This window comes from Sphaerisporangium sp. NPDC049003 (genome assembly GCF_043197795.1).
Lineage (GTDB): Bacteria > Actinomycetota > Actinomycetes > Streptosporangiales > Streptosporangiaceae > Sphaerisporangium.
Genome location: NZ_JBICTU010000013.1, coordinates 168,184 through 222,915 on the forward strand (window position 1 = coordinate 168,184; position 54,732 = coordinate 222,915).

Below are 54,732 nucleotides of genomic sequence, written 5' to 3' on the forward strand. Positions count from 1 at the left end.
GCCGAGGATGGACATCGCCCGGGAGCTGGAAGGGTTCGAGGTGACGTTCGACCACACGGCCGTCGCGGCGCCGCGCATCAGGGACCTGCTGCCGATCTACCTCGACCTGCTCGGGGGCGTCCACCTGGGCGGCGGCGACAACGTGGCCAACGGCTACCGGACCCTGCAGCTGGAGTACGGCAACGGGAGCAAGATCGAGCTCATGGAGCCGCTCGCCGGGTCGTCCTTCTTCGACTCCTTCTTCGAGCTCACCCGGGGCCGTGGCGGCGTCCACCACCTGAACTTCCACGTCAGCGACATCGACGCCGCCGTGGCCCGGCTGAGCGAGCGGGGCTACCGCCTGCACGCTCTCAACCTCGTCGACCCGCGCTGGCGCGAGGTCTTCCTGCATCCCAAGGAGGCGCACGGCGTCCTGGTCCAGCTCGCCCAGCGAGGTCCGAGGCCGGACGAGTCCCGGCCGTCGCTCGCGGACGTGCTGGCCGGCCGGGGCAGGCGCGGCACCGGCGTTCCGAGCCCGTGACCCCCGCCGGAGCCGGCTCGTGGAAACCCGCGGATCAGTCGCGGGAATATCGGTTGAGCGCGCGGCCTTCGCCGTCCTAAGATCCTCGACTGTGACGTTCACGTTCTTCTTCCACCTGCGCTAGCCCGCCGTCGGCGAAGCGAGGTTCGACCCGTCGTCGACGAGGCGGGGTGGCGGAGCGCTGCCCCGGGCTGACGTGGGAGAAGAACGATCACTATGCGCGTTCGCGCGTTTTTTCTCACCGCCCCGCGTCCCAGTGTCCTCGCCGTCACGTGACGGCGAGCCTGGTGGCGCGCTGCGTTCACGGGCTGGAGCCGGCGCTCGCCGCCGAGATACTCCAGCTCGGACTCGGCGTGATCACTCATCTGGGGCATCGCGAGGTTCATTTCCGCACGAGCCGATCGGAGCCGCGGGCCGTCGCGCTGCGCACCGCCGACGACGTGTTCCTGCTGGCCGCGCAGGGTGCCGACACCGGCACCGCCAGGGAGAGCGTCGAGGCGCTCGCCCGGCTCGCCGACCTCGCCGAGGCCGGCTCGCTGATGCGGCTGCGCGAGAGTCATGGAGGCCCAGGCGAGGTCACCGGCGTCGAGGTGTCGGCGTCGTTCCTGGGCAGGCGCAACTTCAACCGCTACGACGTCGAGGACGCCGTCGGGCACGCGCTGGCGCGCCGGCTGGGGCTCGGCTACCACTCGCGGCGGGCGGGGACCGCGCCCCCGCCCGGCCACAGCGGCTGGCGGGTGACCCTGGACGGCACGCGGGCCACCCTCATGCTGCGGATCGCCGGCCGGCCCCTGCACCGGCGCGAATACAAACGGTGTTCCGTGCCGGGGACCCTGCATCCTCCGCTGGCCGCCGCCATGGCGCGGATGGCCGGCATCCGTCCCGGTCACACCGTCCTGGACCCCTGCTGCGGGGCCGGAACGCTGCTGATCGAGGCCTGGTCGCAGCAGCCGGGGGCCCGTTTCCACGGCTTCGACCTGGCGTCGGAGGCGTTGCGGGCGGCGGAACGGAACGCGGCCGGGCTGCCCGTCACCATCGAACGGGGCGACGCCGGCCGTCTGCCCGTACCGGACGGCACGGTCGACCGGGTGCTGAGCAATCCCCCGTGGGGCGGCCAGGTCGCCCCCCACGGCCTGCTCGCCGCGTCCTCGTCGCACTGGTGGACGGAACTGCGTCGTGTCCTCGCGCCCGGCGGGACGGCCGTGGTGCTGCTTCCCGGCGTCGGCGACCTCCCCACGGGGATCCGGCAGCGGCTCGTCCCCGTGCACGTCCAGCGCGTGAGGGTCTCCGGCGCGGAGTCGTTCCTCGTGCAGTTGACGGCGGCGGAGGAGGGGATCGCTTCTTCGCGTAGGTGAGGACGATCGTGCCGCTGTTCGGCGTGCGGGCTCCTGTGAGCTCGGAGTACGCCGGTGAGAACCCGGTGGTGAACAGCGGCACGCCCGGCCTGAGGCGGCCGCCGCCGGCCCGAGCCACGGGACGTCCTCACTCGTACTGTCGCGGGTTCATCGCGGCCAGGGCCACGAGGAGCGGGACGGTGACGAGAAAGGCCAGGCGAAGGTCGGCCACCTGGCCGAGGGCGGCCAGGGCGGACGGCGCGAGCAGGATGGCCGTACCCGAGGCGAGCGCGCCCAGGGAGGCCGAGTGCGAGGCCCGCAGGTCCGGGGTCGCGACGAGGTCGGCGAGGGTCACGGGGTAGAGGGGAGCGACGCCGAGGCCCGCGACCGCGAGACCGGCGGCGACCGAGAGGGGTCCGTTCGTGGCGACGACCACCAGCGCCCCGGCGGCGATCGTCACCGCGCACAGGGGGACGACGCGGACGCGCTGGACCAGGCGTGGCGCGGCTATACGGCCAAGGGCCATGCCGATGGCGAACGTGCTTCCCAGCCCGGCGGCCTCGCCGGGCGTCACTCCGGTCTCCTGCAGCCGGGCCACCGCCCACACGGCGAAGCAGAACTCCACCGACACGGCCAGCGTCACACGCGTCCAGCGCCGGGCGACCTCCCGCCGCGACGCCCGTACCCCCCTCACCCCCCGCGCGCCACGCGTATGCGGGACGGAGGCGGGTGGGACCGAGGTGGGCGGTCCGGCGGGGGGCGGCCGGTGGGCGGTGGCCGGATGGGAGGTGGCCGGATGGGAGGTGGCCGGACGGGAGGTGGTGACCCCCGCGGCGACCAGCAGAGGAGGGACGGCGGCGAGGAGGACGAGGCGTCCGGTGGGGCCGAGGGAGTCCAGCGCGCCCAGGGCCAGGGGAGCGAGGACGCCCGCGGTGCTGGCCGCGGCGTTGACCCTGGTCAGCCGGGCCGCGACCCCGGGGCCGTCCAGCAGCGCCGGGGTCACCAGGACCAGTCCGGCGCCGCCCAGCCCGAGCAGCAGCGCGCCCGCGACGGCGAGGGCGGGGGAGGAGGCGAGGGCGAGCAGCGCGGCGCCGGCCGCGAGGACCAGCGCACCGGCCCGCAGCGTGGGCCGGGGGCCGCGCCGCAGGAGCAGGGGTCCCGCGGCCGCGGCGGCCAGCAGGCCGGCGCCGAAGGCGGAGGCGAGCCACGCGATGCTTCCCACGGGGACGCGCAGGTCGCGCGCCAGCATCACCAAGGTGGCACCGAGGCTCGTCACGCAGAACCCAAGGGCGGCCTGGGCGATTCCGACCTGGAGATCGCCGCGCGCGTTCCGCGCCGCCCCGGCCCCGCCCGCCCGCTCCTCGGCGGCTCCCGCCCCTTCCGTGCCTTTCCCGCCGACCGGTGAGCCGGTCGCGGCGTCCTTCGGCTCCCGTGAGCCGGTCCCGGTGTCGGTGGGAGGGCCGGTTACGTCGGTGGGAGGGGGTGAGCCGGCCGTGTTCTTCGATGTGGGGAGGTGGGCGGGTTCACTCATCGCGGTTCACTCTTCCCGTCTCTTCCCGTCTCGGGCCGTCCCAATGGCGAGCAGGACGGCGGTCCACGTCTCTCAGGTCCATTCGGCCCTCCCGGTTATACTCGTTGCACGAGCATAAGACGATGGGTGCTACCGATGGCAAGTGACAGACCCGAACGGGCACGAAACGCGCGGTGGCGCGCGGCGGCGGACGTGCTGGCGCAGGTGCGCAGGGAGCCGGGGATCACCCGAGCGTCGGTCGCCCGGCGGCTGAACCTCAGCACCGGCTCGGCCACCGAGATCACCGCGCGGCTGCGCGACCTGCGCCTGCTCACCGAGACCCCCGCACCGGTGCGAGGACGTGGGCGGCCGACGACGGTCCTCGCGCCTCATCCCTCGGGTCCGCTGGTCCTCGCCGCCGAACTGCGCCAGGAGGACTGGCGCTGCGCCGTGGCGACGCTGGACGGGCGGGTCGAGCACCTCCAGGCCGGCCGCCATGCCAGCCGTGACCCAGGTCCCGTGCTCGCCGAGCTGCGCCAGGTCCTCGACCGTTCGCGGCGGTGGTACGGGGAGCGGGTGCGCGCGGTCTCCCTCGCCGTGGCCGCGACGTTCGTCGACGGCCACCTCGTCCAGGCCTCCAGCCTGGGCTGGGGCCCGGTCGACCTCACCGGGCTGATCGCCGGGTCCGGCCTGCCGCTGCTCGTGGGCAACGACGCGACCCTCGCCGGCGTCGCGGAGGCCCGCACCGGTTCCGCCTCGGGCGCCGCCACCGCCCTGCACCTGCTGGTCGAGGTCGGCATCGGCGGAGCCCTCATCGTCGGCGGGCATCCCGTGACGGGAGCGGGGGGCGCGGGTGGCGAGTACGGGCACATCCCCTTCGGTGACCGGCGGCTGCGCTGCCCCTGCGGCGCCCGCGGCTGCTGGGACCTGGAGGTCGACGGGCGCGCCCTCGCCCGCCACCTCGGCGAGCCTCCTCCGGCCGACCCGCATACGTACATGCGTGACGTGCTCGACCGCGCTCCCCGCGACGCGGCGGCCAGGCGGGCGGTGGCCGCCGTCGCCCGCGCGCTGGCGAGCGGCATCGCCGGGCTGGTCAACGCGCACGCCCCCGACGTCGTCACACTGGGCGGGTTCGCCGGTCCTCTGCGCGCCGCCGCCCCCGCCGAGTTCGGCGAGGCCTACGCCGAGGGCCTGATGACCTTCCGCAGGGCACAGCCCCCGCCGGTCCTCGACGCGGCGCACGGCGACGAGGGCGCGCTGCGCGGCGCGGTCGCCGTCGGGCTCGACCACGTCACCAGCGAGGCCGCCCTGGCCTCCTGGGCGGAGCGGCACCCCCGGTGAACCCGGCCATCGGCCAGTCGTCGTCCTCTACACGCCCGGCTACCGGCTGCGCCTCAGGAGCATCGGGAGCAGCCTCGACCTGGCGTGCTTCTCGAAGTCTCCGGCGTCGTTGACCCTCGGGAAGGGCTCGGCCGGCACCGGTACCTCCAGGAACGCGCACAGCGGCTCCCAGCCCTGGCGGACCTCGAAGACGAGCAGCCGCTCGGGCGGGATGGCCGCCGTGACCTCTTCGATGTGCGCCTGGAAGGTCTTCATCGCGTGCTCGGGGTCGCCCATGCGCCCGCCGAACACCCGCCTGTCGACGGTCAGCCGGCTCATCTCGCCGAACGCCGCGAAGTCGGTGCCCAGCAGGGAGGACACCCGTAGCATCGTCTTCCCCACCAGCGTGCCGCTCCGGCCGCGCTGCTTGAGGATGGTGGCGTTCATGCTGTCCAGCCAGCGCCGGGGATCTCGTACCGTGAGGACGACCTTGGCCTCGGGGTAGTGCTCGGCGAGCTCACGCCAGTAGGCGGCGGCGGGCCAGTCGACGCATGAGCCGTAGCCGCCCATGAGCGCGTCCCAGTCGGCCCGCTGTCCCTGGGCGATGGCCAGCCAGCGGTGGATCTGGCCGGGGTTGGTGAAGACCTCCGTCATGTGGTGGCACGGCCCGAAGCCCAGCCGCTCCAGGGCGGTCTTGAGGGACAGCGTTCCGGTACGGCCGAACCCCGCGCCGATGACCCGCATATTTCCCACCATTCCGATCGGGAACTGCCACAACTGGCAACGTGACCATGTTCCATCGACGGGGGAGGGCAGGCAAGCGGATGTGTCACGGCACGGGTTCGAGGACCGGTGACCGGCCGGGTGGACGAGCCTCGTCGGAGGTCCTGGGGCCTGGCCGTCAGAGGGTCACCGGCAGCGCGGTCAGCCGCCAGGTGCCCGGGTCGGGGGCGCGCAGCTCGTCCGGGGAGGCGGCGAGCGCCAAGCCGGGAAAGCGGCGCAGCAGCCCCGTGAGCGCGACCTCGGTCTGCACGCGGGCGAAAGACGCCCCCAGGCAGAAGTGCGGGCCGTGAGCGAAGCCCAGGTGGCCAGCCCCGCCGCGCCGTCCGACGTCGAACCGGTCGGGGTCGGCGAACGCGCGCGGGTCGCGGTTGGCGGCGGCGACCGCGACGGTGACGGCCTCTCCCTTGCGCACCGGCACGCCGTGGAGCTCGATGTCCTCCCGCGCGTAACGGGGGATCGAAAGCAGCGTCGGACCGCACCAGCGCATCAGCTCCTCGACGGCGAGCGGCATGAGCCCGGGATCCTCGCGCAGCACGGCGAGCTGCCCGGGGTGGGAGAGCAGGGCAAGCACGGCGTTGGCGATGAGGTTCGTGGGCGTCTGCCCCGCGAGGACGAGTTGCCAGACCAGCGTGACCATCTCGGTGTCGTCGAGCCGGTCGCCGTCCTCGGCCTGCGCGCGGATGAGGTCGGAGACCAGGTCGTCGCGGAGCTCACCGCGCCGGCGCGCCACCGCGGCCTTGGCGCCTTCCATGATCCCCGGCACGGCCTCGGCGAACCCCTTCCCCGAACCCGCCGCCACGGTGGCGCCGTACGCGCGCCACCGCGGGCGGTCGGGCTCGGGGATGCCGACCAGCTCGCAGATGACGTCCATCGGCAACGGCCGCGTCAGGTGGGTGAACAGGTCGACAGAGCCGTCCTCGACATGGCCCGGCAGGTCGTCGAGCAGCCTCTCGACGATCGGCTCCATCCCCGGCCGGAAGTCCGCGGCGCGGCGCGCGGTGAACGCGGGGGCCACCAGCCTGCGCAGCCGCGCGTGCTCCGGCGGGCTCATCTCGGTCATGGTCCGCATGTACGGCAGGCAGTCTTCGGGCACGTCAGGCCGCATGAAGCTGTTGGCGTTGAGCTCGAATCGCGGGTCGCCCAGCATCGCCCTGCCGTCCTCGTGCCGGGTGAGGGCCCACATCGGGAGACCGGGGATCAGCAACCGCGCCAGCGGGGACCGCTCCCGGGCGCGTCCGTAGACGGTGAAGGGGTCGCGCATGACCTCGGGGTCGGTGAGGTCGATCTCGGGGACGCCGCTCATGGTTCCTCCCATAATTGAAATGGCATGAACATATGATCTCATCATCTGAATGGTGACGGTATCTTGGATCGGCGCGCGTGGCAATCGCGGGCGACGGGAGACGGGGAGGACGATGGGCCGGCTCACCAGGGCGGAGATGCGCGAGTTCAACCGTGCCAAGGTGCTGGCCGCCGCCAGGGACGAGTTCACCGAGAGGGGCTTCCGCGACGCCAAGATCGACGGCATCGCCGAGCGCGCCGGGCTCACCCGAGGCGCGGTGTACTCCAACTTCCCCGGAAAACGGGCCCTCTACTTCGCCGTCCTGGCCGACCTCGCCGAACGCGCGCCCGAGGAGCCGTACCCCGGGCACGACCTCGCCGGGCGCGCGCCCGAACCGCCTCACGGGCACGACGTCGCCGGGAGCACGCCAGAGGCGTCCGACCCCGGGTACGGCCCTGGCGGGCGCATCCCCGAGGCGTCTCGCGCCGAGGGCGGCCGCTCCGCCCGCGAGGCGCTCGGCGCGTTCGCTCGCGTCTGGGTCGCGCGCCTTCCCCTCGCCACCGACGCGCAGAACGGCCCGGCCAGGCTCGGCATGGACCTGATGCCCGAGGTCCTCGCCGATGAGCAGACCCGGCTGCCGTTCGCGCAGCTCATGAAGCTGGACGCGATCCTGCTCGGGCTGGCCCTGGAGCGCCTGAGCCCATCCGGCGCGCCCGCGGCCCGCCGGATGCACGTCGCGGAGGCCGTGCTCACGACCCTGCACGGCGCGAGCCAGATGGCCGCCGCCGCGCCCGGCTTCATCGAGCCTTTCAACGTCGTCAGCGTCTGCGAACAGCTGGCGGGCCTTGAGTTCGACGACGTGTGGGCGCCCCCGCACCTGCCCTGGGTGCCGAAGGCACGGCCCGTGGACGAGGCGTGGTCGCCGCCACAGATGATGGACGCGGTGAGCGGCGAGCCCGCGCCGCTGGCGGCCGACGGCGTCGTGGCGATCCTCGGGCTGCACCGGCTCGAAGCCGCCGAGGAGGCGGTGCGCGCCGCGCCGCCCGGAGCCGAGGTCACCGCCGTCCTGGTCACCGGCGACCCCGACGAGTTCGCGCCGCTGGCCCGGCTGGTCATCGCCGACCTGCGCACCTGCCTGCGCGCGGCCTTCCCGCCGTCGGCCTGGCCGCGCCTGCGGGTGGTGTACGACGAGTCCGGTGAGCTCGCCGCGAGGGCGGGCGTTCCGGCGGTGAGCGACGGGACCGAGGCCGCGATCCGCGTCGAAGGGAGCCGCGTCGTCGCCCGGGCCGACGGGCACGGCGCGTGCCACGCGGCCGCGACCGCCGGCCGGGCCAAGTAGTTGATCTACAAAGTAAAGGCCGTCGACCTATAAAAAACCCTAATTACCTACCGGAAAACTTCCGCGACCGCCGGAATCCGTCTACAGTGGCAAGGCACCTGTGTCGAACAGATCACCGAACCATGCGGCACCGCGCCGCGTTCCCTCCCCGTCCTGAAGGACGGGGTCTCCACGCTGGAGGTATCTGATGAAGATCGGCATCATTGGGGCCGGCAACATCGGCGGCAACCTCACCCGCCGTCTCACCGCTCTGGGCCATGAGGTCGCCGTCGCCAATTCGCGCGGCCCCGAGACCCTCACCGAGCTCGCCGAGGAGACCGGCGCCACCCCCGTCGCCGTCGAGGAGACCACGCGCGGCACGGAGGTCGTCATCGTCGCCATCCCCGTGAAGAGCGTTCCCCACCTGCCCGCCGGCCTCTTCGACGGGGTGCCGCGGAGCGTCGCGGTCATCGATACGGGCAACTACTACCCGAAGCAGCGGGACGGCCTGATCGCCTCCATCGAGGACGGCCTGACCGAGAGCCGCTGGACCGAGCAGCACCTCGGCCACCCCGTGATCAAGGCGTTCAACGGCACCTACGCCCAGCACATCCTCGACCTGCCGCGACCCAAGGGGACCCCCGGCCGCGTCGCATTGCCGATCGCCGGTGACGACCAGGCGGCCAAGCAGGTCGTCCGCGACCTCATCGACGAACTCGGCTTCGACACCGTCGACGCCGGAGGCATCGACGAATCCTGGCGCCAGCAGCCCGGCACGCCCGTGTACGGCCAGTCGGTGGAGGCCGACGCCATCCGCGACCTCCTCGCCAAGGCGACCCCCGAACGCACCGACGACTTCCGCGCCTGACCCGGGCCGGGAGCCATTGTCGATGCCGCGCGCAGGAGGAGGGCGGGTTCACGGCGGTTGGGTCTGCCAGGGCCCTCAGGGTGCTTCGGACCGCTCGGCCGGCGTGGTCAACGACAGGGGCTCCCGGTGTCGCGCACGGTATGGGTGATTTCGGCGGGCGCCGGTCCTGGATGCAGGATTCCGAGCCGCTGTGTGGCCCGGGTCATCGCCACGTACAGGTCGTTGTGTCCCCGGGGTGAGGCGGTCAGGATCGCGGCCGGATCGGCGATCAGCACCGAGTCGAATTCGAGGCCTTTGGCCTGCTTGACCCCCAGGACCACGACCCGGGCCGTCAGATCGGGGTGGGGGCCGAAGGCGGCGTCGGGGAGCGTCGCCTGGATCGCGGCGGCCAGTTCGGCGGCCCGTTCATCGGGGACGATCACCGCTCGCCGTCGCCGGACCGCGCGCCGGAGGCGATGTCCAGAACCCCTTGGGCATACGCGATGCGCTGGGCACGTTCTCGCGCCGCCCGTGCCCGAACGGCCCGATCGTCGACGCCGAGCAGTTCGGCGGCCTCGTCCAGCAGGGGCACGTCGGCCGTACTCCAGCCGCCGGGGGCCCGGATCAGCGATGCGCGCTCGGACTCGCTCAGCTGGGGCGCATCGCGTTGACGAAGAACGGCCGCGCCTGATTGTGCGGCAAGCCGGAGGCGCGGGCTTGTGCCGCGGCTCGCGCGCAGGCGTCGGGGTCCACGTGCAGGATGTCGGTACCGAACGCGAAGGAAACGCCGACGCCAGGCGGTGCCTGTCGCTCGCGTACGGCGGCGGCCAGCACCTCGGCCATCACCGCGCGGCCCACCAGCACGCCGTGGTGGTCGGATCGGATGATCGCGTCCTGTTCGGCCTGCAAGGTCGCCACGATTTCGCGCATCAGGCCGGTCCGTTCGGCATTCAGCGCCGCGAGCAACACGGCCTCCCCGGCCAGAGCCTCCGTAGCGGGTGATCTGCCGCCGTCGGCCGCAGGACTTGGCCATGACATCTTCTGAGCCTCGCCCCCTGCTCCCGTCACCGGCCCGCCGGTCGAGGGCCGTGGTGAGTCATCGGCCGCACCCCTGGTATGTCAGGTGAGCATGTCCAGGATGCGCCGCTCCTTGGCCGGGTCGATGCCGTGCCGAGGCCTGTCGGGCCGTGGCACGGGGTCTCCTTCGGTCTGGAGCCAGGCCCAGGTGTCGGCGACCGTCTCCTGGACCGGGCGGCAGGTGAGTCCTGCGTCGTGTGCGGCCGTTACGTCGGAGTCGTGCATGCCGCCGTACTCGGCGTCCTGGGGCAGCCAGATCGGCATCTCGGTCCACGGGGCGACGCCGGCCTCGTCGAGCACCTCGGGGGAGGCCCAGACCAGCTCCGCGTCCGACCCGGTCACCTTCACCGCCGTTTCGAGCAGTTCGCCCATGGTGGTGAACCCGGGGCGGCTCACGGTGTTGAACGCGCCGGCGACACCACGCTCGGCGGTGCCGAGCATCCATTTCGCCAGGTCCCGGGCATCGATGTACTGGAGCGGGCGGGAGGGGCCGCCGGGTGCCAGGACCCGTCCGCCGCGCGCGATGCGGCGAAGCCACCAGGGCAGCCGTCCGATGTTCTCGTACGGCCCGAGTATCAGCCCGGCGCGGGCGAGCAGGGCCCGGTCGCCGAAGGCGCGCAGGACGGCGAGTTCGCCGCCGCGTTTCATGGCGGCGTAGTCCTCGCCGTCGGCGGAGTCGGGGTCGCCCTCGACCAGCGGGGCGTGCTCGTCGACGCCAAGGGGGAACGGCCAGCGGTAGACCGATCGGCTGGACACGTACCCGTAGTGACCGGTGCGGCCGGTGAGCAGCTCGCAGGAGTCGCGGACCACGCGTGGTGCGCCGCTCCAGGCGTCGATGACCGCGTCCCAATGCCGGTCTCCGAGCGCGCGGCGCAGCGCGCCGGGGTCGGTGCGGTCCACGGTGATCGGGTCCACCCCCGTGGCCGGGGGTCGGCTCATTCCTCTGTTCAGCGTGGTGACGTCATGGCCGCTCGCCAGTGCCGTTTCGACGACGGCCCGTCCCACGAAATGCGTGCCACCGAGTACAAGAAGCCTCATACGGGCCATCCTGGGCTTCCTCGTGACCGGCGGCACCTCGAATTCACCACGGGCGTAGTCCGGGGGAGCGGTCACCAGCGGTTACAGCGCGATGAGCCCGGCGTTGGCGGGTTCGAATCCGCAGGCGTCGAAGTAGAAGCCGCGCAGGTGGTCCTCGAAGTCCACGTGCAGCCACTCACATCCGGCGGCGCGTGCCTCCTGGGTGGCGATGGCGACCAGTCGCGTCGCGACGCCGTGGCGTCGATGGCGCGCGGTGACCAGGGTGTCGAGGAGGAAGGCGTGGACGCCGCCGTCCCAGGCGACGTTGACGAAACCGGCGAGCCCGCCGTCCTGCCGGGCACAGACCCATCCCAGGCTGTGCCGGTTCACCTGCGTCCACCAGTCGTCGGCCGGCGGGGCGTGCTGGAAACCCTCCGCGTGCAGGGTGTTGACCTCGGTGTTGCCGAAGGCGCCGCGCCATTGGTACGTGATCGTCATACAGGCGATTGTGGGCGGGCCCGGCCATGCCGGCGACAGGTTTTCGGCCGGTGACGAGCACCGCCTCGAAGGAGTACCACGTCGACCAGGCGGTCACGGGCACCCGCGACTCCGCGGGTGCCCGTCGGCCTATCGGTCGGGGGGTGTGTCAGGCCCCGAGGGACTCCGCGGCCAGCGCGGTGCCCTCCAGGCGGGCGGTGATCTTGGCGAACGCGATCTCACGGGAGGTGGAGGTGTCGTCGGCGAACGGGGAGAACCCGCAGTCGTCGCAGCTGCCGAGCTGCTCGGCCGGGATGTACCGGGCGGCCAGGAGCAGCAGGTCACGGACCTGCTCGGGCGTCTCGACCCGTGGGTCGATCGGGTCGGTCACGCCGACGAAGACCTTCGCCCCGGAGGGGAGGTTGTCGCGGATGACGCCCAGCACTCGCTCGGGGTCGGGCTCGCTGGCCAGCTGGATGTAGAAGTTGCCGGCCCGCAGGCCGAACAGTTTCGGCAGCAGGCCCGCGTAGTCGACGTCCAGGCTGTGGGTGGAGTCCTGGTCCCCGCCGGGGCAGGTGTGCACGCCGATGCGGGACCGTTCGGTTTCGCTGAATCGTTCCAGCACCTGGTTGTTGAGGGTGACGAAGTCGTCGAGCAGGCCGCCGCTCGGGTCGAGCTTGAGCGACAGCCTGCCCTCGGTGAAGTCGAGTTGCACCACATGGGCGCCGGCGTCCAGGCAGCCGCGGATGTCCGCCTCGGCCTCGGCGGTCAGGTCGTCAAGGAAGGTCTTGCGCGGGTAGTCGTCGATGCCGTCGGCGGGGTAGAGCAGGCTCAGCGCCGAGGGGGCGATGACCGCCTGTTTCACCGGCAGGGCGGTGTGGCGCTGTGCCTCCCGCAGGTAGGTGTCGGCGTGCACCTGGTAGCGGAACGGCCCGGAGGTCAGGCGCGGCAGCTGCCGGGTGTGGCCGTCGGCGAAGGGTATGACGGCGCCGTCGGGGCTGAGGCCGTCCAGCCCGGTGATCGGGTAGGTGGCGAAGCTCGGCTTGGACTGCTCGCCGTCGACGACGACCGGGCAGCCGAGCCGCTCCAGTCGTGCGATGGTGTCGGCGACGGCCTCGGCCTGCAGCGCGGCCAGCTCGGCGTCGCCGATCCGGCCTTCGGAGTGGCCGGAGAGTGCGGCCAGCAGAGCGGGGGGTCGAGGGAGACTTCCGATAGGTTCGGTAGGAATGCCCATGGGGGAGAGCCTAGATAACAATCTGTGGCTAAGCAATCACTGATCTCATCTCGTGACGCTCGGCGCGGCGGGTGCGAACCGATGCCGGTGGGCGTGGTTCCCCGGTGGTTCCCCCGCTGGGAGGGGCCGTTCGCGCAGGAGATGGTGGGGCCGCGCTCGCGGGCTCTGTGGGGGTCATCCAGGGTGGTGGAGGGCGTCGCTCAGGGAGGGGAACACCTCGAACAGCGACGTCAGGCCGGTGATGGCCAGCCGCCGTCTCACGTTCGGTGGCGGGCCGGCGAGCAGGAGCCGGATGCCCGATGCCTGGCAGCGCTTGCGGGCGTGGAGGAGCTCGCCCAGTCCTGCGGAGTCGCACAGTCCGATCTCCGAGAGGTCGATGATCATTCTGGTGGCCTCCGGGGTGCGCGCGGCGGTCTCGACCTGGTCCCGCAAGGCGGGGGTGGAGCTGAAGTCCAGGTTGCCGATGGCGCGGATGACGAGCGCCCCGGTGCCGGGGAGGGCGAAGAAGGAGTCGTGCTCGGCGTCCATGGCGATGATCGGCCCTTCTGCGGGAGCGCACTTCCCGGATGGACCCCTGTCCAGGCGGAAACCTTCGCCTTCCCTAACCGCACGCGCCGGTTTGTAACCCGCCCGCGTACCTCTTTGCCCAAAGGTGGCCTCTGTCTGCCTCTGCCTCTGCCTCTGCCTCTGCCTCTGCCTCTGCCTCTGCCTCTGCCTGGGCCGCTCGCCGGGAGCGGCCCGGTGGGGTGGCTCAGCGGGTGGGCTGGGTGGGGTGGGGGGCGTCGGGGACCATGCCGATCATGGTGTTGGTGATGGCCCACCGTTCGTGGTCTCGCCAGGCGCCGTCGATGAACAGCATTTCGGGGGCGTAGCCCTCGCAGCGGAAGCCGTGGCGCCGGACCAGCTTCAGGGAGGCGTGGTTGTCGGGCTGGATCTGGGCCTCCAGCCGGTGGAGTCGTAGCTCCTCGAACGCGTAGCGCAGCACCAGGGCGAGGCCTTCGGACATGTACCCCTGGCCGGCCGTGGGAGCGAAGGCCGCGTAGGCGAGCGAGCCGTTCTGGAAGCGCCCGCGGATGATGCTGTTGATGTTGACGTTGCCCGCGATGGCGCCGGTGTCGCGCACGCAGACCAGCAGGCTCTCGGCCGACAGCGGGTCGTCGAATCGTCCGAGGTAGGTCTGGAACTCCTGCGGTGTGGTGGGAAGGGACATCCACGGATGGTGCAGGCCGACGCTGGCGCGGGCCAGGGCGACGAACTCGTCTTGGTCGTCGTGGGTGAGCCTGCGCAGGGTCACCCGGGAGGGGCCTTCCCGCCCGTCGCCGGGGAACGTCCCGGTCGCCGCCTGTCCGGTTCCTACGACCCCGTCGTCATCGATCACGGACGGAACCGTATCGCGGCGCGTCGCCCGGCCGGCCGGTACGCGGGGCCCGCCTGCCGGGAAGGCGGTCTCCGGCGCGCCGCCCACGGGTCCACGAGACACCACTTTCACAACCTACCCGGCGGCGACGCCGCCGAGAGCATCTCCACCCCTGGACGTGCGTAATCGGACATATCGGGTAGAAACCACATAAGGTATCCACTAGATCTTCGGGGGTCATCATGACCGTAGAGCACACCGGCAGGACGGCTCAGGACGTGATGCACGAAGGGGCCCTGTGCATCAGCGAACGCGACAGCCTGCGCATGGCCGCGCAGATGATGCGTGATCTGCAGGTCGGCTCGCTGCCGATCTGCGGAGACGACGACAGGCTGAAGGGCGTCATCACCGACCGGGACATCGTGGTCAAGTGCTGCGCTTCGGGCGGGAACGTCGACGAGACCACCGCCGGGGAACTGGCGAGCGGCCTGGTGTGGATCGACGCCGATGCCAGCCTGGAGGACGCGCTGGCCACGATGGAGCAGCACCAGATCAAGCGCCTGCCCGTGATCCGCGATCACCGGCTCGTCGGCATGATCACCGAGGCCGACCTGGCCAGGAACCTGCCCGACGGCGAGCTCGCGGAGTTCGTCCATCGCGTCTACGCGGGCGTCTGAGCGAGGGGCGGCACGCCCGCTGTGCTTCGCTACCTGAGCAGGGACCGCCTCGCGATCGTGGCGGCCCTGCTGGCCCCGCCGGCCGTCTCGGCGGTGCTTCTACCGTTTCGTACGGGCCTGTCGAACACGAACGTGGCCCTCGCGCTGGTCGTCGTCGTGGTCGCGGTGGCCGCCACCGGCAACCGCCTGGCGGGGGCGCTCGCGGCGGTGTCGGCCGCCGTGTGGTTCGACTTCTTCTTCACCTCGCCCTACCAGCGGTTCACCGTCGCCCGGGCTTCGGACATCCAGACCGCGGTCCTGCTGCTCATCGTGGGGCTGGTCGTCTCGCAGCTGGCCGCCCGGGCGCGGCGCCTGCGGGTGGTCGCCGTCACCGACGCCGCCTACCTGGCCCAGATCCACGACACCGCCGAGCTGGCCCAGTCGGCGAGGTCGCCCGACACGGTGGTCGACCACGTCAGGGGCCAGCTCACCGGCCTGCTGCACCTGCGCGGCTGCCGCTTCCAGTACGGGACCCTGATCGGCCATCCACCCCGTCTCGAACAGGACGGCACCGTGGTCTGGGGACACCGGCGCTGGGACGTCGACCGCCTGGGCCTTCCGGACGAGGAGGTCGAGCTGCGCACACTGGGAAACGGTCACTTCTACGGCCGGTTCCTGCTCGATCCCACGCCCGGGGCCGTGCCGCCGCTGCAGGCACGGCTCGTGGCGGTCACCCTCGCCGACCAGGTGGGGGCCGCGCTCGACACCGCCGCCAACGGCTAGGGCGCTCGTCACCGGCCCATCCAGGTCGTCTCCTGATAAATGCGGCATGGGGCACGTTTTATCGCATGTCGCCCCGGGCGTTGGGTGGTGATGGGACCCGCCCGGTGACAATTGAGGGAGTCACCGCCTGCGGGGGCCGTGCCAAAACTGCAAAAGGGGACAGGCACATGAACACTCGTCTTCTCGCCCTTCCGGTCGTGGCGGCGCTGTCGCTCACGACCGCCCACGGCACATCGGCCGGAGCGGCCACGGACGCCGCCCTGACGCGGGGCGCCGTCCAGGCGCCGGCGCGACCGCCGTCCGCACCGGTCGGGCCAGGGTGCTCTTCCCTGCCGCAGTCGGGCCCCGGGAGCGTCGCCGACCTGGCGCGGCTCCGGGTGGTCACCGCCGCCTCGCACAGCCCGGACCTTTCGACCTTCTACTCGGCCGTCAACAAGGCGGGCCTGGTGAACAAGCTGAACACCACCAAGGACATCACCGTGTTCGCGCCCACCAACGACGCCTTCAACAAGCTCGGGAAGCGGAAGCTGGACAAGCTGCTCGCGGACAAGAACGCGCTGACCAAGGTTCTCACCTACCACGTCGTGCAGGGCGGGAAGACGCCCGCCGACCTCAAGAAGGGCGGCTTCGCCACCCTGGAAGGCGGCAAGATCACCACTCGTGGCTCCGGTGACAAGATCAAGGTCAACGACGCCCACATCGTCTGCGGCGACCTGCGGACCCGCAACGCCACCGTCTACGTCATCGACGGGGTCCTGACGCCCAAGAAGTGAGGGTCGGCCCGGGTCTAGGGGCTCTGGGGGCCCCGGTAGGGCAGGGTCTGGCTGTACACGATGCTGGTGGTCGTGCTGCCGAACCGGGCCAGCTCGTTGATGAGCTGTTCGAGGTGGGCCATGGAGGTCGCGGCGACCTTCAGCGTGTAGCAGTCGTCGCCGGTGGTCCGCAGGCACTCAAGGATCTCGAAGCGCTCGGCGAGCAGCCGGTGCAGGGGCTCGTGGCGGCTGCCCGGGTACTTCAGGCGCACCACGGCCAGCACGGCGAGACCCACCTTCACCAGGTCGACACTGGCGTGGTAACCGGTGATGACGCCCGCCGTCTCCAGCCGCCTGACCCGCTCGGTCGCCGCGGAGGCGCTGAGGTTGACCCGCCGGCCGAGCTCGGTGAGCGGGATGCGGCCGTCCCGCTGCACCTCGGCCAGGATCGACCAGTCGGTCGCGTCAAGACTCTCGGTCATTGGGCAAAGATACCGGCAGATCCACGGCCCATCGGCCCGTACGCCGGGAGGAATCCCTTCCAGCCGTTGACGATCACTGGATAGCCTTGACCAGTGCAAATAGGTGTGAATGTCCCGAACTTCGGGCCTGGTACCGACCCAGGCGTGCTGAGGAGCTGGGCGCAGACGGTCGAGGGGCTGGGCTTCGACCTGCTGATGGTCTCCGACCACGTCGCGGTGACGCCCGACGTCGCCGAGCAGTACCCTGCGCCGTTCTACGAGCCCTTCACCACCCTGTCCTGGCTGGCCGGTGTCACCCGGCGCGTCGGCCTCGGGACCACCGTGCTCGTCGTGCCATACCGGCACCCGCTGCTCATCGCCCGCATGGCCGCCAACCTCAACCAGCTCAGCGGGGGGCGGCTGGTCCTCGGCGTCGGCGTCGGCTGGGCGCGGCAGGAGTACGCCGCGCTCGGAGCCCCCTTCGAACAGCGGGGGAAGCTGACCGACGAGCACCTTGAGGCGGTGCGCGCCGCCTGGGAGGACGACCAGGACTACCGCAGCGGGCGGATACCGATCTGGGTCGGCGGCAACAGCGACGCCGGCCTGCGCCGGGCGGTACGCCTCGGCGACGCCTGGCACCCGCTGAGGAACACCCTCGGCTGGCTGCGCGAGGCCCGGGACCGGCTGAAGGCCGCCGCCACCGAGCAGGAGCGGCCGGAACCCGCGCTGACCCCCCGCATCGCCCTGCGGCTCACCGAGTCGCCGGTCACCGGCCCGGAGCGGCTCGCCGGCGAGGGCACCATCGACCAGATCCTCGACGACCTCGAACAACTGCGCCTTCTCGGCGCCGGCACCGTCGTGCTCGACCCGTTCAACGGCGACCCGGACGAGACCCGCCACCCGCATACGGCGTGGCAGGCGCTCGCGACCGTGGCCGCGCACCGCGGGCTCGGCACACACCACACAGGAACGGAACGACAGTGACACACGACGACGAACGCCTCCTCCGCAGGGCCATCGAGCTCGCGAGCACCGCGCGGACGGGCGGAAACCCGCCGTTCGGGTCGCTGCTGGCGGGGCCGGACGGCACCGTGCTCGTCGAAGAGCGCAACACCGTCCTCACCGACCATGACATCACCGCCCACCCCGAGCTGAAGCTGGCCAGGTGGGCGGCCCGCGAACTCGACCCCGCCGCAGCGGCGGCCACCACGATGTACACCAGCTGCCAGCCCTGCGGCATGTGCGCGGGCGCCATCGAACGGTCCGGCCTCGGCCGCGTCGTGTTCGCGCTCTCCACCGAGCAGCTCACCGGCCTCAAGCCGGCCGCCACCGCCCCGGGCGCGCGCCAGGAAGGCCCGGCGCTGTTCGACGAGGCGCGCGTCCCGGTCGACGGCTACTACACCTGATCCCCATCGGCCCCGCGCGGGACGGCCACGCCTACGTCGTCCCGCGCCGTACGGGCCGCGTGCTCGCGTTCGTGGCGTGGAGGTAGCGCTGTCGCGGGAGGCTGGTGTCCGCCGGGCCGCCTCCCGGTAGGACCCACGTGCCGCCGCATGGTCGCCGGTGAGCAACATGAGCGGCTGACGTGCCTGCTCGCTGCGCAGCGGGGAGGTTCAGAGCTCCAGCTCGGCCCGGGACTCCGCGATCGGCCGTACGTCCGCGTAGGCCCTGGCGGCGACATGGCCAGGAGCCGGGCAGCCACTCAGCCGGGCGGCGATCTCGGTCGCCCGGTCGAAGCTCTCACAGTCCACGATCCAGTAGCCGGCCAGGACCTCCTGGGTCTCGGCGTAGGGGCCGTCCGTCACGACCGGGACACCGCCCTGCGACCCGAGCCTCCTGGTGTGGACCGGAGCGGCCAGAGCCCGCGTCTCGACGAGCTCGCCGGACTCCTCCAGGTCCTTGTTGAACGCCTCCATGAACGCGCCCATGGCGGCGAAGTCCTCCGGAGACCAGGCCGGGGCGCCGGTGTGCTTCCCCGCCATGCCGTCGTAGTCCTGCTGCGATCCGTAAGTCAAGATCATGTACTTCACGATGTCTCCTCTCTGCCGGCACCCGTCCGGTGACTCTCATCAGAGACGTCGAGACTACGGTCCCATCTCCGGACATCCACCCGCGAAAACGTCATGATTTCCTCAACGGGAGGGCCGGAGGAGACGGGCGCCCCGGCCGCGCCTGTGGGAATCGCGAACGGGACTGACGCGTCGGCCGCCGCGCTTCGGGCGCACTCCGGAAACCGAGAATTGATCCCGCGTGCCAAGCTCGGCGCTCACGGGTGGGCGATGACGGCGTACCTCTCGTCGTGGATCGGGCGGCCCCACAGGACCGGATCGGTGAGCTGCTCGACGCGGCAGCGCGCGGCGATCGGCCGTAGCGCCCGCAGGAGGCGCTCGGCTCCGACCCCGCCCATCCAGGGCAGCGACGTGGACCCAACATAGGCGGACCGTTCGCCGGAGTCGGGCGAGCCGGCTTCGGGCCCGCCTTCGGGGGAGCCGGTGTCGGGAGGGGCGGCCCAGCGTCCCTCGATGAGGACCAAGCGCCCGCCTGGGCGCAGCTGACCGGCCCAGCGGCGCAGGGCATCCTCGGGGTCGGGCAGGGTCCACAGCAGATGACGCGAGAGGATCACGTCGAACGATGTCCCGGCCTGCGCCGGAGGGTCGCCCGCGTCGCCCACCATCACCGCCACCTCGAAGCCGGCCGTGGTGAGCTTGCGCCTGGCCTGCTCGACCATGAGCGGCGACAGATCGACCCCGACCGGCCGGTGCCCCCGCTCGGCGAGCAGCAGGGTCAGGGAACCGGTGCCGCAGCCGAGGTCGAGAACGTCGGACGGGGATGGGGGCATCCACGAACCCAGCCGTTCGGCCCAGGCGGCCCTGACAAGAGGATCACGAAGGCCGTGGTCGGCCTCCTCGTCGAAGGAGGGCGCGGCGGCATCCCAGAAGGACGCGATCGACCCGGGGTTCGCTTCTGGCATCCACGAATCATGCCGGCCGGCACCGACAAGAACGCCGGTACCGGTAGGTGACGCCGGTGACGAGCGTGCCCAGCGTGACGCGGCTGGTGAGGGCGGCGGCGTAGGCACGCGGGACCTGGTGGGCCGGAAAGGGATCGCGGCGGAATCTCACCGCGAGAACAGCACCCCGGCGAAGCGCCCGGCGATGCCGAACAGCGCGACGTCGGCCATGCTCGGCGGTGGACGACGGACCTCAGTCCAGACGAGGCGGCAGAGCGCACCTCGCGTTCAGGTCATGCTGCGAGAAAATTTTACCGAACGCCCGGCGAACTCCCGGCACGCGGGCCCCTGTACTCAGCGGCCGGTACGCGGGAGGTCCAAGTCCTCGTTGGCCGGTATGAGGTCCCGTATCGACATCGGCCACTATGTGGGAGGCCTTAGCGGGCTCCGAGCCTTACGGGCGGCGGCGGGGTCCGCCGGGGGCATGCGTGGATCGTCAGCGGAGGTCGACCCCGCCTGCCGCTAGACTACGTAGCACGGTGATGGATCCCGCCGGGGCGGTGCCGCCGCGTGTACGGCCGCCGCCCGAACTGCCTCCCGGCTGATGGTTCCTGACGACACGTCAGGCATTGCCGTGAAAGGGAGGCAGCTGATGAGACCTTTGGTCGTCCATGGTCATGCGGCCGGCCGCCACAGACCTGATCGGTCGTACGATCGCGACCTGCTCCACGCTCGCGCCGATCGGCCAGGACCCGCTATCCGTACCGTCCGCCCCGTTCCGCGTACGTGCGTGCCGGCGCGGTGCGGGGGCGAGTCTCCGTACGTGCGTGTGTGCCGGCGCTGTGCGCGGGCGAAAGCGGCTTCGATCATGGAAGGGAGTGGCGGGTGACAGCGCGTCCGTCTGAGTATCCATTCGATCCAGGTCCCCCGAGCGGGGGTGACCTGCCGATCGGCTCGGATGTCGACGTCGCCGACGAGCGAGGGCATCCGGAGCGGAACGTGTTCGACGCCCATCCCGGGAGACGCCGGGGAGGGGCTCCGGGAGCGCTCCTGGTGATCGCTCTGGGGGGCGGGCTCGGCAGCGTCGCCCGCTATCTGGTGAGTCAGGCGATCCCGGCCCCCGCCGGGCGGTTCCCGTGGGCGACGTTTCTGATCAACATGACGGGCTGCTTCGCGCTGGGCCTGCTGATGGTGTTCGTCCTGAACGTGTGGCCGCCCCGCCGCTACCTGCGGTCTTTCCTCGGGATCGGCTTCCTCGGGGGTTACACGACGTTCTCCACGTTCACCACCGAGATCCTCCAGCTGGCCCGCGACGGGAGGTGGACCGTGGCCGGCTCGTACGCGGTGGGCAGCGCGCTGGCCGGGCTGGTCGCGGTCTGGTGCGGGCTGGCGCTGGCGCGTGGCCTGGCCGGCATCCCGGTACGGCGCTCTCGCGATGACAGGAGTTCCCGATGAGACTGCATGGCCAGGCCGTCCGCCTGACGATCTTCGTTGGCGAGACGGACCAATATCGGCATCGGCCGCTGTCCACCGAGATCGTGCACCGTGCCCACAAGCACGGCCTGGCGGGGGCCAGCGTGTTCCGCGGGGTCGAGGGCTTCGGCGCCTCCTCGCTGATCCACACCACCCGGTTGCTGTCGCTCAGCCAGGACCTGCCGGTGGCGATCGTCATCGTGGACGCCGAGGAGAAGGTCACAGGCTTCATGGCCGAGTTGGACGCGCTCGTCACGGAAGGCCTGGTGATCATGGAACCGGTGGAGGTCTACCGCTACATCGGCAGGAAGGCAGAGAGCGGGGCCGGTGAATGACGGTCCTGCTCGTCTTCGCCGGTGGAGTCCTCGGCGCGCCGGCCCGGTACCTCCTCGACCGTTTCATCCAGAAGCGCCACGACACGGTCTTTCCCTGGGGCACCCTCACCGTCAACCTCGTCGGCTCGCTCGTCCTCGGGTTCCTCATCGGGCTGGGCACCAGGATCGCCATGCCCCAGGAGATCCCGATCTTCGTCGGCACCGGGATCTGCGGGGCGCTCACCACCTTCAGCACCTTCGGCTTCGAGACGACGCGCCTGCTCGAAGAGGGTTCGATCGTCGAGGCCGGGCTCAACGCCCTGGGCAGCCTCGTCCTCGGCGTCCTGGCCGCCGTCGCCGGCTACGCGCTCGCCGTGCTCGCCTGACCGGCGGCCCGGCCGCCCACCGGCCGGCTCGTCCGCGATCGTACGGTTCATCAGGGCTGAACCGACCGGCGAAACCGGTGCTCGAACCAGGACCGCCTCGCGCCGCTCGCCTAGACTTGGTCCTGCCGGGAGCGACCTCGAAAGCCAGGGGCCACGTCGACCTCGATGCCAGGGCCGGCGGCACGCCCGGGCGGGGCACGCTCCGGTGAATCGGCCTGACGGGGGATCTCGCTGGTGAGTACCGGCAGAGCGGCTGAGCGCCCACCGATGACCGGCCGCACGGGAAGCGGCGGCGAGGACGCCGAGCGGTGCCACGGCTGCTGAGGGAACGACCACGCCCGCAACGGGTGCGAGCGCACCAGTATGCGCCGTGGTTCGCGGTCGGAGCGGTGTGCGTCGGCGCGTTCATGGGACAACTGGACGCGAGCATCGTCACGCTGATCTTCCCCGCGCTCCAGCGGCGGTTCGATGCCCCGCTGGCGGCGGTGCAGTGGGTGGCAGTGGCCTACCTGCTCGCGCTGGTCGCCCTGCTGATCGCGGCGGGACGGCTGGCCGATGTCGCGGGGCGCAAGCTGATCTATCTGTATGGCTTCGTCGTGTTCACCGGGGCGTCCGTGGCCTGCGGGTTCGCGCCGTCACTGGCCGCGCTCGTGGCCTGCCGGGTGGTCCAGGCGGCGGGCGCGGCGATGTTGCAGGCCAACAGCGTGGCGCTGGTGGTGACCAGCGTACGGCGGGAGCGCGCGCGGGCCGCGCTCGGGATGCAGGCGGCCGCCCAGTCGCTGGGGCTGGCCCTCGGGCCGACGGCGGGCGGGTTCCTGGTCGGCTCGGCCGACTGGCGGTGGGTGTTCTGGATCAACGCGCCGGTCGGCCTGGTGGCCATCGTCGCCGGACGATACCTGCTGCCCCGCACCCGCGAGCACAGCCGGCCCGGCGCGTTCGACTGGGGGGGGCTGCTCCTGCTCGGAACGGCCACGACCGGCCTGCTCCTGGCCGCCTCTGGGGCGTCCGGCCTCGGGCTGCCGGTCTTCCCGATCGTGGCACTGCTGTCCGTCGCCCTGGCATCCGCCGCGGGTCTGCGGGCCTGGGAACGGAGGGCGTCGTCACCGCTGCTCGACGTCACCGTGCTGCGCTCCGGGGTGGTGGCGGGGCTCGCCGGAGCCCTGTGCGCCTATCTCGTCCTGTTCGGTCCGCTGGTGCTGTTCTCGCAGGTGCTCGTCGCGAGCGGCCTGCGTGAGCCGCACGCCGGCCTGGTGCTCAGCGCGCTGCCGGCCGGATTCGCGTTCTCCGCGCTCACGGCCGACCATCTGGCACCGCGCCGGTGGGGGAACCGGGCTCGATGTGTGACGGGCGCCCTGGTCGCTTTGGGCGCGACCGCGCTGCTCGCGATCACCCCCACCGCTCCCGGCCCGCTCGCCTGCTTCCTCGCGCTGCTCGGCCTGGGCCTTGGGCTGTTCGTCCCGGCCAACAACGCCGCCGTCATGGCCGCCGTACCGGCCAGGACGTCGGCGACCGCCGGAGGCATGATCAACATGGCGCGTGGCATCGGCACCGCTCTGGGTGTCGCCGGCGTCACCCTCGCCCTCTACCTCGCGGGAGGGCCGGGGACAGCCGGGGCGCGGCTGGCCTTGGGCATGCTCGGCGCGGCGGCCCTGGTCGCCGCGCTCACCGCCACCCCGGCGTGCGCCAGGGTCGCCGAGGTGAGCGGCCGTCGTCCTCGACCCGACCCCTGACGGAGACGTGCGGAGTCAAAGAGCCGCATCGCCGGGGGAAACATGCCGTACCTGTTCGGGTGTCTCGTGGGGCATGCGACCGTCTGTCTCGATACTGGGGCTCATGATCGTCTATCGCCAGGAGGCGTGCGGTGAGTAGTCGAATGTCGTGGTTCGGGCCGGTCGTAGCGGCGTCGGTAGTGGCTTCTTGTGTGGTCTCCGGCTCCATCGCCGCTACTCCGGCGTTCGCGGACACCGCTTCCTACAGTTGCGTGACCGCGACCATCGCGCCGCTGTACTCCGACAGCGTGGTGGGGTCGGAGTGCAAGGGCAAGGGGGACGGCATCGCGGGAACGCTGGCCATCTCCAAGAACGTGACCGTCACGCAGTCGCCCCCTGTTCTTCTCGGGCCGAAGAACTACAGGTGCCGGTTCATCTCGCCGATACCCGGTGCCCAGGTCATCGGCCTCGGATGCGTCGAGTCGGGCTCCACGCCGAAGTCGACGCCGAAGTCGACGCCGAAGTCGACGCCGAAACCGACACCGAAGCCGACACCGAAACCGACACCGAAGCCGACACCGGCGACCGGGGGCGCCGTGCGGTAGGCGGCACGGTGACGGTCAGCCGTCCTCCCTCCGGCCGGTGACCCGCCGCTGGACCCGCAGGAGGTACTCCTCGCGGTGCAGCGGGTCGTGGTCCGACCTCGGCCGGGACGGGGGCGTGCCGCGCACCGGCTCGTAGTGGTCGAAGGCGCACTCCAGCACGCCCTCGCCCCGGGTCAGCCCCGGCAGCCACTGCTCCAGCTCGTGCACGGAAGCGGCCGGGATCTCGCCGTCGATCAGGCACGTCGCATCGCGGGTCGCCGGTGTCCGCGGAACGGCGCGCAGCCGCACCAGGAAGGGCAGCACCGATCCGAACGTGTCGGCCGGGATCTCCAGGCTGAGACGGTGCATGGGCTCGTGCACCGTCGTGCCGGCCCGCTTGAGCGCGTCGACCACGACCAGCGGCGTGAGGCCGCGGAAGTCCGCGCCGGTGCTCGACATGCTCTTGTCGAAGGTGGCGTGGGCGTGGCTCTGCCGTGGCGCGTAGCCCGAGTGCGTCATGGTGACCGTGCAGTCGATGACCTGCCATCCGTACAGCCCCTGGCTCAGCGTTTCGTGCACGGTCTCCTGGATGGCTTTGAGGAACGCGAACGGCAGCGACCCGAGCTCGACCTCCAGCCGGAACCGGACGCCGCTGTCGGCCGGAGCCGGGTCGACGCGCAGCCCGACGGTCGCGAGAAAGGGATTCGGCTCCTTGCCCATGATCTCGACGGCGGCACCGGTGCCGGCCGGCCGTTCGACGCAGATGGTCGTCGTCTCGCGGAACATGACGCGCACCCCGTAGTCGTTCGCCAGCGTCGCCTGGATGACCTCCTTCTGGACCTCGCCGTAGAGCGAGACGGAGATCTCCTGCCGGACGTCGTCCTGCCGCAGGTTGATCAGCGGGTCCTGCTCGGCGAGCTGGGCGAGCGCCGCGTGCAGCGCGCCCTTGTCGGCGGGGCGGGGGACGACGACCGTTTCGAGCGTCGGCGGGGCGAAGTAGCGGCGCGCCGAGGTCGGTCGCGGCACGCCGATCGTGTCGCCGATCCGCACCTCGCCGAGACCCCAGAGCAGGCCGATCTGCCCCGCGGAGACCGCCTGGCGCCGGAGGGACGAGCCGCGGTCGAAGACGCTGATCGCGGTGACCTTCCCCTCCTCGTCCTGGCGGAACCGCAGCCGGTCGCGCACCCGGATGGTCCCCGAGAACATGCGCACGTACGCGATCTTCTCCCCGGCCGGTCCGCGTTCGACCTTGAACACGGTGCCCGAGACCGGGCCGCCGGCGTCGCCTTCGGCGGCGGGCAGCAGCTCGCTGATGCCGCTCATCAGCGCGTCCACGCCCGCCCCCGTGATCGCCGAGCCGAAGTACACCGGATGCACCAGGGCGCGCCTGGCCTGCGCCTCCAGCTCCTCCCTGAGCCGCTCGAAGGACACCGGTTTCTCGTCGTCGAGATAGGCGGCCAGGAAAGCGTCGTCGTGGTCGGCGAGCAACTCGCCCAGCCTGGCCGTGAAGCCGGCGTCGTCCGCGCCGAAGGGCGTGAAAGCGGGACCGCGCGTGCCGAGGCCGCCGGCCGCTCCCATCGGGATGATCGACGACGTCAGCCTCTCGGAGACCTCCCGCAGGACCCGTTCGCCGTCGGCGCCACTGCGGTCGATCTTGTTCACGAAGACGAGCGTCGGAGTGCCCAGCCGGCGCAGCGTCCGCATCAGCACGCGGGTCTGCGCCTGCACGCCCTCCACGGCCGAGACGACCAGCACGGCGCCGTCGAGCACGTCGAGCACCCGTTCCACCTCGGCGATGAAATCCGGGTGGCCGGGCGTGTCGATCAGGTTGACGGCGACGTCGCCGACGACGAACGACACGACGGCGGACTTGATCGTGATGCCGCGTTCGCGTTCGAGCGCCAGGGAGTCGGTCTGGGTGCTGCCGTCGTCGACGCTGCCGATCTCGTCGATCACGCCGGCGGCGTACAGCAGCCGCTCGGTCAGGCTGGTCTTACCGGCGTCTACGTGTGCCAGAATCCCCAAGTTCAAAGTGCGCACTGAACGTCGTGTCCTCTAGGTAGATGGAAACTTCCTTTCTGTTGGACACAGACGTCTCACGCATTTCGTTCTCCCTGGTTGATCGATGCTGTGAGCCAGTGCAGCAGACGGCGACCACGGAGAGCAACCGCTTTATCGGTTCACCCGGCCAGGCGCCGGATCTTGAGCGTGTTGTCCGTGCGGGTGGTCGGCCGCCCTTCGGGGTCGTTCTGGATCCGTTCGTGCTCGTCGGTGAGCAGCACCTCCCACTCCCCGTCCCGCAGGTCGAGGGATTCGAGGACCTCCTCCGGCGTGGGGAAGTGCGTGTCGGGATCGTGGCCGTGCTCCCAGGCGGGGAACCCCGCGTGCCCGACGACGAGCAGGACCCCGCCCGGCGCGATGGCCGAGGCCGCGGTACGCAGGATCTTCTCCCGCGGCAGGTCGCCATGGGAGTGCAGGAAATGGGCGGAGACGAGGTCGAAGACCCCGGCGGGGAAGGACGACGCGAGGTCGTGCCGTTGCCAGTCGACGCGTCCCGCGGCGTCGGCGTCGGCCTCGGCCGCGTGCCGGGCCGCGCGGTCGAGGGCGACCTGGGAGATGTCGACGGCGGTGACGTGCCATCCCCGCTGGGCCAGCCAGATCGCGTCGGCTCCCTCGCCGCACCCGAGGTCCAGGGCTCTGCCCGGCTCCATGCCGGTGACCTCGCGGACCAGCACGGTGTTGGGGTTCCCGCTCCAGATCTGGTCGCTCTGGCTGTAGCGGTCGTCCCAGAACTCCGCTTCAGAGGTGAAGTCGGTCATGTGTGCGTTCTCCTTGGTGTCCTCGGGGTGGGCAGGGGTCGAGGCGTGTTCGCTCGTGCGCGGTGCCTCCGTTCACGGGAGATGATCCGCCCACGTCCGCACAGATGACAAACCTTCTTGCCGAATCGGCGGACGAGCCATGAGACGTGTGCTCAGGCGGGCGAGGGCGAGCATCAGGTCGACGAGGCCTTCCTTGCTGTGCACGTAGCGGTACAGCGCCATCGGCGAGTAGGGCCCGAGGCGGGCGGCCACCGCCTTCATGGTGAGCGCGGACGGCCCGGCCTCGTCGGCGAGGGCGATCGCGGCGGCCACGATCTCCCCCCGTCCGAGGGCGCGCTGCCGTGGCGGCGGGGGTGGCTGGTTCCAGACCAGCGGAACCGGATTCTCGATGGACTTTCCCACACCACGAAGTTGCCGGTTCGTCCGGGAGGTGGTGCGCCACTGCGCGGGCAGGGTGCGCTACTGGCAGTGCGACAACGAGCCCAGCAACACCGGCCTGCTGTGGGCGGGCACCGCGCCCGGGTACGTCACGCAGCTCCAGGTCATGTACGGGGCGGTCAAGGAGGCCGACCCGGCCGCCGCGGTGGTGCTCGGCGGCTGCGGGTACGACGTCTTCAGCGGCGCCGGCGACAGCGAGCCGCGGCGGTTCTTCGACCACCTGGTCTCCGCCGGCCGCGACGCGTTCGACCTGTTCGACGTCCACCTCTACGGAGACCCCGCCACGGCGGCCGACTGCGTCGAGACGGCCCGGCGGATGATGCGGGCCCACGGCTACGCCAAGCCGGTGGTGGCCGGCGAGTACGCCGGCCCGGTGCCGTTCGACATCCCCGAGGTCGAGGCGGTCATGCGGGAGACGCCCGCCGTCGAGATCGGCGACGGGGTGCTCCGGTTTCCGGTGTCCCTCACGCCCGTCTTCGTCACCGAGGAGACGCCCGGGCGGCCGTCCTGAACGCGCCGGGCCGCCGGAACGGAACGGGGAGCGCCCGGGAACGCGAAGGGAGTGCCGGAGGAGACGCGTACGTCCCCTCCGGCACTCCCGGGCCGTGCCGCTACGAGGCGTAGACCTCGAACTCCGACAGCTGGCCGGCGGGCCAGCCGCTGTTGGCGGTGAAGGTCAGGCGCAGGTGGCGCCTGCTGGTCGCCGGGAAGGTGATGGTGGCCGTGTTGCCGGTGGCCGGGTTGAAGGTGTACGTCGCCGAGCCGACGACGTTGGTGAAGGTCGTCCCGTCGGTGCTGCCGAGGACGGTGAGCGTCTGCGTGCGGGTGGCCCAGTCGGTGGCCGGGGGCAGCTTGAGGACGACGCGACCGACGGTGACGGCGGAGCCGAGGTCGACGGTGATCGACTGCGGGAAGGCGTTGTTGGCCGACTCCCAGTAGGTGCTCGCGTTGCCGTCCACGGCGTTGCCCGAGCCGTACACCTGCGAGTGGCTGGTCTCGGTGGTCGGCCTGCCCTGCGCGAGGTTGGTGGCCGGAGCGGTGCCGCCGGTGCCGGTGAGGGCGACGGTCAGCGGGCCGTTCGGGTCGTTGCTGGCCACGCTCAGAGTGCCCGTGCGGGTGCCCGTCGCGGTGGGGGTGAAGGTGACGTTGACCGTGCAGGACGCGCCGGCGGCCAGCGTGGCGCCGCAGGTCTTGGTCTGGGCGTAGTCACCGGTCGTGGCGACCGTGCCGAGCGTCGCCTGCCCGGTGCCGTTGTTGGTGACCGTCACGGCCTGCGCCGGGCTGGTGCTGCCGACGGTCCTGGCGGCGAACGTCAGGTCGGCCGGGGAGGCCGCCAGGGACACGGTCGGCGCCGGGCCGCCGCCGCCCGGGAAGATCTGGAACTCCGCGACCTGTGCCGCGGGCCAGCCGGAGTTGGCGGTGAAGTTCAGCCGGACCTGCCGCGCGCTGGACGTGGTCAGGGGGATGGTGACGGTGTTGCCGGTCGCGGGGTTGAAGGTGTAGGTGGCGGAGGGCTTCAGAGTCGTCCAGGTCGTGCCGTCGGTGCTGCCCTGGACGGACAGGGTCTGGGTCCTGGTCGCCCACGCCGCGGGCGGCGGGAGCTTCAGGGTGACCGAGCCGATGCTCTGGGCGGTGCCGAGGTCGGCCTGCAGCCACTGCGGGAAGGCGTTGCTGTTCGACTCCCAGTAGGTGGCGGTGTTGTCGTCGTTGGCGTTTCCGGGCGGGAAGCCGCCGTTGGAGCTGCTCGCCGTCATCGTCGCGCCGAGGGCGAGGTTGGTGGTCGAGGTGATGCCGCTGCCGGAGAGGTTCACCGTCAGGGGGCTGTTGACGTCGTTGCTCGCCACCTTGACGGTGCCCGGACGGCTGCCCGAGGCGGTCGGGGTGAAGGTGACGTTGACCGTGCAGGACGCGCCGGCGGCCAGCGTGGCGCCGCAGGTGTTGGTCTGCGCGTAGTCGCCGGTGGTGGTGACGCCGCTCAGGGTCGCCGGGGCGGTGCCGCTGTTGGTGACGGTGACGGCCTGCGCCGGGCTGGTGGAACCCGACTGCCGCGACCCGAAGGACAGGCTCGCGGGTGAGGCGGTCAGGGCGACGCCGTTGGTGCCGCTGCCGGTGAGGCTGACGGTCACGGGACCGCCGGGGGCGCTGCTGGCGACCGTGAGCGTACCGGTGCGGGTGCCGGTCGCGGTCGGCTTGAAGGTGACGTTGACCGTGCAGGACGCGCCGGCGGCCAGGGAGCTGCCGCAGGTGTTGGTCTGGGCGTAGTCGCCGCTGACGCTCACCGAGCTGATCGGGGCCGCCGTGGTGGCTCCGTTGGAGATGGTGACGGCCTGGGCGGGGCTGGTGGTGCCGACCTGGCGCGCCTCGAAGGAGACCAGGCCGGGGGAGCCGGACAGGCCGCCCGTGGTGCCGCCGCCTCCGGGGTAGATGTAGTTCGGGTCGGGCCAGGTGCCGGTGCAGGTGGTGGAGGTGGGGCTCCAGCCGGTGTTGCCCGTGCCGACGGTCGGCGTGAAGCTCGTGCCGACGCAGTTGTGGATGGCGACGCCCGCGCCGATGTGGTTGGCCTTGACGTTGGTGAACGTCGTCGTGGCCCCCGACTGCGCCTGGATCATGTACGTGCCGGTGCCGTCGATGTTGACGTTGTTGAAGTTGACGGTCTTGGTGCTGCCCTCGATGAAGTGGATGGCGGCGTACGAGCTGTCGAGGATGTCGGTGTCGGTGACGTTGATCGTCGCGTTCACCGGTTCGTTGAGCCCGCTGAACCAGATGGCGCCGACGCCGAAGTGCCAGTTGTAGTCGTTGTTGCCCGCCCGGAGCAGGGTGTTGCGCGCGGCGGTGATCGTGCCGGCGACCGCGGTGCCCTGGCCGGAGTTGACGCCCGGGTAGCGGTTGGCGATGTGGATGCCGCCGCCGTTGGAGATCGTGTCGGAGACCACGTTGTCGGTGATCTTGATGTCCCTGCCGCCGTAGGTGACGATGTTGTTCGCCAGGATCGGCAGGATCACCGTGTTGCGGGTGAAGGAGTTGTTGACGTTCGGCACCCGCTCCGGCCACATGGCCAGGCCGTCGTCACCGGTGTTGCGCACGAAGGTGTTGGTCACCGTCGAGTTCGTCACGCCGGTGTGGAAGTTCACGCCGTCGGCCGTCTGGTCGAGGATGCGGCTGTTCTTGATGGTGAAGTTGTCCATCGGGCCGTCCATCCAGGCGCCGACCTTGGTGTGCTGCATCCACACGTTGTCCACGACCGAGTCGGTCATCGCGCCGCCCATGGCGTTGACCTGGTCGTTGTCCTCGCGCTCGGTGATCTCGCCGATGATGGCGAAGTCCTTCAGCGTGACGTTGCGGCTCGGGCCGCCGGCCTCCTGCGGCCGGATCTCGCCGCCGTAGCCACCGCCCTGGACGTACTTGCCGTAGACGCCGACGCCCCGGTTGCGCTGGGTGGGGTGGCGGCCGGTGAGCACGCTGTACCAGGGGCCGGCACCGGCCAGGGTGACACCGTCGACCACCACGTGGTCCCACAGGGTGTAGGTGCCCTCGGGGATGTAGACGACCTTGCCCTGGGCCTTTCCGGCGTTGACCGCGGCCTGGAAGGCGGCGGTGGAGTCGGTGGTGCCGTTGCGGACGGCGCCGAAGTCGTCCACCGACAACGACCCGGCGGGCCGGGCGATCTGGCCGGGGACGACCTCGAAGTCGGCCAGGTCGACGGTGATCGGGATGCCGCCGTTGGACTGCACGCGCACCTTGGCGCCCGCCGCGAGCGTGGACCCGAACATGGTCCGCGTCTCGTCGTAGAAGTGGTGGGGGTTGGTGTCCCCGGGGTTGTTGTTGAACGGGTAGCCGCCGTAGTACCAGCCGTACCGCGAGGTCAGGGCCAGGTCCTTGAGGTGCGTGCCGTTGACCCGCAGATCGGCTGTGGTGTTCTGACCGGTTCCCGCGGCGTTGTCCGGCACGCTGTAGCGCAGCGACATCGCGTTGGCCGGTCGGGTGAGGGTGAACTCCACGTATTGGCCTGCCCCGCTGAGCGTGACGGCCCTGCGGCCCGACGCCTCCGAGGGGAGGTGCCCGTATATGCGGTCGGGGCCGATCACCTGACCTGAGGTGACGGCGTCTTCGGCTTCGATCTCCGCGAAGGGCACGGTGGCGCCGCGCCCCGGGAAGTCGAACGGGGAGTCGGCTCGCGTGGCGGCCGATGCGGGGGTGGCGGGCACGAAGGCCGGCCCTCCCGCTGCCAGCGCCACGACCGTGGCGATCGTCCAGGCCTTCAGCCTGCCGGACTTGTTCATCGACTGACCCTTCATCCAACGAAGAGCCGGACGCTTCGCGGTCGGGTGACGCAGACCGGTGGTGCCCGGGGGGTACACACACCTTAAAATGACGAACAGATGTCTGCAAGATTTCAGCGGTTCTCTGCAATGTAACGACTGCATTGCGCTGTTTCCCCTACGGCCGTGATCACGAACCCCTAAGAGGCCTGGCGTGATCACGAACCCCTAAGAGGCCCGGCTCCTCCCGCCCTCAACCCGGGGTGCGGTCGCCCGGCTCCAGGTCGAGGGCGGAGGCCAGGTGGCGGCGGCTGCGGACGCCGAGCTTGTCGTAGGCCCTCCCGAGAAGGTTGGCCACGGTGCGCACGGACACGCCGAGGTCCGCCGCGATCGCCGGGTTGCTCAGGCCCGAGGCCGCCAGCTCGCAGACCTCACGCTCACGGCTGGTCAGCCTCGGGAAGGCGCGCGGCACCGCGTCCAGCCACGGGCTGTGGAAGCCGTCGCACCGGGCGGCGAGGTCGGCGAGCCGCGGGTCCGCGCTCCGCTGTCCGGGAAGCCGGGCGCTCGCGGCCAGGGACGCCTCCAGGGCCAGGCCGAGATATCCGAGGGTGGAGAACTCGGTGGCGACCGCGAGCAGCGATCCGGCGTCCCCGGTGGCGAGCGCGGCGGCGTGCCGGGCGAAGAGCTCGAACAGGGGGCTGTCGCAGCGGGCCGCGACCGCTCGCAGGCGCTCGGCCGCCTGGGAGGTGGGGCGGAGCCGGGCGTGGAAGTAGGCGCACTCGACGGCGGTGGTCAGCCGCGCCTCCGCCAGGTACTGATCCGCGAGCCGGCCGGCGAGGTCGGCCGCGTAGGCCAGTCTGCCGGAGTACGCGAGCAGGCGGATCCTGCTGAACTCGACCCGGTCGCGTACGCCCAGGTCGTCCGGGATCCGCTCGCGGAGCCGGTCGAGCTCGCGGTACGCCCCGCCGAGGTCCCCGAGGGTGGCGGCGCAGACGGCGTACTCGCAGCCGATGAACACCCGTACCGGGAACGGCGTGTGGTCGTCCACCAGCGCCCGCGCCTCGCGGAGCGGCGCGAGGGCCCGTCTCGGCTGACCGGCCCACATCGCGCACAGCCCCCGCTGGTAGCTGAGCAGGACGACCTCGGTCGGCTCTCCGCGACGCACGGCCCCCTCGTAGTACCGCTCGGTGAGCGGGACGGCCTCGCGGATCCTGCCCGCCAGCACGAGCGCGTAGCCGTGGCAGGCGGCGGCGGACCCGCGCATGGCGGGCCACCGTACGGGCAGCGGCGTCGTCCCTGCGAACGCCTCGGCCGCCCGGGCGGGACTGCCGCCGAACGTGAGGTGGTACGCCCGCAGCGTCACGGCGGCCTCGGCGACCAGCGGGTTCAGCCGCCGCTCGCGGGGCGGGGTCATCGGCACCAGGTCGAGCGAGCGCCGGGTGCCCCGCCTGGTGAAGATCGCGAGCGAGAGGTCGGCCACGTCCAGGTCCTCGCCGGGCGCCTCCCCCGACTTCCTGGCCCGGTCCAGCTCGGCCTGCGCGTCGGCCGGCCTGTTCAACCCCCAGAACAGGCTGAGCGACCGCAGCGCGCTGGTCTCGCCGCCGGGGCACCGCTCGGCGAGCAGGCGCTCGCCCTCCTCCGGCCGTCCCTGCGCGATCAGTGCCTGCCCGCGCAGGGCGGCGCCGCGAGGGCCGGGGATGTGGTGGGAGAGGTCCCCGGCCAGTGCGACGTCCCCGGCTTCCAGGGCCGCCTCGCCCGCCGCGACGGTCTGGTGGAGGGGCACGGGCAGGTCGGCCTGGAGGCGCCACAGCACCAGGCGCGGGTCGTCCGGCCCGGACACGCCCGTCTGTCCGGCGGCCGTCACCAGGTCCCGGTACGCCTGGCGGCGGCGGAGGGCGCCGAGCCCGGCCAGCAGCGCCTGCCCGTAGAACGGGTGCGCCATCGTGACCTGCCGCGGACGCCCGGCCGCCGGAGCGATCGCGGCGCGCTCCAGCAGCCGGGTCGTGACGTTCCGCCCGGCCAGGAAGTCCACGATCTCCAGGGGCAGGGATCCGCTGAGGGCGATGTACTCCAGCGCACGGTGCTCGTCGTCCGCGAACGTGCCGAGGTCGGCGGTGGCAAGCTCGCGCACGCGGGGATGGCCGAGCTCCTGCCCGCGCCACGACCAGACCTCGCGCTCACGCGCGAGGCGGCCGGTTTCGAGGCCGATCTCGACGGCGCGCCGCAGCAGCCTCGGGTTGCCCCGGGTGAGCCGCCACAGCATGTGCGCGGTGAGCCCGTCGACCTGCCCGCCCAGCACGCGGGCGAGCAGGCCGGACAGGGCGTCGGGGGAGAGCCTGGCGAGGGGCAGCACGGCCGGTCGTCCATCCCCGCCCACGTCGGGGACGGTGTCCTTTCGCGCGGTGAGCACCAGCTTGAGCCGCATGACTTCGGACAGGCCCGCGATGCCGGCGGCCGACGACGCGTCGAGATGGTCGGCGTCGTCGATCCCGATGACGACCCGGCGGCCCCGTGCGGCGGCGTCGGCGAGGCTTCCGGCGGCGGGCTCGCGGACGTCACCGTGGACGTGCAGGCTGGCGAGGCCCATGCCGGGGATGCCGGTGGTCGCCTCGGTGGCGGCCCCGCGCAGGACGAGCGCCCCGGTGCCGGCGAGCCGGCTCAGGACGAGGTCGGCGAGCCGGGTCTTGCCCACCCCGGCCTCGCCGACGAGGAGCACTCCCGGCCCCGAGGGGAGCGCCAGTACCCGGTGGATCTCCCGCACGATCTCGTCGCGGCCCACGGCGGGCCATTCCCCGGCGTGTGTCGGCATGGTCGGTGCTCGCCTCCCTGCCTCCGCTTCGGTGTCCCACCGGCGTCCCGGGCCCGTGGGGATCTCGGTTCTCGTTGCTTTCCCATTTTCGATGCGGAAGATTGACGCCGGATGAACTTCCTGTTCGGCGAGGAGGCCACGTGTGGCTAGGCGGCGACGTGCGGGACGAAAGGCTCACCGGGGGAGGAAGCGGCACACCCCCGCGCCTCCTGTGGCCCTTCGTCGGAAGGACGGCCGAGACCCTGGCCGTGGTGAGGCAGCTCGGGGCGCAGGGCGTGCCCGGTGTGCTGCTGGTGGGGCAGGCGGGGGTCGGCAAGTCACGGCTGCTGGACTCGATCGTGGCCCGCTGCCGCGACGAGGGGATGCACGTCGTCGCGGTGGCGGGGGCCGAGGCGTCCAGCGGCCTGCCGTTCGCGGCGGTGAACGCGCTGCTGCCCGATGGCGAGAACCACAGCACCGCGAACATCTTCGGCGCGGCCAGGAGCGCGCTGCTGGAGGCGGCCGGGGGCCGGGCGTGCGTGCTGGCCATCGACGACGCGCACCATCTCGACGAGGCGTCCGTGGTGCTGGTGCAGCATCTGGCGGCCACCGCCGGGGTGCGGATCCTCGCCGCGGCCAGGACCGGCACCCTGCGGACGCCCGCCGTCCTCGGCCTGCTGCGACGGCCGTACGTCCAGACCTTCGCGGTCCAGGCGCTGGGCCGGGAGGCCGTCACCGCGCTGCTGGGCGAGGCGCTGGAGGGGCCGGTCGACGGGCTGACCGTCGACAAGCTGTGGCGCGCCACCCAGGGCAACCCGTTGTTCCTGCGGCACCTGCTGGAGGCCTGCCTCGCCTCGGGCGGTCTGCGCAGGGTCAGCGCGGTGTGGCGCTGGGAGGGCAGGATGCCGGCGCACGGGGGACTGCGCGACCTGGTGGCGGCGCTGCTCGACGGGCTCACCTCCGAGGAGGCGCATGCCCTGTCGTGCGTGGCCCACGCCGAGCCCGTGCCGCTGGAGGTGGTGGAGACGCTCGTCGGCACGGCCGTGCTGGAGGAGCTCGAACGCAGATCCCTCATCGCCGTCGAACGGGTCCGCCGCGACCTGGTCGTACGGGTCGGGCATCCGCTGTACGGCGAGGTCGTGCGCGCCGAGACCGGCGAGGACCGCCGCAGGGACATCTACCGCTCGCTCGCCCGCGCCGTGACACGGTGGGAGGGGACGCCAGGCGACGCGGAGGCGCGGGCCGTCGCCTCCCGGCAGGGGGGTGACGCGGTGAGCTCCCCGCCGGGAACCTCGGGTGACATGGGCCTGCGGGCGGTGACCTGGCGGCTCGCGGCGGGCGACCCGGTGCCTGACCAGGAGGTTCTCGCCGCCGCCCGCGACGCGCTGGCCCGCCGCGACGCGCCCCTGTCCGAGCGGCTGGCCCGCCGCGCGAGTCCCGAGGCCGCCTCCGACGCGCTGGCACGGGCGCTGGTCGCCCAGGACAAGGCGGCCGAGGCCGATGACCTGCTCGCCAGGCGGATGGCCGAAGGGGAGGAAGTGGACGCGCCGGGCGAACGGGCGCGCGTCGCCGCCCTGAGGGCGCTCAACCTCTTCTGGAACCTGCGACGCCCCGCCGAGGCGCAGGCGGTCGTACGGCAGGCCCGCACGCTCGGCCCCCTGGACGGCCCGGCCGGGGCCGAGCTCCGGGTCGCGGAGCTGGCGCTGGACACCTTCGGCGCCAACGGGAACCAGCGCGCCCCGACCGGCCTGTCCGAGCTGTCCTCGCGGGTGGGGGACCCGGTGATCGCGAGCGTGTGCGAGCCGCTGCGCGCCTACCTGGACCTCTACCTCGGACGCCCGTCCCGGGTCGCCGACGACTACGCGACCGGGCGGCTGGGCGTCCCGGCCGTCTGGGGCGCGATGGAGGCGGCCACGACGGCCTGCGGCGTCCAGTCGCTCGTCCTGGCCGGGCGGCTCGGCGAGGCCTTCGCCGCCGCCAGGTCGGGCTACCGGACGGCCGTGGAGCGCGCCGCTCCTGCCGAGGTCACCCTGCTCGCCTTCGAGCTGGGCATCTGCGAGACCTGGGCCGGGCGCCCCGCCCGCGCGCTGCCGCACTTCCGGGAGGCCCGTGCGCTGCTGGAGGACCACATCCCCTTCCCGATCCAGGTCTACGTGTTCGCCGAGTACGCCGCCTGCCTGGCCTCTCTCGGCCGCGCGCACGAAGGCGGGCGGGTGCTCGGCGAGATCACCCGGCGACTGCCCGCCGAGTCGAGCCTTCATGATCACCTCCAGATGGCGAGGATCCGTATCAGCGCCCACACCGGAGCCTGGCGGGCCGCCGCCTCCGAAGCCGCCCTGCTGGCCCACCGGTACGAATCGGCCGGGTGGCTGACCAAGGCGTCGGAGACCCTGTACTACTCCGCACGGCTACGGCCCTCCTCACGCGTGGCGCAGGCCCTGCACGACGTCGCCGAGCGCGGCGACAGCGAACTGTTCCGGCTGTTCGCCCGGCACGCCCGTGCCGCGTCCGGCGCGGACGTCGAAGGGCTGGACGCGGTGTCCGGGGCGCTTGAGCATCGCGGGTACACCGGCGTGGCGGCCGAGGCCGCGTCCACAGCGGCGGGCGTCGCCGAGGCGCGGGGCGACGCTCGCCGGGCGGCGCGGCTGCGGACGCGGCATCGCCGGCTCGTCGAGCAGTGCGAGGGGTACCGGCCGCCCTGGGACAGAGCGGTCCCGGCAGCGGTGCTCAGCGGGCGCGAGCGGGAGGCGTGCGAGCTTGCCGCCGCCGGGCTGGCGAACGACGCCATCGCCGCCCGGCTCGGCCTGTCCCGGCGTACCGTGGCCAACCACCTGCACCGGGCCTACGGCAAGCTCGGCGTCCGCGGCAGGGAGGAGCTCCCGGACGCCCTGGGGCTGCCCCGGCCGGTCACGCCGGTGGGCCCGGTGTGGGGGCGTCCCGGTTGAGGCCTCAGGTGGCACCGAGTACGGCGGCTTCGGTGATGCTGGCCCAGTCGTTCTCGGGGTTCTGCCAGAAGGAGATCTTGACGTAGCGGGCGTCGCGGGGGCTGGTGGTGAACAGCCGGGTCTCCGGTGCGGTGCTGGTGCCGGTGCTTCGGCCTTCCCAGGTCTTGGTGTAGGTGGTTCCGTCGGTCGAGACGTAGACGGTGTAGTCGTTCCAGCGGACGTCGCCCTTGTGCCAGGCGACCTTGGTGCCGCACACGGTGCGGGTGGTTCCGAGGTCGAGGATGAGGGAGGCGCCGGATCCCTGTCCGGACCAGCGGGTGGCGAGGTTGCCGTCGATGGCCTGCGAGGGCGGGTTGACCGGCTCGTAGGTGGTGGCCGACACCCCGGTGGGTCGGAGCGCGGCGCCGCAGGAGCCCGGCGTCCCCCCGGCCGGGTCGATCTCGCGGACGCTCAGCTTGGCGACGTCGACGTTCGTGGCCGCGTCCCACCGGAACGCCGCCTTCGGGCCGCCCCAGGTGATCTTCTCGGACGTCCCGCCGCCGCAGCGGTTGGCGGTGCCTATGGGCCAGGCGCCCGTGTCGTCCCGGGTGGAGACCTTGGTCCAGCGGCCGTCGCCGGCGCGGTCGAGGTAGGCCTCCATCCGCACGCCGCCGGAGATGTTGTACATGACCACCTTGAAGCCGGTCATCGTGCCCTTGATGGAGGCGCCGCCGTTCTGGTACGGATCCTGCGCGTAGCCCGCGCCGCCGTCGTGGAACAGCTCCTTTTCGAACCTGACCGCCCCGTCGCGGTAGCGCAGGTTGCCCTTGTAGGCCGTTCCCCAGCACGCCTCGGGGGCGTCGCCCGTGCCGGTGTGGCGTCCGCCGCGCGCGTACCAGGTGAAGGCGTCACTGTCGTCGCCGGAGAGGTAGCGGACGTAGCCGGTGATCTCGACGTCCCGCCAGTCGCGGGCGTCGTGCATGTAGCCGCGCGTGCGCAGGGCGGGCTGGGACCAGACCAGGGTGTCCTCCTGGGTGTCCTGGTCGTAGGTCGTCGTGGAGACGCCCAGACGGGTCTTGACGTCGCGGACCTTGAACGTGCCGTCCGGGTTCGGCGTCAGCGTGGTCCCGTCGAGGCGGGGGTCGCGCGAGGGGTCGGCGGACAGGTGCCAGGCCTGCCCTCCCGCCTTGCTGGGATAGATCATGGCCACCCCGTCGACCGGATCCGTCCCGGCGGTGGGGGAGGCGGCCCGCGCCGCCTCGGGAGCCCAGGCCAGGCCGGTGAGCAGGGAGGAGCACAACGGGACCAGGGCCATGAGGGAGAGGAAGCGAGAGCTTCGCATCGACGTCGCCTTTCAGCGGGGGGAACCTCGGTGTGCGGCCGGGCGAGGAGCCGGAGCCCCCGCCCGGCGGGACGGCCGCGCCGCCGGGAAGGCGGCGCGGCCACTGGTCAGGAGCCGATCACGGCGGCTTCGGTGATGCTGGCCCAGTCGTTCTCGGGGTTCTGCCAGAAGGAGATCTTGACGTAGCGGGCGTCGCGGGGGCTGGTGGTGAACAGCCGGGTCTCCGGTGCGGTGCTGGTGCCGGTGCTTCGGCCTTCCCAGGTCTTGGTGTAGGTGGTTCCGTCGGTCGAGACGTAGACGGTGTAGTCGTTCCAGCGGACGTCGCCCTTGTGCCAGGCGACCTTGGTGCCGCACACGGTGCGGGTGGTTCCGAGGTCGAGGATGAGGGAGGCGCCGAACCCCTGTCCGGACCAGCGGGTGGCGAGGTTGCCGTCGACGGCCTGCGAGGGCGGGTTGACCGGCTCGTAGGTGGACGCGGAGGCGCCCGCCACGGGAACGGTGTTCGCGCAGTTCGGGCCGGGGGTCACGTCGGCGAGACGTGCGCGCTCGTCGCCCAGTCGCAGCGCGTCGTAGTACATGACGCGCTGGGTGAGGGTGGACTTCGGCTTCGAAGCGGCCCAGTCCCACTTGTAGATGCCGAACTTGAAGTACGGCGAGTGGGCTCCGCCGGCGAAGGTGGCCCCGGAGCGGCTCAGGACCGGGACGCCGTTCCGCCACACCTCCAGCACCCCGTTGCTGTCGGTGCGCCACTTGACGTGGAAGGCCCAGTCCGTCCACGTGCCCGTGCTGTACGGGCCGAGGTCGATGACCTCCCCCCGGAAGTCGATCTTCCAGTGACCGGCCTGGGTGAGCAGGGCCAGCGGGGGAGAGCCGCCTCCGCAGGTGTCGCAATGGTGCCACTGGCTGACGATCTCGGCCGCGACATCGCTTACCCAGCTCGACGGCAGGTTGAGGCTGAATCCGTACCAGCGGTCCGCGTTGAGCGGCTGGGTGTCGGATTGCGTGATCTCGGCCCGCTTGCTGCTTGAGGTGATCGGATCGCTCCTGTCGAGCTGGAACCGCGCCGCGTACGAGCCGTCCCGCACCGGGCTTCCCACCACGCCGACGCCGTGGGAGTTACCGATCTGTGTGAGGAACCCGCTGGGCGGGGTGCCGGGGACGGTCCGGTCGGCCGGGTTCTCCCAGTCGAGCGTCCTGAACACGCCCGCCGGATCGGCGCTCGCCGGCTGGGCGGGCAGCGTCGAGGCGGTGAGGCAGGCCGCGAACGCCGCCACCGTCAATGCCATGGATTTCTTCCAGGTCACTGGTGTCGTTCCTTCCCTGGTGGTGTGTCCGATCCCGTGCCACGCGCGCCCGGGATCGGGTCAGGTCTCCATCTCTTCGAAGCGTCGTGGAGCCCACGGGAAGCGTCATGAGTAAGCGATGCTCAACCGCGCGAGGGGGGCGCCGACCTGTGGACCAAGCAAGATCTTTGTGTGCTCCAGTCGATTCCAAGTCGGACAGGAGGTGGCCGGCCCGTGAGTCGGTCTTCCGGCGGGCCAGGCTCAAGGCCTCCCAGCTCGCCCACGCGGCCGAGCTCGGGTTCGCCATCCCGGAGACGGTGATCACCACGGACGCGGAGTCGTTCCTCGACTTCCACGACCGGCATGACGGCCGCGTCATCACCAAGCCGCTGTACGTCCCCTGGATCGAAGACGTCGGGGGCGGGGTCATCGTGAACCGGTTCTGCGAGCCGGTGCCGGCCAGGGACGTGGCCCACGCCCAGGGGCTGCGGTTCTGCCCGGTCATCGTCCAGGAACGGGTCCCCAAGCGGGTCGAGCTGCGGGGCACCATCGTCGGGCGCCGGATCTTCGCCGCGGAGGCCGGGCCGTACGGGGTCGGGGTGAACGTCGTCGCACCCGGCGCGGTGCGCACAGACGCCACGGCCCACACGACGACGCCGGAGGTGGAGAAGGCGCGCGCCGAGCGTTCGGTGCTGCACCGGATGCTCGAGCCCGAGGACGTGGCGAAGGTGATCGCCGCGGCCGTGGGAGGAGACTTTCAGGCGACGACCGGCATCCGCATCCCCGTCGACGGCGGTTTCCGCGTGCTTGCTCTCCGCTTCCCTGCGGCGCCGGTCATCGGTTGTGTGAGCCCCACGGGAGGTGGCATGCCGATTCGGATCCGGTCGCCACCGGGCGAACCTTCTCGCCGCTGCCGCGCCGCCACGCTCCATCGCCCGATTTGCCTTGACACCGGCGTCAAGGTTCTAACCTCACGGGAAGGTGGGCCGGTCTGTTCCGGACGGGGCCAGGTCGCGGAGACGGCCGCTCCGCGAGGAGCGAGGCCCGCCGCTCGTATGGTCTCCTCTGAGGTAAGGGATTCGGGTGAAAGTCTTCATCGTCGGCGCCAGCGGATACATCGGTGGCGCGATCGCCGACAGGCTCGTCGCGCAGGGGCACGAGGTCGTCGGACTCGCCAGGTCGGCCAAGGCGGCGGAGACCCTGGACGGGAAGGGCGTGCGGGCTTATCTGGGTGAGGTCGGGGACATCGAGCGGTGGATCGACCGGGCCGTGGAAGCCGACGCGGTGGTCTTCGCCTGGCGGGCGTTCGACCTTGACACGTTCCGCGAAACGGACACCGCCGCCGTCCGGGCGGTGCTCGCCCGTCTGGCTGGCAGTGAGAAGGCGTTCCTCTACGTGACGGGGTCGCTGGGCACCGGTGACACCGGCTCGGCCACCGAGGTCGACGTCGACACGCCTGATGACCCGCCGGTCTTCCTCGCTTGGCGCTCCGCCCTCGAAGCCGAGATCCGCCGCTCCTCCCAGGCAGGTGTCCGGTCGGTGGTCGTGCGCGCCCCCATGGTGTACGGACGCGCCAGCGGTTTCATCGCGGAATCGCTTCTCGCCGACGTCAGCACCTCCGGACGGGTGCACCACGTCGGCGACGGCGACAACCTGCTGGCCTTCGTCCACGTCGACGACCTGGCGGAGCTGTGCGTCCGGGCGGTGCGGACGGCACCGGCCGGCGCACTGTACCTCGCGACGAACGGGGAGTCCCTGTCCTACCGCGACTTCGCCGTGCGGGCGAGCCATGCCCTCGGCGCCGGTGGGGCCGTCGCCTCCGTCCCCCTCCAGGCCGCCCTGGCCGCCATGGGGCCGTTCGCCGAGGCCCTCACCTACTCCCAGCGCCTGTCCGGCGCCGCCGCGGGCAGGGAACTCGGCTGGAGCCCTGCCATGCACGGCATCGACACAGAACTCCGCCTTATTAAGGGATAACCCCACAGTTCCCTGAGCCCTCCATCGTGGCCATAGCTCCAGGACCTGGGCGTTCTCCGTGCAGAGCACGCCGCTTTGACGGTTGAAGGGGTCTGGGGATCGGTGAAGCCTCTTCCTCTTCGTTGAGGTTTTTGTCGTGGTGGTGAGGCCGAGAAGTCTGTGCCGGCCCCGGTCGGGGATGACTCGGTCCGGTGCCGGGCGCCGCCCTGGCAGAGGACGCCTGCTCACGCGGGGGTTGGCGCCGTACACCGGCTCAGGCGCCTTGACTGCTCGCCGGGCCGGGGTGGTCTCGCGTCGCCGGGCCTTGGGGCTCCGCCCGGTGCCGCTCCGGGAACGGCTGACCGTAGACGGCCTTGGGTTCCGGCGAACCCAAGGGTGCACAACCTCCCAGACCACCCCAACAGCCTGGACTCGACCTTTGGGTTCGCCTGAACTCTGGGATTTCACGGGGCTTGAGCAGCAACCGAACGGCCAGTCACGTTAAGGAGCCCGGTGAGCGGCTCGCCGTGATTGGCCGTCCTGATGCGGGCGGCCTTTGGCTCACGCTCATGCCGCCGGTGAGGCGGCGTCGAAACGGTAGAGCAGCAGCAAGAGGTTCAAGGCTGCTGGTCGTTACGGTGGTCTGCCGCTGTCGATCAGCGCTACGGCGGGGACGAGTCCCAGCGTTGATCGCCGACTCTGGGTAGTGGCGGGCATCGGACAGCGCGGCTCTGGGATCCTCAGGGCTATCCCAGGCCGTTCAGCACGAGGTGGATGCCGCTGAGCACGCCGCGTTCAGCGGCATCGATGACCGGCCGGACGGGGCGGTGCGTGCCGAGGTCAGTGGCGCGGCCTGTCCAGTAGCTGTTGAGTTCGTCCTGCGGGATGAGTTCCAGCGCCAACTGGCGCAGCGGCAGGTCAGGGGACCCGTTGTCCAGTTCAGTCCAGGGGGCGAAGACGCCGGCGTCGCGTTGCCGTATCGCCTTCATGTGCAGCCTTCCAACGAAGGCTGCACAGGCTCTGTACTGCTGATGCAGCATTTCCGGGATATGCGGCCTGACCAGGCTTACGCGTAGCTGGAGACGGTCGACGTCATCAGCATGCCGTCCCGATGTGAGGTGCCCGAGCGCGTCACGAAGACTGGGCCGGGTGATGGCTTCCGGGTACTCGGTGTCGGTCAGGACGTCGTATAGGAACTCGACACCTCCCATGAGACGCCGCTGCTCCACAAGGCACTTCCATAGTTCGTTTACCGCCCTGACGCGTTCCTCATGGACGATGCTGTTGGTGAACAGGCGCCTGACATCGCCTGAGTTCGCCCTGATGCTGGCCGCGCCCCGGCGGATGAGGATGTCGCCTGAGCGGAAGAGGGGCTGCCTGTCGTTCGTGATCTGGCCGTCCAGCGCTGCTAGAACGGGCTGGGCGAAGCGGCGCCGGAAGTGGATCATCCCGTACCGTTTTGCCTCGCTCGTGCCGGGCGCGGCCAGCGTGTGCTCAGCCGCCACCACGATGAAGTCGCCATCGATGTACTTCTCGATCGCCCTGCGGATGATCGTGGTGTCGATCCGCTCAGAGTCGGCGAGGCCGACATGATCGTAGTCATCCGTCACGCCGGCGATGATTGTCCCCCCACCTGGCAGGTTGCAGAAGGCGAGCGCGTCCTTCGCGAGGTTGACTCGGACGGAAGTGCTCGTGATATCACCCAGCGTGGCCTTGAAGTCCCATTCATCGCCTTCCCCTCGCACGGACACGAGTTGCTCGAATGCCTGTTGCGAAATGCGGTCCTGGTAGTCGGCGGTGGTCTGGTGTGGCTGGCTGAACGTGCTCGACACGGAAAACCCCTCTCAGGGAGTGGCGGCTGGTCAGCCCTCGACAGCGGCTGTGAGGGTCTTGTGGACGACGCCGATTGAGACCTTGACCCCGGCGGCTATGGTGCGGATGGATTCCCCGCGTCTGCGGCGGTCGAGGATCGCGGCGCGTTTGTCGTCGTCGACGACGGGTCGGCGGCCGCCGGTCTTGCCTTGCTTGCGGGCGGCCTCCAGGCCGTTGAGGGTTTTCTTGACGATGTCGCGGTGCCGGTCCTCGGCCAGGGCGAGGGCCAGGTCGAGCAGGAAGGAGCGTTCGGTGTGCTCGCCGGCCGCGATGCCCTCCAGGACCTTGACGCCGATCCCGCGCTGGAACAGGTCGTTGAGGACGATGAGTCCGTCCAGGAGGTTGCGGCCGAGCCGGTCGACCTCCAGGACGGTCAGCAGGTCGCCCTCGCGGATGTAGGACAGCGCGGTGAGGAGCTCGGGCCGGTCCGCCGTGGCGAGCTTGCCGCTCGTCTTCTCCTCGATGACCTTCAGGCAGATCGGGTCGAGGGCGTCGTGCTGCCGCTGGGTCTTCTGCTTGTCGGTGCTGACCCGGACCAGGCCGATGAGCGCCATCGCGAACACCCCTCCGTTCATCAAACGTCTCGTTCGAGGAATCCGAACGGTAACAGATCACAGTCGAAGATGAACGGGAAAATGAACGACCGAACCGGACACGCCGCATGGAGGTCCTGATCCGGCGGGCTGCCCTGTTCGCGTTCGTCAAACGTTCGTTTGCTGAACGGTCGGATCGGGTGACAGACCGGTCGATAGAGTCGCCGGACACGGTTGGGGAGGAAGACGCGGATGAGCAAAAATCTCGGTGGCTACCAGACGATAACGACGGTTATCAAGAGCCTCGGTGGGCCCACCAAGGCCACAGTCATCGTCGGGTCCGTGGTCGCCACGAGCGGCTATGCGGTCCTGCGAGGTGCCGAGGCCGGAGTGAAGAAGGTCGTCAAAGCGGCTCTCGCGAAGAGGAACGCGCCCTGCGCGACGAAGGACCAGGTCTTCGAGGTCATCTCCGACGGCGAAGACGGCAGCGGCCTGAGGCTGAGCGTCGGTGACGAGTACCACGTGATGGAGTGCGACGGGGACGCCGTCCAGATCGAGGTGCTTGGCGATGCCGACAATCCCTACTTCGTGTCCGCCGAGTTCTTGAGGTCGGTCTCGGGCTTCCCGGCGGAAGACGCCGACTCCGCGAACGGCCAGTGACGATAAGACAACTTGCCGGCCGCCGCAGAGCCCTCGGGTGTGTCCCGGGCCGGTTAAGACGGAGGGTCGTCCGCACTCGGAATCCACCGCGCCCGGATCTGCTGCGCGGCGTCCAGGGCGGCCCGTCCGACTACCTGGCCGGACTGGTCGTCGGTGGTGTCCAACGCGACGTACCTCGCGGCTTCGATGGTCCTCCACTCCTCTTCGAGCTGCCGCCGGGTGATCCCGTCGTACCGCTCCAGCTCCCGGTAAATCCGGCGGGTCTGGCGCAGCAGGTCCTGCGCCGACCAGGCCCTGTTCCAGCACCGCGCCACCACGGCGCTGACAGCGGCCGGTCTGCCGGTTCCCGCGCCGCTGACGACCAACGCCGGGCAGACAGTCCTGCACGTGGACGAGGCGGTGTTCGCGGCTGTCGCGTGGGTGGACGGCGAGCACATCGCGGGAGCCCGGTGGAGCCTGCGCCAGTGCCGCCAGGTCGGCGAGTTGCTGGGAGCCATCCACGCGGGCCTGGCCCAGGCGCTGCCCGGCGGGGTCGGCCCGATCGTCCATCGGGTGCCGGAAGCGGCCCAGGCCAAGGCCGACCTCGACCACTACCAGGCGTTGATCGACGAACGTCCCCGGCTGGACGACTTCGACCGCGCGGCCCGTGCACAGCTTTCGGCGCGGCGTGAGCTGCTGGAAAGCGTGGGCCATCTGCGGCCCGACGACAGCGCCGCCCTGGAACCGGCCGGGTACGTGCACGGCTACTTCCACCCCCGGAACCTGCTGTGGGACCGTTCGGGGCAGGTGGTGGCGGTGCTCGACTGGGACCGCATGGGACGCCGCCGCGCGTACGCCTACGAGCTGGCCCGCTCGATGACGCTGATGTTCGCCGACCCCGGCACCGGGGTTGTGGACCTGGAGCGGGCGGCTGCGTTCACCTGCGCCTACCGCGGCGTCGTCGCGATCGGCGAGGAGCAGTTGCTGAGCGCGTTGCGCCGCCTGTGGTGAGAACGGGTGTGCGATCCGTGGCAGTTGAACTGGCACTACGTACGGCATGACACCTCCTGCGATCACCTGTTCGCCTCGGACTGCACCCTGCTGGAGTGGTGGACCGGCCATCTGGAGCTGGTGGAGCAGGCCCTCACCACCCGGTAAGGAGCGGCTGGTCGACCGCCCGGAGATCTCGCCGACCAGCACAGTCACGACGCGAACGTCTCGGCGCGCCCCGCGCACCCGGTTTGGTGGCGGCCGGAGGGTAACGGCGGAGCCGCGCGCAGGCGTACCGGCTGATCGACATCGCGGCCACCGCCGGGCGTCTGCTGGCCGCGGCGACCACCGTGGCCGGAGTGTCTCCCGCGGGTGACACCCTTGGGCTGTCCGGGCGGGCGCTGCGCGATGTGAGGGGGCGGGTCGAGCAGGTCGCCGCGACGCTGTCTGATCTCATCGACCAGGCACGGAGCACGGGTACGGAACTCACCGGCGATGACGTCGCCGCGCTGCTCCGCCGTGCGGTGGAACAGGTGCGCAACCCGTCCCCGCTCCCCTCGCCGGCCGACGAGCGTCCCGAGGTTCAGCGGGGGCCGCCGCATGGTCGAGACGTTGTACGAGTCCGCGGTCGAGGTCGGGATGATCTGCCTGGAGATCGCCCCTGCGCACGTGTCGGAGCAGGACGCCTCCCCGGTCCTGGCCCTCTACGCCGAGGAGATCGGCCTGGATTTGCCTGCGGTGTTGGCGCGCCGGCGTTCTGCCATCACCGGGGACCGGCGCTGCCTGCAGAGGGTCACTTAACTCCTCGACTCGCTGCATGTCTTTGTCGCTGAATCCTGACACCAGCCCATACGGACCGCCAGGCACGGCGCCCAGCAGCGTGATCCTCACCAGGCGGCGTCGGGCGTCTGGCCGCCGAGCGGCAGGTCGCCCGTCTCGATCGGCACCGAGCGGGTGGAGCCGTCGTGCAGGTCAGCGCGATAGAGCCGCCAGTCGTGCGTGTAGAGCAGATATCGGCCGGTCCCGTCGAGGTCGAACCGGATGGTGAGCGACGCGTTTTTCGGCGGCGACAGCCGGGCGAGCACCACCGGCGTCCCGCCGCCGACGGGGATGCGCTCGATATCGTGGCCGGCCGAGTAGATCAGGGAATCGCCGTCGGGGGTGTAGGCCACCGACTCCAGGGGAGAACCCTTCATCGGCCTGACGAGACGGGTGGATGCGAGCAGGTCCGGCCCAGGGGCGGCGAGGTCCATGACGCCGAGGCCCCAGTCGTGCGCCGCCACGGCGATCCGCCGCCCGTCCGGGGCCCAGGACAGGCCGGTCACCGGTATGTTCCCGGCGAACCAATCGCGTCGCGCCCCGGTGGCGATCTCCACCACGGAAACGATCGTCCCTCCGACCAGCGTGTCGGCGAAGGCGAACCTCGTTCCGTCGTGGCTGAGGGCGAGCACCGGCAGCGTCCCAGGCACGCAGCCGCCGGACTCCGGCACCAGCTCGGGTGTGCCCGGCCGCCCGTTCTCGTCAAGACGGACCCGGAAGAATCGGACACCGGACTCCTGCCCGCAGGTCCCGGAGAGCAGGAACGTTCGGTTGTCCGGCGCCGCCGCCGCGAGCTTCCACGACGACGCGACCCCCGGCGGCAGCGGAACGGCCGCTATGAACCTCCCGGTCCCGGCGTCGTGGACGGAAGGCGGCACCGGCGTGCCGATCGGCGTCTTGGAACGCTCGGAAAACCGGGCGATCGGCACCCTCGCGGAGACGAAGAAGCGCGGCGGCCCGGTCCCGGCCAAGGGAGCGGCGGTCGCCATCGGCACCGCCAGGGACGATGCGAGGTCCGGCCGCGCCGGTATCGTGGCCGACGGTCCCCCCGACCCGCCCCACGGTGACGGGGTCGGCGGTAGTGACGAGGGTGGGACCGGGAACGGCGTCGCCGCGGCACCACGGGGGAGGATGGAGACGCGTTCGGCGGCCGGGGAGTCACCGCAGCCTCCCACCAGGGTCAGCACCAGCAACCCTGCCGCGGCAACGGCTGCGCGAGGAAACACGCGTTGATCATCACCCGTCCCAAGGGACGGCGTCAAACCTAGGATCCCTGCCGTACCGGTGCGCTGACCCTCGACGCCGCCGTCACCGGTGTGAACGGGCTGGTCTATCTCGCCGCCACCGCCCCTGTGAGCGATCTGCTCGGGCCCGGGGTGGGCCTGCCGCGCGGGATCGGCGCCTTCCTCCTGGTGTACGGCGGGGCTCCGCAGTCGAGTTCGGGGGCACGCCTACGCGGCGTACGGATGCGTCGGCGAGCGCGATGGTCGAATAGACCCGGGCGTGGGACCGGCAGGCCCGGCGCGGCCCGGCACCCGCACCTTCTGGCCGACTGGCAGCGACCGTGCCCAGCTTCCCGGCGGCGCGGCGGTCCTCAGCAAGACCCATGGTCTGGTCACGATTCCTGGCCGCGGAGGGCTGGCGACCCGTGCGTGCCTGCGCGGGCCAGTCGCCGCGACACGGCTGGACTATCGGCCCGTGGGGCGATCAGGGCAGCGCTGTGTGGGGCGGCGTACAGCTTCGGTGGATTCGGGTTGTGATCAAACGAGCCATGCCGTCGATCGTGGTGAACTCGGGATGAAACAGGTCCTGTTCGGTAAGTGACAGATGGAATGTCTCTTCGATGAAGGCGGTCAAGGCGACCAGGGCAAGAGAGTCCACGTAGCCGGCATCGAACAGGTCCGCTTGGCGGTGGAACCCGGGGTCGTCTGAAGCGATGGTGCCGATCTGCCGGACGAAGTCCTCGATCTTTGTGGCTGCGATCTCTTGCGTGCTCTGTCCAGGTTGCATGTGCTGTCCTCTCATCGGCCAGGTGGAGGCGGTTGGTGGATGCCGGCGCGCACAACCCGGTGGAGGTCGACGGGATTGTGGATGTGGAACGCGCGGCAGAAGGCGGCTTCGAGTTGGCGGTGGTCGAGGCCCGCGCGCACCAGTTGGGGCAGGATGCCTTGCCGGGCATCGTGGTCGCCGATCTGCGCCCGGACTTTGGGTCGGCGGGAGATCTCCTCGGGCAGGGCGCCCTGCGCAAGTTCCTTGATGATCGTGTGCTTAGGAATCGGGTCGGGGAGTTCGAGCAGCAGGGTGGAGGCCCATCCGTATGGCTGGGCGACGTCGAGACCGTGGCCCTTGAAGACGCCGACTTCCCGGTCGCCGGTTTGGACTCCTCGGGTCAGGCTGATGCGCAACTTGCTCGGGGGGAGCTGGGGCAGTTGGTAGTAGGTGGCTCCGGCGTAGTGGACAGGGCTGTAGTCGCCGAGGAGTTCGTTCATCAGGTCGCCGGTGAGTACGAGGGGACGGGGCCGGTGGGGTGGTCTGTGGCGATGGCGCTGGCGAGCACGTCGTTGACGATGGCGGCATGGACGTTGAATCCCGCCAGTCCTGACCGTGGGTGAGGGCGCGTGAAAGCGACTGGAAGATCGTGTCGGTGTCGGCGCCCACCAGTCGCATCGGTAGTCCCAGGTGCTGGGCGACCTGCTGGGCGGTGACGGCGTCGTCGCTGCGGCTGGTGCCGTTGCCGATGAAGGAATAGGTGTAGGCGGTCACGGCGTGCGGGAAGTACCGCACGGCGTAGGCGGCGATCAAGGAGCTGTCGGCGCCGCCGGACAAGCAGACGGCAATGGGAGTGTTCGGGTAGGCGGTTGCCAGGCGCTTCATGCCTTCGACCAGCGCGGCTACCTGTCCTGGCAGCAGCTCCGGCACCTGGCCGACGACCCGCTGGTCATGGTGGCCAACCACACCCTCACCCACGACAACCTGCAGGCACTATCCCGCGACGCGCTGGATGAGGAGATCAAGCGCTCCCACGCGCTGTTCACCACGCGGATGGGTCGCCCCGCACGCTACTTCACGGTCCCGTTCGGCCGCTTCACCCAGGAGCTGGCACTGGACTGCCTCGAGCAGGACGAGCTGGTCAGGCTGCGCCGGGAGAACAAGATCCTCCGCGAGGAGAAGAAGATCTTACGTACAGGCTGCGGCTTTCTTCGCGCTGGAGACGGACCTGCCGGGATTAACCAGCGAGGCGCGCATTAGGGGCAGATCACCTTTCCAGACACCGTGCTCATTAGCACTCGATCAATATGGCCTGGCTTGGGAATGACCGTCCAGCGTTGATAGATATCGGAATCGCCTTTGATCTCGATGGAGGACTCCTCTAAAGCCTTGACTCCGATCACGCTATGCACGCAATTCTTCTCTATGAAGCTCTTAGGTTCGACGTCTTTTCCTAAGGAAGCTATGTAGACAGAGTCTGGATGCCCATAAAGCATAGGGCTAAGGTAGTCATCTGCAATCGAGTAAGCGCCGTAACCCGCCAAGCCAGAGGTGAGAGTTACGCCGACCACTTTCAATAACCCACGCACGGTCTCTCACCCTCGAGTCTTCGGTCTAGAAAGTTCACATTTGAGCGCGTGGTCATCGCCCGAAAATTTCGGCGATGACCACGCGCTCACACGCTCGACGGATTAGCAGCGGTCGGAGTACCACCAGATATATTGATACCGACCGGCAGGGATGTCAAGCCAAGGGATTTTCAATCCGCCGACTCTAGCCCGAAGACACCTTCCTTCTGCATCGGCTCCGGAGGCCACATGCTTGATCCATATGGCCATGAGCAGCATGGCTACAGCTACGGCAGGCCCGATCCTCCTGAACAGAACCGAGGTAGGTTTCGCGTGTTTTCCGACACGGCTCACCATGGCGTTGATTGCTACACCGATGGCCGATGCGGTAATTATTGACTGCAAGGAAGCGAAAGTGTCGGCCGGGCGTGCCACCTTTCCAGTCTCTCGCTTGGTGAACTTGAATGTCACGTACCAGTATGCCGCTGACCGATTAAGTGAATAGTTCTCCACCGAGAACATGCCGGTGGTGTCGTAGCTGTTGATCGGCTCAGCATTGCAGTAATCATAAGCATTGGAACTACCGCCAGCCACTGGGTCGGTCTGCAGGAACCGGCCTGTGGCGGGGTTGTACAGGCGAGCACCCATAAGGACGAGGCCGGCCATGGTGTTGAACGACTTTGAAGATGCCGATGTAGTGGGCGGAATGCGGCATCCTGTCTGCCGACAAAATCGGATGCATGTTCCGGGTGACCGGGGAGTTCGTCGGCGGCGGCACCTTGCCGACGGAGGGCATGCAAAGGCCCTCCCGGTATCTCTTGGCGGAGTCGCCCGGGAGGGCCGTGTAGCGCTCGGAGGCGCTGTGCTCACGGTAGGGGCGAACCCGGAAAAGGTCGAGCGGCAGCTGTCTGCCCGGGAGCTGGCGTGCCCGGATTGCGGGGTGCCGTTGAAGCCGTGGGGGTGGGCTCGGGCGCGGACATTGCGCGGCGGCTCGGCGGCGGTGGTGGTGCGTCCGCGGCGGACTCGCTGCATGGGGTGTGGGGTCTCCCATGTCCTTCTTCCTGTGTTCGCGCTGGTCAGGCGGGCGGATCTGGCTGAGGTGATCGGGGCGGCGCTGGCGGCCAAGGCGGCCGGGCTGGGAGCACGGCCGATCGCCGTCGAGCTCGGGCGGCCGGTGGAGACCGTGCGCGGCTGGCTGCGCCGCTTCGCCGGGCGGGCCGAAGTCGTGCGGACGCGCTTCACCGTGCTGCTGGTCGATGTCGGGGTCGATCCCGTGCCGCCGGCGTCGGCCGCGAGCCCGTTCGCCGATGCGGTCGCCGCGGTGTTCGGTGCGTCGGTGGCGGCGGCCTCGCGGTGGCCGGAGGTCGGCGAGGTGTCGCCGTGGCGGCTGGCCTGCGCGGCCAGCCGCGGGTTGCTGCTGGCCCCGTCCTGGCCTTGATCAACGAGCAACACGAGCCGACCCTGATGATCGTCTGGCGGCTTCTGCGAGCCTTCGCGGGTCCTGTCCCATGACCAGTGACCAGGAAGGCTGCGTTGACCAAGCAAGACGACGATCAGGCCACGCGGTTGGAGCGCGCCCGCCAGATCGGTCTGTTCCGCTACATGCTCATCCGTGAGGCGGCCGATCCGACGCTGACCAGCCGCCAGCGCGGCGCGCTGGTGCGCGCGCTCGCCGGCGTCCCGCACACCGATCCGGACGGCCGCACCATCTGGATCACCCGCTGGACGCTGGATCGGTGGATCTCCGATTGGCGCAAGGGCGGCTTCGACGCGCTGGTGCCCTCACCGCGCCAGTCCCAGCCGCGCACCCCGCCAGAGGTGTTCGAGCTGGCCACCGCGTTGAAGAAGGAGAACGCCGCGCGCACGGCCGCGCAGATCCGCCGCATCCTGATGGTCCAGCTCGGCTGGGCGCCCGATGAGCGCACCTTGCAGCGCATGTTCGTGCGCACCGGGCTGACCGCGCTGCGCGCCCCGGTCGAATCGGCTGTCTTCGGCCGGTTCGAGGCCGGCACCCCCAACGAGATCTGGACCGGCGACGTGCTGCACGGGCCCCGGATCGACAGCCGCAAAACCTACCTGTTCGCGTTCATCGACGACCACTCCCGGGCCATCGTGGGGCACCGGTGGGGGTTCGCCGAGGACACCGTCCGCCTGGCCGCCGCGCTGCGCCCGGCGCTGGCCTCCCGCGGCGTCCCCGAGTACGTCTACGTCGACAACGGGTCGGCGTTCGTGGACTCCTGGCTGCTGCGGGCCTGCGCCAAGCTCGGCATCAAGCTGGTGCACTCCACCCCGGGCCGGCCGCAGGGCAGAGGCAAGATCGAACGGTTCTTCCGCACCGTCAACAGCGAGTTCGTCGTCGAGATCGCCTCCGGACAGGGCGAGGTCGGGCGGCAGGTCGGCAGCTTGGCGGAGATGAACCGGCTGTTCACCGCCTGGGTCGAGGGCGTCTATCACCGCCGCACCCACACCGAGACCGCCATGGCGCCGCTCGCGCGGTGGATGGCCGGGGCGCCGTTCGCCGTCCCCGCCCCGGCCGACCTAGCCGAAGCCTTCCGCTGGTCGGAATGGCGCACCGTGTCCAAGACCGCCCTGGTCTCCCTGCACGGCAACCGCTACCAGGTCGACCCGGGCCTGTCCGGCCGCCGCGTCGAGCTGGTCTTCGACCCCTTCGACCTGACCTTCCTTCGGGTGCGCTCAGAAGGCCAGGACGCGGGCACCGCGCTGCCGTTCCAGATCAGCCGCAACAGCCACCCCAAGGCCCGCCCCGAGATCCCCGCCGAAGAACCCCGCCCCACCACCGGCATCGACTACCTGGGGCTGATCGACGCCCAGCACAGCGCCGAGCTGGCCGCCAAGGTCAACTACGCCGCCTTCGCCCCCGAACCCGACGAACCCGCCGCCAGCTCGTGACCGCTCGTCCCGCCACCTTTCCGGAGCCCCCTGGTGATTGAGAAACTGCAGGCCCACTACGGCTTTTCCCGCATGCCCTTCGGCCGCGACCTGGCGCCCGGCATGCTGCACCGCCACGCCTCCCACAACGAGGCCGTCGCCCGCATCAGCTGGTGCGTCAGCGAACGCTCCATCGGCGTGGTCACCGGCGAGGTCGGCGCCGGCAAGACCGTCTCGGTCCGCACCGCACTGGCCGGCCTGGACCCCTCCAAGCACACCGTGATCTACCTGCCGAACCCGATGATCGGAGTGCGTGGCATCCACGAGGAGATCGTCAACACCTTCGGCCAGCACCCCGCCCACCTGGGCTCCCGCCTGGCCGTCCAGGTCGGCAAAGCCCTGCTGGCCGAACGCGAAGAACGCGGCCGCACCCCTGTGCTGGTCCTGGACGAGGCCCACCTGCTCACCTACGAGCAGCTGGAGACCGTCCGCATGCTCACCAACCAGGGCATGGACCAAGACTCGCCGCTGGCCTGCCTGCTGGTCGGCCAGCCCACCCTGCGCCGGACCATGAAACTCGCGGTCCTGGCCGCTCTCGAACAACGCACTGCCCTCCGCTACACCATGCCGGGAATGGCCTCAGCCGAGACCACCAGCTACGTCAAGCACCACCTGAACCTGGTCGGACGCCCCGACCAGCTGTTCACCGAGGACGCCATGGCACTGATCCACACCACCGCCCGCGGCTATCCCCGCGCGGTCAACAACCTCGCGCTGCAGTCACTGGTCGCCGCGTTCGCCTCCGGCAAGAACCTCGTCGACGAGGCCGCCGCCCGCTCCGCGGTCAGCGAGGTGGTCGACTGACCGACCGGCACCATGCCGACGAACGGCGACACCTTGCCGATGACGACCCCGCCCGGCCCACCACCGGCGGGGTCTTCTTGTCCCAGACCATCGGCATCCTCAACGCCTGCTACGTCGGCATTTTCAGCGCCGGGCAACAGCCATGGCGTCGCTCGAACGAAGCGCTCCACCGAGCCAGGCGTACCGGCTTGGGTTGGTGGTATTGGAGGTGCGTGGACTTCCATATTCGGTTTGCTCGAAGTATGCCTGGATGCCGGTGGAACTGGTGCTGGCATCGGAGATTGCGACAATGTCGCCGTGCAGGTTGGCGAGCTGCAGAATGGTGGTGCCGTCGCTCTTCTGGATTCCGGCCAGTCCAGCGAGTCCCTTGACGTTCCGGGGTCCACGAGCCGTTGGCCTCGGTGATCCAGGCAGGGCCGTCACCACTGCTCGCATAATGGTTGGTGACGGTGCCGGGACGTGGACCACCGATGGTGGTCATGCTCCGTATGCGTCCTGCGGGGTCGAGAGCGAATGTGGAGGACTGGCTGCTCTGGGACAGGGAGGCCACCATGTCGTTGGCGTAGTAGCCCACGGTCAGGTTGATGCCGCCAGAGACCTGCGAGGCCGGCAGCTGGGT

The 54,732-nt window shown here is 70.8% G+C and carries 57 protein-coding genes, 1 pseudogene and 1 riboswitch; of the genes and pseudogenes, 27 read left to right on the forward strand and 31 right to left on the reverse strand.

Annotation, left to right across the window (positions count from 1 at the left end):
* Window positions 1–7 precede the first annotated feature (7 nt).
* Window positions 8–520 carry a VOC family protein gene (locus ACGFIV_RS16505; RefSeq protein WP_358561686.1) on the forward strand — a complete coding sequence of 171 codons (513 nt, stop codon included), beginning with the start codon at window positions 8–10 and terminating at the stop codon, window positions 518–520.
* Window positions 521–792: 272 nt separating this feature from the next.
* Window positions 793–1,875, forward strand: coding sequence for a methyltransferase domain-containing protein (locus ACGFIV_RS16510; protein ID WP_392835640.1), 1,083 nt, complete (start codon window positions 793–795; stop codon window positions 1,873–1,875).
* Window positions 1,876–2,002: 127 nt separating this feature from the next.
* Here the strand turns inward: ACGFIV_RS16510 and ACGFIV_RS16515 are convergent, their stop codons facing one another.
* Complete coding sequence (locus ACGFIV_RS16515) at window positions 2,003–3,385, reverse strand: MFS transporter (protein WP_392835642.1); 1,383 nt, start codon at window positions 3,383–3,385, stop codon at window positions 2,003–2,005.
* Between the two features lie 135 nt (window positions 3,386–3,520).
* Here ACGFIV_RS16515 and ACGFIV_RS16520 point away from each other — a divergent pair, with 135 nt between their 5' ends.
* The gene (locus ACGFIV_RS16520; protein ID WP_392835646.1) at window positions 3,521–4,705 is read left to right on the forward strand and encodes an ROK family protein; all 1,185 of its coding nucleotides are present in this window, start codon (window positions 3,521–3,523) and stop codon (window positions 4,703–4,705) included.
* Between the two features lie 39 nt (window positions 4,706–4,744).
* Here the strand turns inward: ACGFIV_RS16520 and ACGFIV_RS16525 are convergent, their stop codons facing one another.
* The gene (locus tag ACGFIV_RS16525; protein WP_392835648.1) at window positions 4,745–5,428 is read right to left on the reverse strand and encodes a sulfotransferase family protein; all 684 of its coding nucleotides are present in this window, start codon (window positions 5,426–5,428) and stop codon (window positions 4,745–4,747) included.
* Between the two features lie 157 nt (window positions 5,429–5,585).
* On the reverse strand, window positions 5,586–6,770 hold the full coding sequence (locus ACGFIV_RS16530; RefSeq protein WP_392835651.1) for a cytochrome P450: 1,185 nt from the start codon (window positions 6,768–6,770) through the stop codon (window positions 5,586–5,588).
* A 112-nt stretch (window positions 6,771–6,882) separates the two neighbouring features.
* Between ACGFIV_RS16530 and ACGFIV_RS16535 the strand changes: the two genes are divergently transcribed.
* Together ACGFIV_RS16535 and ACGFIV_RS16540 are read left to right on the forward strand one after the other, a co-directional pair.
* Window positions 6,883–8,088 (forward strand): TetR/AcrR family transcriptional regulator, encoded by a 1,206-nt coding sequence (locus tag ACGFIV_RS16535; RefSeq protein WP_392835654.1) that lies wholly within the window; start codon window positions 6,883–6,885, stop codon window positions 8,086–8,088.
* Between the two features lie 187 nt (window positions 8,089–8,275).
* Complete coding sequence (locus ACGFIV_RS16540; protein WP_358554212.1) at window positions 8,276–8,935, forward strand: NAD(P)-binding domain-containing protein; 660 nt, start codon at window positions 8,276–8,278, stop codon at window positions 8,933–8,935.
* A gap of 107 nt (window positions 8,936–9,042) precedes the next feature.
* Here the strand turns inward: ACGFIV_RS16540 and ACGFIV_RS16545 are convergent, their stop codons facing one another.
* From ACGFIV_RS16545 to ACGFIV_RS16580, 8 genes are all read right to left on the reverse strand, one after another.
* Window positions 9,043–9,357 carry an ATP-binding domain-containing protein gene (locus ACGFIV_RS16545; RefSeq protein WP_358554215.1) on the reverse strand — a complete coding sequence of 105 codons (315 nt, stop codon included), beginning with the start codon at window positions 9,355–9,357 and terminating at the stop codon, window positions 9,043–9,045.
* Window positions 9,354–9,506, reverse strand: a complete 153-nt coding sequence (locus ACGFIV_RS16550) for a hypothetical protein (RefSeq protein WP_358554218.1) — start codon at window positions 9,504–9,506, stop codon at window positions 9,354–9,356. Before ACGFIV_RS16550 ends, ACGFIV_RS16545 begins: the two co-directional genes overlap by 4 nt.
* Window positions 9,507–9,562: 56 nt before the next feature.
* Entirely contained in the window at window positions 9,563–9,880 is a 318-nt protein-coding gene (locus tag ACGFIV_RS16555) for a hypothetical protein (protein WP_358554221.1), read from the reverse strand.
* A 153-nt stretch (window positions 9,881–10,033) separates the two neighbouring features.
* Window positions 10,034–11,029: an NAD-dependent epimerase/dehydratase family protein gene (locus ACGFIV_RS16560; protein ID WP_358554223.1), complete on the reverse strand. Its 996-nt coding sequence runs from the start codon at window positions 11,027–11,029 to the stop codon at window positions 10,034–10,036.
* An 81-nt stretch (window positions 11,030–11,110) separates the two neighbouring features.
* Entirely contained in the window at window positions 11,111–11,506 is a 396-nt protein-coding gene (locus ACGFIV_RS16565) for a GNAT family N-acetyltransferase (protein ID WP_358554226.1), read from the reverse strand.
* A gap of 148 nt (window positions 11,507–11,654) precedes the next feature.
* Window positions 11,655–12,719 (reverse strand): cobalamin-independent methionine synthase II family protein, encoded by a 1,065-nt coding sequence (locus tag ACGFIV_RS16570; protein WP_358554229.1) that lies wholly within the window; start codon window positions 12,717–12,719, stop codon window positions 11,655–11,657.
* Window positions 12,720–12,893: 174 nt separating this feature from the next.
* Entirely contained in the window at window positions 12,894–13,247 is a 354-nt protein-coding gene (locus tag ACGFIV_RS16575) for an STAS domain-containing protein (protein WP_358554232.1), read from the reverse strand.
* Window positions 13,248–13,470: 223 nt separating this feature from the next.
* Window positions 13,471–14,097: a GNAT family N-acetyltransferase gene (locus ACGFIV_RS16580; RefSeq protein ID WP_358554235.1), complete on the reverse strand. Its 627-nt coding sequence runs from the start codon at window positions 14,095–14,097 to the stop codon at window positions 13,471–13,473.
* Window positions 14,098–14,318: 221 nt separating this feature from the next.
* Here ACGFIV_RS16580 and ACGFIV_RS16585 point away from each other — a divergent pair, with 221 nt between their 5' ends.
* The 3 genes from ACGFIV_RS16585 to ACGFIV_RS16595 all read left to right on the forward strand — a co-directional run bounded on the left by ACGFIV_RS16585 (window position 14,319) and on the right by ACGFIV_RS16595 (window position 16,288).
* Window positions 14,319–14,753 carry a CBS domain-containing protein gene (locus ACGFIV_RS16585; protein WP_358554238.1) on the forward strand — a complete coding sequence of 145 codons (435 nt, stop codon included), beginning with the start codon at window positions 14,319–14,321 and terminating at the stop codon, window positions 14,751–14,753.
* Window positions 14,754–14,774: 21 nt separating this feature from the next.
* On the forward strand, window positions 14,775–15,515 hold the full coding sequence (locus ACGFIV_RS16590) for a DUF4118 domain-containing protein (protein ID WP_358554241.1): 741 nt from the start codon (window positions 14,775–14,777) through the stop codon (window positions 15,513–15,515).
* 167 nt (window positions 15,516–15,682) lie between these two features.
* A complete protein-coding gene (locus tag ACGFIV_RS16595) occupies window positions 15,683–16,288 on the forward strand; it encodes a fasciclin domain-containing protein (protein WP_358554244.1) in 606 nt (201 codons plus the stop codon).
* 14 nt (window positions 16,289–16,302) lie between these two features.
* Here the strand turns inward: ACGFIV_RS16595 and ACGFIV_RS16600 are convergent, their stop codons facing one another.
* Window positions 16,303–16,749: an Lrp/AsnC family transcriptional regulator gene (locus ACGFIV_RS16600; RefSeq protein ID WP_358554246.1), complete on the reverse strand. Its 447-nt coding sequence runs from the start codon at window positions 16,747–16,749 to the stop codon at window positions 16,303–16,305.
* Between the two features lie 144 nt (window positions 16,750–16,893).
* On the opposite strand from ACGFIV_RS16600, the gene ACGFIV_RS16605 reads away from it, so the two are divergent.
* Complete coding sequence (locus ACGFIV_RS16605) at window positions 16,894–17,712, forward strand: LLM class flavin-dependent oxidoreductase (RefSeq protein WP_358554249.1); 819 nt, start codon at window positions 16,894–16,896, stop codon at window positions 17,710–17,712.
* Window positions 17,709–18,134: a nucleoside deaminase gene (locus ACGFIV_RS16610; RefSeq protein ID WP_358554252.1), complete on the forward strand. Its 426-nt coding sequence runs from the start codon at window positions 17,709–17,711 to the stop codon at window positions 18,132–18,134. The genes ACGFIV_RS16605 and ACGFIV_RS16610 overlap by 4 nt, the downstream gene beginning before the upstream one ends.
* A 207-nt stretch (window positions 18,135–18,341) precedes the next feature.
* Here the strand turns inward: ACGFIV_RS16610 and ACGFIV_RS16615 are convergent, their stop codons facing one another.
* Together ACGFIV_RS16615 and ACGFIV_RS16620 are read right to left on the reverse strand one after the other, a co-directional pair.
* A complete protein-coding gene (locus ACGFIV_RS16615; protein ID WP_392835727.1) occupies window positions 18,342–18,749 on the reverse strand; it encodes a YciI family protein in 408 nt (135 codons plus the stop codon).
* 245 nt (window positions 18,750–18,994) lie between these two features.
* A complete protein-coding gene (locus tag ACGFIV_RS16620) occupies window positions 18,995–19,699 on the reverse strand; it encodes a class I SAM-dependent methyltransferase (protein ID WP_392835666.1) in 705 nt (234 codons plus the stop codon).
* A gap of 508 nt (window positions 19,700–20,207) precedes the next feature.
* Window positions 20,208–20,299: riboswitch (Fluoride riboswitch) on the forward strand.
* Window positions 20,300–20,563: 264 nt separating this feature from the next.
* Here ACGFIV_RS16620 and crcB (ACGFIV_RS16625) point away from each other — a divergent pair.
* The 5 genes from crcB (ACGFIV_RS16625) (at window position 20,564) to ACGFIV_RS16645 (ending at window position 24,165) form a co-directional block, all read left to right on the forward strand.
* A complete protein-coding gene (crcB, locus tag ACGFIV_RS16625; protein ID WP_358554261.1) occupies window positions 20,564–21,133 on the forward strand; it encodes a fluoride efflux transporter CrcB in 570 nt (189 codons plus the stop codon).
* Window positions 21,130–21,486, forward strand: coding sequence for a DUF190 domain-containing protein (locus ACGFIV_RS16630; protein ID WP_358554264.1), 357 nt, complete (start codon window positions 21,130–21,132; stop codon window positions 21,484–21,486). The genes crcB (ACGFIV_RS16625) and ACGFIV_RS16630 overlap by 4 nt, the downstream gene beginning before the upstream one ends.
* Entirely contained in the window at window positions 21,483–21,851 is a 369-nt protein-coding gene (crcB, locus tag ACGFIV_RS16635; RefSeq protein ID WP_358554267.1) for a fluoride efflux transporter CrcB, read from the forward strand. Before ACGFIV_RS16630 ends, crcB (ACGFIV_RS16635) begins: the two co-directional genes overlap by 4 nt.
* Before the next feature lie 308 nt (window positions 21,852–22,159).
* Complete coding sequence (locus ACGFIV_RS16640; RefSeq protein ID WP_358554270.1) at window positions 22,160–23,581, forward strand: MFS transporter; 1,422 nt, start codon at window positions 22,160–22,162, stop codon at window positions 23,579–23,581.
* A gap of 251 nt (window positions 23,582–23,832) precedes the next feature.
* The gene (locus ACGFIV_RS16645; RefSeq protein WP_392835671.1) at window positions 23,833–24,165 is read left to right on the forward strand and encodes a hypothetical protein; all 333 of its coding nucleotides are present in this window, start codon (window positions 23,833–23,835) and stop codon (window positions 24,163–24,165) included.
* A 15-nt stretch (window positions 24,166–24,180) separates the two neighbouring features.
* Here ACGFIV_RS16645 and ACGFIV_RS16650 read toward each other — a convergent pair whose 3' ends face one another.
* From ACGFIV_RS16650 to ACGFIV_RS16660, 3 genes are all read right to left on the reverse strand, one after another.
* Window positions 24,181–26,169 carry a GTP-binding protein gene (locus ACGFIV_RS16650; protein ID WP_392835673.1) on the reverse strand — a complete coding sequence of 663 codons (1,989 nt, stop codon included), beginning with the start codon at window positions 26,167–26,169 and terminating at the stop codon, window positions 24,181–24,183.
* Between the two features lie 155 nt (window positions 26,170–26,324).
* Entirely contained in the window at window positions 26,325–26,963 is a 639-nt protein-coding gene (locus tag ACGFIV_RS16655; protein ID WP_358554281.1) for a class I SAM-dependent methyltransferase, read from the reverse strand.
* Between the two features lie 72 nt (window positions 26,964–27,035).
* Window positions 27,036–27,365 carry a TetR family transcriptional regulator gene (locus ACGFIV_RS16660; RefSeq protein ID WP_358554284.1) on the reverse strand — a complete coding sequence of 110 codons (330 nt, stop codon included), beginning with the start codon at window positions 27,363–27,365 and terminating at the stop codon, window positions 27,036–27,038.
* Between ACGFIV_RS16660 and ACGFIV_RS16665 the strand changes: the two genes are divergently transcribed.
* Window positions 27,352–27,912 (forward strand): hypothetical protein, encoded by a 561-nt coding sequence (locus ACGFIV_RS16665; protein WP_358554287.1) that lies wholly within the window; start codon window positions 27,352–27,354, stop codon window positions 27,910–27,912. The genes ACGFIV_RS16660 and ACGFIV_RS16665 overlap by 14 nt on opposite strands.
* Before the next feature lie 100 nt (window positions 27,913–28,012).
* Here the strand turns inward: ACGFIV_RS16665 and ACGFIV_RS16670 are convergent, their stop codons facing one another.
* A complete protein-coding gene (locus tag ACGFIV_RS16670) occupies window positions 28,013–31,681 on the reverse strand; it encodes a choice-of-anchor D domain-containing protein (RefSeq protein ID WP_392835677.1) in 3,669 nt (1,222 codons plus the stop codon).
* Window positions 31,682–31,913: 232 nt separating this feature from the next.
* On the reverse strand, window positions 31,914–34,469 hold the full coding sequence (locus tag ACGFIV_RS16675; RefSeq protein ID WP_358559434.1) for a LuxR C-terminal-related transcriptional regulator: 2,556 nt from the start codon (window positions 34,467–34,469) through the stop codon (window positions 31,914–31,916).
* A gap of 140 nt (window positions 34,470–34,609) precedes the next feature.
* Here ACGFIV_RS16675 and ACGFIV_RS16680 point away from each other — a divergent pair, with 140 nt between their 5' ends.
* A complete protein-coding gene (locus ACGFIV_RS16680; RefSeq protein WP_358559432.1) occupies window positions 34,610–37,393 on the forward strand; it encodes a LuxR C-terminal-related transcriptional regulator in 2,784 nt (927 codons plus the stop codon).
* 4 nt (window positions 37,394–37,397) lie between these two features.
* Here ACGFIV_RS16680 and ACGFIV_RS16685 read toward each other — a convergent pair whose 3' ends face one another.
* Both ACGFIV_RS16685 and ACGFIV_RS16690 read right to left on the reverse strand, forming a co-directional pair.
* On the reverse strand, window positions 37,398–38,714 hold the full coding sequence (locus ACGFIV_RS16685) for a discoidin domain-containing protein (protein ID WP_358559430.1): 1,317 nt from the start codon (window positions 38,712–38,714) through the stop codon (window positions 37,398–37,400).
* A 107-nt stretch (window positions 38,715–38,821) separates the two neighbouring features.
* Window positions 38,822–40,018 carry a heparin lyase I family protein gene (locus ACGFIV_RS16690; RefSeq protein ID WP_392835682.1) on the reverse strand — a complete coding sequence of 399 codons (1,197 nt, stop codon included), beginning with the start codon at window positions 40,016–40,018 and terminating at the stop codon, window positions 38,822–38,824.
* Between the two features lie 107 nt (window positions 40,019–40,125).
* Here ACGFIV_RS16690 and ACGFIV_RS16695 point away from each other — a divergent pair.
* Both ACGFIV_RS16695 and ACGFIV_RS16700 read left to right on the forward strand, forming a co-directional pair.
* A pseudogene (locus tag ACGFIV_RS16695) lies at window positions 40,126–40,785 on the forward strand (SDR family oxidoreductase); the annotation flags it as partial.
* 295 nt (window positions 40,786–41,080) lie between these two features.
* Window positions 41,081–41,971, forward strand: coding sequence for an NAD-dependent epimerase/dehydratase family protein (locus ACGFIV_RS16700; protein WP_358559426.1), 891 nt, complete (start codon window positions 41,081–41,083; stop codon window positions 41,969–41,971).
* A 725-nt stretch (window positions 41,972–42,696) separates the two neighbouring features.
* Here ACGFIV_RS16700 and ACGFIV_RS16705 read toward each other — a convergent pair.
* Window positions 42,697–43,782 (reverse strand): helix-turn-helix domain-containing protein, encoded by a 1,086-nt coding sequence (locus ACGFIV_RS16705; protein ID WP_392835686.1) that lies wholly within the window; start codon window positions 43,780–43,782, stop codon window positions 42,697–42,699.
* Window positions 43,783–43,812: 30 nt separating this feature from the next.
* Window positions 43,813–44,397: a recombinase family protein gene (locus ACGFIV_RS16710; protein ID WP_392835688.1), complete on the reverse strand. Its 585-nt coding sequence runs from the start codon at window positions 44,395–44,397 to the stop codon at window positions 43,813–43,815.
* A gap of 210 nt (window positions 44,398–44,607) precedes the next feature.
* On the opposite strand from ACGFIV_RS16710, the gene ACGFIV_RS16715 reads away from it, so the two are divergent.
* Complete coding sequence (locus ACGFIV_RS16715; protein ID WP_358561300.1) at window positions 44,608–45,015, forward strand: hypothetical protein; 408 nt, start codon at window positions 44,608–44,610, stop codon at window positions 45,013–45,015.
* A 53-nt stretch (window positions 45,016–45,068) separates the two neighbouring features.
* Here the strand turns inward: ACGFIV_RS16715 and ACGFIV_RS16720 are convergent, their stop codons facing one another.
* On the reverse strand, window positions 45,069–45,380 hold the full coding sequence (locus tag ACGFIV_RS16720) for a hypothetical protein (protein WP_392835690.1): 312 nt from the start codon (window positions 45,378–45,380) through the stop codon (window positions 45,069–45,071).
* On the opposite strand from ACGFIV_RS16720, the gene ACGFIV_RS16725 reads away from it, so the two are divergent.
* Window positions 45,337–46,005, forward strand: coding sequence for a phosphotransferase (locus ACGFIV_RS16725; RefSeq protein ID WP_392835729.1), 669 nt, complete (start codon window positions 45,337–45,339; stop codon window positions 46,003–46,005). The two genes, ACGFIV_RS16720 and ACGFIV_RS16725, sit on opposite strands and share 44 nt — an antisense overlap.
* 6 nt (window positions 46,006–46,011) lie before the next feature.
* Window positions 46,012–46,152, forward strand: a complete 141-nt coding sequence (locus tag ACGFIV_RS16730) for a hypothetical protein (RefSeq protein WP_392835692.1) — start codon at window positions 46,012–46,014, stop codon at window positions 46,150–46,152.
* Between the two features lie 44 nt (window positions 46,153–46,196).
* Here the strand turns inward: ACGFIV_RS16730 and ACGFIV_RS16735 are convergent, their stop codons facing one another.
* Complete coding sequence (locus ACGFIV_RS16735) at window positions 46,197–46,586, reverse strand: hypothetical protein (RefSeq protein WP_358561308.1); 390 nt, start codon at window positions 46,584–46,586, stop codon at window positions 46,197–46,199.
* On the opposite strand from ACGFIV_RS16735, the gene ACGFIV_RS16740 reads away from it, so the two are divergent.
* Window positions 46,585–46,785 (forward strand): hypothetical protein, encoded by a 201-nt coding sequence (locus tag ACGFIV_RS16740; protein ID WP_392835695.1) that lies wholly within the window; start codon window positions 46,585–46,587, stop codon window positions 46,783–46,785. The two genes, ACGFIV_RS16735 and ACGFIV_RS16740, sit on opposite strands and share 2 nt — an antisense overlap.
* A gap of 86 nt (window positions 46,786–46,871) precedes the next feature.
* Here the strand turns inward: ACGFIV_RS16740 and ACGFIV_RS16745 are convergent, their stop codons facing one another.
* From ACGFIV_RS16745 to ACGFIV_RS16755, 3 genes are all read right to left on the reverse strand, one after another.
* Window positions 46,872–47,798 (reverse strand): WD40 repeat domain-containing protein, encoded by a 927-nt coding sequence (locus ACGFIV_RS16745; protein ID WP_392835698.1) that lies wholly within the window; start codon window positions 47,796–47,798, stop codon window positions 46,872–46,874.
* 712 nt (window positions 47,799–48,510) lie between these two features.
* The gene (locus tag ACGFIV_RS16750; protein ID WP_358561920.1) at window positions 48,511–48,813 is read right to left on the reverse strand and encodes an acyl carrier protein; all 303 of its coding nucleotides are present in this window, start codon (window positions 48,811–48,813) and stop codon (window positions 48,511–48,513) included.
* A 258-nt stretch (window positions 48,814–49,071) separates the two neighbouring features.
* Window positions 49,072–49,587 carry a hypothetical protein gene (locus ACGFIV_RS16755; protein WP_358561927.1) on the reverse strand — a complete coding sequence of 172 codons (516 nt, stop codon included), beginning with the start codon at window positions 49,585–49,587 and terminating at the stop codon, window positions 49,072–49,074.
* On the opposite strand from ACGFIV_RS16755, the gene ACGFIV_RS16760 reads away from it, so the two are divergent.
* Window positions 49,483–50,052, forward strand: a complete 570-nt coding sequence (locus ACGFIV_RS16760) for a polysaccharide deacetylase family protein (RefSeq protein ID WP_392835701.1) — start codon at window positions 49,483–49,485, stop codon at window positions 50,050–50,052. The two genes, ACGFIV_RS16755 and ACGFIV_RS16760, sit on opposite strands and share 105 nt — an antisense overlap.
* Here ACGFIV_RS16760 and ACGFIV_RS16765 read toward each other — a convergent pair.
* Both ACGFIV_RS16765 and ACGFIV_RS16770 read right to left on the reverse strand, forming a co-directional pair.
* A complete protein-coding gene (locus ACGFIV_RS16765) occupies window positions 50,049–50,381 on the reverse strand; it encodes a hypothetical protein (protein WP_392835703.1) in 333 nt (110 codons plus the stop codon). The two genes, ACGFIV_RS16760 and ACGFIV_RS16765, sit on opposite strands and share 4 nt — an antisense overlap.
* Window positions 50,382–50,483: 102 nt before the next feature.
* Window positions 50,484–51,026: an RHS repeat-associated core domain-containing protein gene (locus tag ACGFIV_RS16770; protein WP_392835705.1), complete on the reverse strand. Its 543-nt coding sequence runs from the start codon at window positions 51,024–51,026 to the stop codon at window positions 50,484–50,486.
* Window positions 51,027–51,423: 397 nt separating this feature from the next.
* Here ACGFIV_RS16770 and ACGFIV_RS16775 point away from each other — a divergent pair, with 397 nt between their 5' ends.
* From ACGFIV_RS16775 to ACGFIV_RS16785, 3 genes are all read left to right on the forward strand, one after another.
* Window positions 51,424–51,798, forward strand: a complete 375-nt coding sequence (locus ACGFIV_RS16775; protein WP_392835707.1) for a hypothetical protein — start codon at window positions 51,424–51,426, stop codon at window positions 51,796–51,798.
* Between the two features lie 95 nt (window positions 51,799–51,893).
* Window positions 51,894–53,270 (forward strand): DDE-type integrase/transposase/recombinase, encoded by a 1,377-nt coding sequence (locus ACGFIV_RS16780; RefSeq protein ID WP_392835709.1) that lies wholly within the window; start codon window positions 51,894–51,896, stop codon window positions 53,268–53,270.
* A gap of 33 nt (window positions 53,271–53,303) precedes the next feature.
* On the forward strand, window positions 53,304–54,113 hold the full coding sequence (locus tag ACGFIV_RS16785) for an ExeA family protein (protein ID WP_392835712.1): 810 nt from the start codon (window positions 53,304–53,306) through the stop codon (window positions 54,111–54,113).
* Window positions 54,114–54,236: 123 nt separating this feature from the next.
* Here the strand turns inward: ACGFIV_RS16785 and ACGFIV_RS16790 are convergent, their stop codons facing one another.
* Window positions 54,237–54,539 (reverse strand): hypothetical protein, encoded by a 303-nt coding sequence (locus tag ACGFIV_RS16790; RefSeq protein ID WP_392835714.1) that lies wholly within the window; start codon window positions 54,537–54,539, stop codon window positions 54,237–54,239.
* Window positions 54,540–54,732: the final 193 nt, after the last annotated feature.

Excerpts from the sequence above, each read along its gene's own strand:
- ACGFIV_RS16505 (WP_358561686.1), top strand. The coding sequence starts at position 8 with ATGGACATCGCCCGGGAGCTGGAAGGGTTCGAGGTGACGTTCGACCAC.
- ACGFIV_RS16515 (WP_392835642.1), bottom strand. The coding sequence starts at position 3,385 with ATGAGTGAACCCGCCCACCTCCCCACATCGAAGAACACGGCCGGCTCA.
- ACGFIV_RS16520 (WP_392835646.1), top strand. The coding sequence starts at position 3,521 with ATGGCAAGTGACAGACCCGAACGGGCACGAAACGCGCGGTGGCGCGCG.
- ACGFIV_RS16525 (WP_392835648.1), bottom strand. The coding sequence starts at position 5,428 with ATGCGGGTCATCGGCGCGGGGTTCGGCCGTACCGGAACGCTGTCCCTC.
- ACGFIV_RS16530 (WP_392835651.1), bottom strand. The coding sequence starts at position 6,770 with ATGAGCGGCGTCCCCGAGATCGACCTCACCGACCCCGAGGTCATGCGC.
- ACGFIV_RS16535 (WP_392835654.1), top strand. The coding sequence starts at position 6,883 with ATGGGCCGGCTCACCAGGGCGGAGATGCGCGAGTTCAACCGTGCCAAG.
- ACGFIV_RS16540 (WP_358554212.1), top strand. The coding sequence starts at position 8,276 with ATGAAGATCGGCATCATTGGGGCCGGCAACATCGGCGGCAACCTCACC.
- ACGFIV_RS16560 (WP_358554223.1), bottom strand. The coding sequence starts at position 11,029 with ATGAGGCTTCTTGTACTCGGTGGCACGCATTTCGTGGGACGGGCCGTC.
- ACGFIV_RS16565 (WP_358554226.1), bottom strand. The coding sequence starts at position 11,506 with ATGACGATCACGTACCAATGGCGCGGCGCCTTCGGCAACACCGAGGTC.
- ACGFIV_RS16570 (WP_358554229.1), bottom strand. The coding sequence starts at position 12,719 with ATGGGCATTCCTACCGAACCTATCGGAAGTCTCCCTCGACCCCCCGCT.
- ACGFIV_RS16575 (WP_358554232.1), bottom strand. The coding sequence starts at position 13,247 with ATGGACGCCGAGCACGACTCCTTCTTCGCCCTCCCCGGCACCGGGGCG.
- ACGFIV_RS16585 (WP_358554238.1), top strand. The coding sequence starts at position 14,319 with ATGACCGTAGAGCACACCGGCAGGACGGCTCAGGACGTGATGCACGAA.
- ACGFIV_RS16595 (WP_358554244.1), top strand. The coding sequence starts at position 15,683 with ATGAACACTCGTCTTCTCGCCCTTCCGGTCGTGGCGGCGCTGTCGCTC.
- ACGFIV_RS16600 (WP_358554246.1), bottom strand. The coding sequence starts at position 16,749 with ATGACCGAGAGTCTTGACGCGACCGACTGGTCGATCCTGGCCGAGGTG.
- ACGFIV_RS16615 (WP_392835727.1), bottom strand. The coding sequence starts at position 18,749 with ATGATCTTGACTTACGGATCGCAGCAGGACTACGACGGCATGGCGGGG.
- ACGFIV_RS16620 (WP_392835666.1), bottom strand. The coding sequence starts at position 19,699 with ATGCCAGAAGCGAACCCCGGGTCGATCGCGTCCTTCTGGGATGCCGCC.
- ACGFIV_RS16630 (WP_358554264.1), top strand. The coding sequence starts at position 21,130 with ATGAGACTGCATGGCCAGGCCGTCCGCCTGACGATCTTCGTTGGCGAG.
- crcB (WP_358554267.1), top strand. The coding sequence starts at position 21,483 with ATGACGGTCCTGCTCGTCTTCGCCGGTGGAGTCCTCGGCGCGCCGGCC.
- ACGFIV_RS16655 (WP_358554281.1), bottom strand. The coding sequence starts at position 26,963 with ATGACCGACTTCACCTCTGAAGCGGAGTTCTGGGACGACCGCTACAGC.
- ACGFIV_RS16665 (WP_358554287.1), top strand. The coding sequence starts at position 27,352 with ATGGACTTTCCCACACCACGAAGTTGCCGGTTCGTCCGGGAGGTGGTG.
- ACGFIV_RS16670 (WP_392835677.1), bottom strand. The coding sequence starts at position 31,681 with ATGAACAAGTCCGGCAGGCTGAAGGCCTGGACGATCGCCACGGTCGTG.
- ACGFIV_RS16675 (WP_358559434.1), bottom strand. The coding sequence starts at position 34,469 with ATGCCGACACACGCCGGGGAATGGCCCGCCGTGGGCCGCGACGAGATC.
- ACGFIV_RS16685 (WP_358559430.1), bottom strand. The coding sequence starts at position 38,714 with ATGCGAAGCTCTCGCTTCCTCTCCCTCATGGCCCTGGTCCCGTTGTGC.
- ACGFIV_RS16710 (WP_392835688.1), bottom strand. The coding sequence starts at position 44,397 with ATGAACGGAGGGGTGTTCGCGATGGCGCTCATCGGCCTGGTCCGGGTC.
- ACGFIV_RS16715 (WP_358561300.1), top strand. The coding sequence starts at position 44,608 with ATGAGCAAAAATCTCGGTGGCTACCAGACGATAACGACGGTTATCAAG.
- ACGFIV_RS16740 (WP_392835695.1), top strand. The coding sequence starts at position 46,585 with ATGGTCGAGACGTTGTACGAGTCCGCGGTCGAGGTCGGGATGATCTGC.
- ACGFIV_RS16735 (WP_358561308.1), bottom strand. The coding sequence starts at position 46,586 with ATGCGGCGGCCCCCGCTGAACCTCGGGACGCTCGTCGGCCGGCGAGGG.
- ACGFIV_RS16750 (WP_358561920.1), bottom strand. The coding sequence starts at position 48,813 with ATGCAACCTGGACAGAGCACGCAAGAGATCGCAGCCACAAAGATCGAG.
- ACGFIV_RS16770 (WP_392835705.1), bottom strand. The coding sequence starts at position 51,026 with ATGGCCGGCCTCGTCCTTATGGGTGCTCGCCTGTACAACCCCGCCACA.